The sequence below is a fragment of the Clostridium sp. Marseille-P2415 genome (genome assembly GCF_900155545.1).
Lineage (GTDB): Bacteria > Bacillota > Clostridia > Lachnospirales > Lachnospiraceae > Lacrimispora.
The window spans coordinates 3065-47981 of sequence record NZ_LT732525.1; the positions used below are offsets into that span (position 1 = coordinate 3065).

At 46.9% G+C, this 44917-nt stretch carries 33 protein-coding genes; 8 read left to right on the forward strand and 25 right to left on the reverse strand.

The annotated features are described in order from the left end of the window. Positions 1-29 precede the first annotated feature (29 nt). From BQ9856_RS00090 to uvrA, 8 genes are all read right to left on the reverse strand, one after another. On the reverse strand, positions 30-860 hold the full coding sequence (locus tag BQ9856_RS00090; RefSeq protein WP_077609165.1) for a transposase: 831 nt from the start codon (positions 858-860) through the stop codon (positions 30-32). After that, the gene (locus BQ9856_RS00095) at positions 826-1686 is read right to left on the reverse strand and encodes a transposase (protein ID WP_077609174.1); all 861 of its coding nucleotides are present in this window, start codon (positions 1684-1686) and stop codon (positions 826-828) included. Before BQ9856_RS00095 ends, BQ9856_RS00090 begins: the two co-directional genes overlap by 35 nt. 303 nt (positions 1687-1989) lie before the next feature. Next, on the reverse strand, positions 1990-2208 hold the full coding sequence (locus BQ9856_RS00100; protein WP_077609175.1) for a hypothetical protein: 219 nt from the start codon (positions 2206-2208) through the stop codon (positions 1990-1992). 156 nt (positions 2209-2364) lie between these two features. Continuing rightward, a complete protein-coding gene (locus BQ9856_RS00105) occupies positions 2365-3411 on the reverse strand; it encodes a helix-turn-helix domain-containing protein (RefSeq protein ID WP_077609176.1) in 1047 nt (348 codons plus the stop codon). A 131-nt stretch (positions 3412-3542) separates the two neighbouring features. Further along, the gene (locus BQ9856_RS00110; protein WP_077609177.1) at positions 3543-4370 is read right to left on the reverse strand and encodes a MerR family transcriptional regulator; all 828 of its coding nucleotides are present in this window, start codon (positions 4368-4370) and stop codon (positions 3543-3545) included. Between the two features lie 290 nt (positions 4371-4660). Continuing rightward, on the reverse strand, positions 4661-4756 hold the full coding sequence (locus tag BQ9856_RS25015; RefSeq protein ID WP_235839083.1) for a putative holin-like toxin: 96 nt from the start codon (positions 4754-4756) through the stop codon (positions 4661-4663). 213 nt (positions 4757-4969) lie between these two features. Beyond that, on the reverse strand, positions 4970-6499 hold the full coding sequence (gene guaA / locus BQ9856_RS00115) for a glutamine-hydrolyzing GMP synthase (protein ID WP_442855476.1): 1530 nt from the start codon (positions 6497-6499) through the stop codon (positions 4970-4972). A gap of 510 nt (positions 6500-7009) precedes the next feature. Then, positions 7010-9835: an excinuclease ABC subunit UvrA gene (uvrA, locus tag BQ9856_RS00125; protein ID WP_077609180.1), complete on the reverse strand. Its 2826-nt coding sequence runs from the start codon at positions 9833-9835 to the stop codon at positions 7010-7012. Between the two features lie 344 nt (positions 9836-10179). Between uvrA and BQ9856_RS00130 the strand changes: the two genes are divergently transcribed. Then, a complete protein-coding gene (locus BQ9856_RS00130; protein ID WP_077609181.1) occupies positions 10180-12168 on the forward strand; it encodes a YARHG domain-containing protein in 1989 nt (662 codons plus the stop codon). Between the two features lie 190 nt (positions 12169-12358). Here the strand turns inward: BQ9856_RS00130 and BQ9856_RS00135 are convergent, their stop codons facing one another. From BQ9856_RS00135 to BQ9856_RS24415, 10 genes are all read right to left on the reverse strand, one after another. Further along, positions 12359-13783 (reverse strand): FMN-binding protein, encoded by a 1425-nt coding sequence (locus tag BQ9856_RS00135; protein WP_139348620.1) that lies wholly within the window; start codon positions 13781-13783, stop codon positions 12359-12361. A 259-nt stretch (positions 13784-14042) separates the two neighbouring features. Beyond that, positions 14043-17408 carry an ATP-binding protein gene (locus BQ9856_RS00140; RefSeq protein ID WP_077609183.1) on the reverse strand — a complete coding sequence of 1122 codons (3366 nt, stop codon included), beginning with the start codon at positions 17406-17408 and terminating at the stop codon, positions 14043-14045. Further along, positions 17389-18039 (reverse strand): DUF4194 domain-containing protein, encoded by a 651-nt coding sequence (locus BQ9856_RS00145; RefSeq protein WP_077609184.1) that lies wholly within the window; start codon positions 18037-18039, stop codon positions 17389-17391. Before BQ9856_RS00145 ends, BQ9856_RS00140 begins: the two co-directional genes overlap by 20 nt. Continuing rightward, the gene (locus BQ9856_RS00150) at positions 18036-19412 is read right to left on the reverse strand and encodes a Wadjet anti-phage system protein JetA family protein (protein WP_442855450.1); all 1377 of its coding nucleotides are present in this window, start codon (positions 19410-19412) and stop codon (positions 18036-18038) included. Before BQ9856_RS00150 ends, BQ9856_RS00145 begins: the two co-directional genes overlap by 4 nt. 323 nt (positions 19413-19735) lie before the next feature. After that, the gene (gene ftsH / locus BQ9856_RS00155) at positions 19736-21727 is read right to left on the reverse strand and encodes an ATP-dependent zinc metalloprotease FtsH (protein WP_077609186.1); all 1992 of its coding nucleotides are present in this window, start codon (positions 21725-21727) and stop codon (positions 19736-19738) included. 141 nt (positions 21728-21868) lie between these two features. Next, entirely contained in the window at positions 21869-22849 is a 981-nt protein-coding gene (locus BQ9856_RS00160) for an ABC transporter permease (RefSeq protein WP_077609187.1), read from the reverse strand. Positions 22850-22865: 16 nt separating this feature from the next. Next, positions 22866-23966 carry an ABC transporter permease gene (locus tag BQ9856_RS00165; protein ID WP_077609188.1) on the reverse strand — a complete coding sequence of 367 codons (1101 nt, stop codon included), beginning with the start codon at positions 23964-23966 and terminating at the stop codon, positions 22866-22868. After that, positions 23959-25491 (reverse strand): ABC transporter ATP-binding protein, encoded by a 1533-nt coding sequence (locus BQ9856_RS00170; RefSeq protein WP_077609969.1) that lies wholly within the window; start codon positions 25489-25491, stop codon positions 23959-23961. The genes BQ9856_RS00165 and BQ9856_RS00170 overlap by 8 nt, the downstream gene beginning before the upstream one ends. A gap of 105 nt (positions 25492-25596) precedes the next feature. After that, entirely contained in the window at positions 25597-26877 is a 1281-nt protein-coding gene (locus BQ9856_RS00175) for a BMP family ABC transporter substrate-binding protein (protein ID WP_077609189.1), read from the reverse strand. A 246-nt stretch (positions 26878-27123) separates the two neighbouring features. Further along, entirely contained in the window at positions 27124-27264 is a 141-nt protein-coding gene (locus BQ9856_RS24415) for a hypothetical protein (protein ID WP_159441908.1), read from the reverse strand. Positions 27265-27637: 373 nt separating this feature from the next. Here BQ9856_RS24415 and BQ9856_RS00180 point away from each other — a divergent pair, with 373 nt between their 5' ends. The 7 genes from BQ9856_RS00180 (at position 27638) to BQ9856_RS00210 (ending at position 37065) form a co-directional block, all read left to right on the forward strand. Then, positions 27638-29239 carry a CTP synthase gene (locus BQ9856_RS00180; protein WP_077609190.1) on the forward strand — a complete coding sequence of 534 codons (1602 nt, stop codon included), beginning with the start codon at positions 27638-27640 and terminating at the stop codon, positions 29237-29239. Between the two features lie 217 nt (positions 29240-29456). Further along, a complete protein-coding gene (locus BQ9856_RS00185; RefSeq protein WP_077609191.1) occupies positions 29457-30638 on the forward strand; it encodes an ABC transporter substrate-binding protein in 1182 nt (393 codons plus the stop codon). A gap of 127 nt (positions 30639-30765) precedes the next feature. Then, positions 30766-31647: a branched-chain amino acid ABC transporter permease gene (locus tag BQ9856_RS00190; RefSeq protein WP_077609192.1), complete on the forward strand. Its 882-nt coding sequence runs from the start codon at positions 30766-30768 to the stop codon at positions 31645-31647. A gap of 10 nt (positions 31648-31657) precedes the next feature. Then, positions 31658-32758, forward strand: coding sequence for a branched-chain amino acid ABC transporter permease (locus BQ9856_RS00195; RefSeq protein ID WP_077609193.1), 1101 nt, complete (start codon positions 31658-31660; stop codon positions 32756-32758). Continuing rightward, positions 32758-33624, forward strand: coding sequence for an ABC transporter ATP-binding protein (locus tag BQ9856_RS00200; RefSeq protein WP_077609194.1), 867 nt, complete (start codon positions 32758-32760; stop codon positions 33622-33624). Before BQ9856_RS00195 ends, BQ9856_RS00200 begins: the two co-directional genes overlap by 1 nt. Then, a complete protein-coding gene (locus tag BQ9856_RS00205; protein ID WP_077609195.1) occupies positions 33611-34321 on the forward strand; it encodes an ABC transporter ATP-binding protein in 711 nt (236 codons plus the stop codon). Before BQ9856_RS00200 ends, BQ9856_RS00205 begins: the two co-directional genes overlap by 14 nt. A gap of 680 nt (positions 34322-35001) precedes the next feature. Next, on the forward strand, positions 35002-37065 hold the full coding sequence (locus tag BQ9856_RS00210; RefSeq protein ID WP_077609196.1) for a M6 family metalloprotease domain-containing protein: 2064 nt from the start codon (positions 35002-35004) through the stop codon (positions 37063-37065). Positions 37066-37196: 131 nt separating this feature from the next. On the opposite strand, the gene BQ9856_RS00215 is transcribed toward BQ9856_RS00210, so the two are convergent. The 7 genes from BQ9856_RS00215 to BQ9856_RS00245 all read right to left on the reverse strand — a co-directional run. Beyond that, the gene (locus BQ9856_RS00215; RefSeq protein ID WP_077609197.1) at positions 37197-38240 is read right to left on the reverse strand and encodes a C40 family peptidase; all 1044 of its coding nucleotides are present in this window, start codon (positions 38238-38240) and stop codon (positions 37197-37199) included. A 57-nt stretch (positions 38241-38297) separates the two neighbouring features. Then, positions 38298-39251: a bifunctional riboflavin kinase/FAD synthetase gene (locus tag BQ9856_RS00220; RefSeq protein ID WP_200801226.1), complete on the reverse strand. Its 954-nt coding sequence runs from the start codon at positions 39249-39251 to the stop codon at positions 38298-38300. Between the two features lie 2 nt (positions 39252-39253). Continuing rightward, the gene (truB, locus tag BQ9856_RS00225; protein WP_077609199.1) at positions 39254-40156 is read right to left on the reverse strand and encodes a tRNA pseudouridine(55) synthase TruB; all 903 of its coding nucleotides are present in this window, start codon (positions 40154-40156) and stop codon (positions 39254-39256) included. A gap of 12 nt (positions 40157-40168) precedes the next feature. After that, entirely contained in the window at positions 40169-41119 is a 951-nt protein-coding gene (locus BQ9856_RS00230) for a DHH family phosphoesterase (protein ID WP_077609200.1), read from the reverse strand. Between the two features lie 12 nt (positions 41120-41131). Then, positions 41132-41494, reverse strand: coding sequence for a 30S ribosome-binding factor RbfA (gene rbfA, locus BQ9856_RS00235; RefSeq protein ID WP_077609201.1), 363 nt, complete (start codon positions 41492-41494; stop codon positions 41132-41134). A gap of 92 nt (positions 41495-41586) precedes the next feature. Further along, entirely contained in the window at positions 41587-44670 is a 3084-nt protein-coding gene (gene infB, locus BQ9856_RS00240; RefSeq protein WP_077609202.1) for a translation initiation factor IF-2, read from the reverse strand. Next, the coding region (locus tag BQ9856_RS00245) for a L7Ae/L30e/S12e/Gadd45 family ribosomal protein (RefSeq protein ID WP_077609203.1) at positions 44657-44917 on the reverse strand (261 nt) is incomplete at its 5' end. The genes BQ9856_RS00245 and infB, both read right to left, overlap by 14 nt.

The window sequence follows — 44917 nt, forward strand, 5'->3', positions numbered from 1 at the left end:
ACGGTTCTTCCGCAAATGTCCGTTATACATTAGCATCTCAATATCATTTTGGCACTCAAAAGTTTTCTACTGCATCTGCCATACATAGTACGTTTCACCATCTTAAGTTTACTGTTAATTCCCTCCACAAATCCATTACTCAAATCAGATGCTACCGCATTTTCGACAGCTTTTATATCTCGCTGTAAGCCTTTGGCAAAAGATTTTAATTCAGGAATGGCACTATTACTATATCGTTCAATAAAAAGATATAACCCGGGCATGCTTCTACGGATAAAAACATTACGGAAACTCCGAATACAGCTCAGGATTTCCCATACCATCGGGTAAGTTTTGAGAATATAATCTTTATGCTCCGGTGTTAGTTGATTATCATTCATCCAAAGATATTGGAAAATTCCTGCTCTAGTTATATAATCAGCGCTTTTACCTTTTGATCCAGCTTTATATTTCATTCCCTCGGTATAAGTTCTGACATATGGTTGTGGTGCAAAATTCTGTATTTTATATCTTTCTATTTTTACAAGATAATCAAAGGCTGTACTTTTAGCCCCACGATATCCTAGTGAATACAAGCGTTTTACTGTCTTGCTTTTACTATATCCATTATGTAGACACTTAATTATTTCGTCCTTGTAAACGTCCAACTTACTTTGATTAATTCCAGATTCGCAAAGTTCCTTTGGATTACCGGCTCTATACTTTGCGACTGTTCTTCGGCTTATACCCATCCGTTTGGCTATTTCACGATAACTGCAGCCTTCTTTTAAAAAAGTTTGAATCTGGCAAATGACTTGATAACGTTTTTGTTCTCGAGGAGAAAAGTTATCCACAGTCGAAACGATTTTTTTTACAAGCATCACAATTTTTTACAGATTTCGCAACATGACTATCATGAATTACTGTTATATTAGCGGGTACTGCACGGTTTAAGGCACCTTTTACGGCATCAAGAAGATTTTGATGCAGATGGAAACGATCGGCTACCTGCATGACATCAGGAAGCTCTTCACTGATTACTTTTGCATATGCACTTGCCCGATCCCTGGTTACTGCTTTGATATGTTGATTTCCTTTTAGCCACTGGCGAAGAGTCTTGCCATCGCGTCCATCAAGTATGGCAATGGGGTTGTGTGACTTCTCATCTACAATAATAGTGCCGTAGGTATTTCTTTTTTTGAAAGCAAAATCATCAATACCTACGATTTCACCACACTCTGAAGGTGCCTGATTCTCAAAGCGTTTCAGCAAAAGGCGTATTACACTATCGCCACTGATGCGAATGCCCATCTCTTTACAGATACGGGAACAACCTTCGCAGCTCGTTTCCAATGCTAATGTACTGATAAAATCAGCGCATCGCTCCGTCATACGGCTATAGTAATTGAGGAAACCATTATAGGTTTCAGCAATTGTAGAAACCTTGCAAGAATCATTTTCACAGTTATATTCGTGTGCAGTTATTTCAAGCTCTACCTGTTTTCCTAAAATAGGCAGATCCTGTACCTTGCGAATATAGGTGCCATGGTATTGGTTAGAAATTTGTTTACATTCAGGACATTCGCAAGATTCGGTTGCGGATTTCATACGGATTTTTATTTTGGTTCTGTCCACAATAATTTCTGTAATTCTCAATAACTCTGTTGGATAAAATTTATCTAAATTTAATGCTGTAGTATCGTTCATAAACAGTATCTCCTATAGCATTATAGTATATCATATAAACTTTATAAGCGAAAGATACAAAACGGATATTTGCGGAAGAACCATTTTGCCCCGGAATACTCACCATACATTCCCAAAATACACAATATTTATTTGACCGATAGCGTAAATTTTCTTTCGGAAACAAATGGGCAGAAGTCACCCTTGTAATGTATTTAGATTTGCTTCTTCTATTTTAATATATTCCTCTTGTATACACTACTGTATTTTTTATCCATTCATTGCTTCTGTATTTTACAGTCAGGAAATAAAGAACTCAAGGGTTTATGAACTGCTCCGCAGCCCTTGACTTCTTCCTTTCCTGCCCTGTGCTTTATAATCAAGCAATGTTTCTACAAGAATGTTCCGGGCAAGGTTCAGGCTTCTTTCCTGCAAATCCTTCCCGTAAGAATCAATATCAAGAGTTCCTTCCACAAATTCCCTCATAGTCTTTTCGATTTCATAGGTTTTTTTTTCGATAAAATGTTGTATACTGTTAATCATAGAAAGCACCTTTCTTTGCGTAATTGATTTTTGGCAAAACTATTCTATCACAAAGAGGTGTTTTCTCTTTCTTCCACTTTTTAGATTCTATAATTTCCCATTTACCGAAATTAATTTTACACTACTCGATAAAACTACACCGTAAGAAACCTTATTTTAATGGCTTGCTATATTTTGTAATTCCTCCATCAACACCTGATATCTCTCATCATCCCTCAAAAAATCAATGCTGTCGTCTGTTTCAAAACCTCTTTTAAGCATAAATATAATAGTCTCTGATCCATGTTCCGGGAACTTCATATGGCTGTATAATTCAGAATGTTTGTAAGCATCCATTTCTTTTATTCCGTGAATCATATCCTTTAGAATATTGAAAGCAGCCTCTTTGTCTTTTCGGGATACTGCCAGCTCCCAGCCCGGTGAAGCTTCCATATATTTTCCCATTTCCAGTAATCCGGCCAGCTTTTTCTGCTTTTCCACAATCCTTTCAGCCTTTGCCACATTGCCTTCTTCCTTAGCCAAATGATGTATCCCATGCAGCGCCCATGAAATATCTCCATATCCGGAGAACAGCAGCCTCTCATATAGTTCATATGCTTCTGCTGTTTTTCCCTGCTTGTCATATAAAATAGCCTGAAACCGATTCGGATTGAATCCCTGTTTGGGAATCTGATTCAAATAATCCTGAGCCTGCTCATATTCTTTTATTGATATGGAAAATGTAAACAACGCCCTCAGTGCAGACTGTACAATATCATGATCTGAACTATTTAATGAACGTTTGTATAATTCATGGATCGCATTATCGTATGGACCGGAATGCCCTTCGCCCGTCACAATAAGGTAACTGTCCAGAAGCTGTGCCACGGTTAACACAAGCCTGTCACAATTGGGATATTCCTGTACTTTCTTCATTGCCCAATGGAATACCGAATCATAATCCTCATTTTTTATCCTGGCATTTATCTCCGTCACAACCTGTTCTATTTCCTTTTCTGTCAGATCCTCCTGATAAGAAAGCAGGTTATCTGTGCTGATTCCTAACAGCCTTGCAATTGGTGCCAATAGGGAAATATCCGGAAAGGAATTTCCATTTTCCCACTTATTAACTGCCGGAGCCGTGACCCCTAAATAGTTTGCCATCTCTTCTTGTGTTAATTGTTTATCTTTTCGGTATTTTCGTATTACTTCACCTATTTTCATTCTTGATTCCTCCAGTCGGATGATTCTCGTACTGCATTGGCCTTTGCTGGTATAAGCATATCAAATCAACTCACACATTTCAATTGAATGGCTGTTAACTATTTTTCATATTTATTAACTGATGATCAATATCATGTATTCTTATTTTCAAAATAATATTGAAATGCTTTTCCGATAAACTCAGATGCTCCTTTGCCATGTATTCTATCCGTAATTTCTATAATTTTTTCATTATGAAAATATCCATCAATGACCATATTCCAGTAATTGTCCCCCTTGTTCGAATTGGTGGGCACTTCATCTGCCATCAATATAAGTTCGTGTACAATATCCTGAATTTCCTTGGATTTAACATCCTTTGTGATATCTGCAACAAGCTGGGCATTTAATGCTTTATTTCTTTCCAGGTAATCACTGCCTTTCGATGTAAAGCTTTGAACTTTTTCCATAATTTCCGAAAAATGACTCAAATTTTCTTTCATCGCTTCTGTATACTTTTCAATGCTGCCGTATTGTTTGATAGCAAGTTTGGCAACTTTCGATTCATCATCCTTTAATTTTTCTATTAATTGATTAAATTTCTCCACGCTCCCCCAGTATTTTATTACTTCCTCTGTGTTCTCAGCTTTAAACTGTTCTAATGCCTGTATATACTCACTCATATCAAATTCTTTAAAACTCATACATGTCTCTCCTTTTTCCAATTTCTCCAGCAGACTGAGCAACCGGTCCAGCCTGTCACGTTTTACACGTATTAACTCTTTCTGTTTTTTGAATGCTTCAATTTTATCAAATTGGGGATTTTCCATTATTTCTTTGATTTCTTTTAACTGGAAATCCAATTCTTTGAAAAATAATATCTGCTGCAGCGTTTTTAATGATTCATCGTCATACAAACGGTAACCAGAATCCGTTACTTTTGAAGGTTTAAATACTCCTATTTCGTCATAATAAGGAATCCTCCTCTTTTTTGTTTAGTGAAGATTTTGTTATGCAGATTAATTTTACTACAAAAAGGAAGAAGATTCCTTATATTTTAAGCATTTTTTGAAAGTTGTTTATAGAAGGAGTCATAAATTCGAGCCTCTGTGGATAAATCTGCGGAAACTCAAGTAGGTCTTGAAATTTCCAAAGACATGATTTATAATAACAATATAAAAGAGCAACCGCCCACAAGGTGGAAGCCCAATTAGAGATTAAGCGTCCTTACGGACACCGCCTACCCTGTTGGCTGACAGGGTAGGCATTTTTACTTTCGCTTATTGTTCCTATCTATGTAGGTCAGTAATGCGATCAGGAATGACCCGCCTAAAAATAATATACTTAAGGCCTGGTATGTATCCATATGCATCACCTCCCCTCTTCTGCAAGTTGGGAGGCTTCCACCCTGTACACGGTGCTCATGGAAGATTATAACGTGTACCGGCCCATTTCACAATATGCTTTTCTTCTGCTTCAAAAAACCTCTGTAAAATTATATTAATGTCACAGCAATGTCACAAGGCAAAAATAAACCTCGAAAACCCAGTGTTTATGCGGGTTCCGAGGTTTTTTCCAATCACTCGAATTCAATCGTAGCCGGCGGCTTCCCCGTGCAGTCATAAAGCACCCGGTTCACGCCCTTCACTTCATTTACAATCCTTCTGGTCACCGTCCCCAGCACCTCCCAGGGCAGTTCCGCAGATTCCGCTGTCATAAAGTCAGAAGTAAGCACCGCTCTGAGAGCGATGGCATAGTCATAGGTCCTCTCATCTCCCATGCAGCCAACCGAGCGCATATTGGTCAGTGCCGCAAAGTACTGTCCCAGTCCCTTATCCACACCGGCCTTGGCGATCTCTTCTCTGTAAATAGCGTCCGCCTCCTGCACAATTCTCACCTTCTCAGGAGTAATTGCACCGATGATCCGGACTCCAAGTCCCGGACCCGGGAATGGCTGACGGTAAACGAGATATTCCGGAATTCCAAGCTCCAGCCCTGCTTTTCTTACCTCATCCTTAAACAGAAGCCTTAAAGGCTCAATAATTTCCTTAAAATCCACATGCTCAGGAAGGCCGCCCACATTGTGGTGGGACTTGATCACAGCGGACTTTCCAAGGCCAGACTCGATCACGTCCGGATAAATGGTTCCCTGCACAAAGAAATCCACTGCCCCTATCTTCTTAGCCTCATCTTCAAACACCCGGATAAATTCCTCACCAATGATTTTACGCTTTCTCTCCGGCTCTTCCACGCCTGCCAGCTTACCATAGAATCGTTCCTGGGCATCGACACGGATGAAATTCAGATCATACGGGCCTTCCGGTCCAAATACCGCCTCGACCTCATCGCCCTCGTTCTTACGGAGAAGACCGTGATCCACAAATACACAGGTAAGCTGTTTCCCTACCGCTTTTGCCAGCATAACGGCAGCTACGGAAGAATCAACGCCGCCGGATAAGGCACAGAGTACCTTACCGTTTCCAACCTTTTCCCGGATTGCCTGAATGGAAGTCTCCACAAAGGAATCCATCTTCCAGTCTCCTGAGCATTTGCATACATTGTAAACGAAATTGGAAAGCATTTTAGTCCCTTCCTGGGTATGCATGACCTCTGGATGGAACTGTACCGCATAAAGGCCGCGCTCCCCGCATTCCATACCGGCAACCGGGCAAACCGGTGTATGTGCCGTAATATGGAACCCTTCCGGCGCCTTCTCTATATAATCCGTATGACTCATCCAACAGATGGTCTTTGGACTTACTTTTTCTAAAATTTTGCTGTCCGACTCAATGTCAACCTCTGTCTTACCGTATTCGCTGACAGGAGCAGTGGCGACCTTGCCGCCCAGCATATACGCCATTAACTGGGAGCCGTAGCAGATTCCCAGGATCGGGATCCCCATATCAAAGATTTCCTTCTCACAGCGAGGTGATTCTTCCTTATATACGCTGTTTGGACCACCAGTAAAAATGATTCCTTTCGGATTCATTTCCTTAATCTTGTCCAATGACAGGGTGTAGGGATGGACCTCACAGTAAACATTGCATTCTCTGACCCTTCTGGCAATCAGCTGGTTGTACTGTCCGCCGAAATCCAGAACGATAATCATTTCTCTCTTCACGGGTATTCCTCCTAATATAGTCTTCAACAAATAGCGCTTTGGGTTACATTATATTCTACTTCCTATGGCTTGACAAGTATTTTCTTGAATTCCTATAAAAGATGTCGAATATAACAAGTTACTGGCCTTTCCGCTCATATTTTCTCATCAATCAGACAGAAACTACTCCCTTCCCTCATTTCACGGTTCTTTCACACTTTTATCAAATTTTGATCACAAAGATCAGGTATCATGATACTCGTAAACAAATGATACAGCTTTTCTCATTAAACTTTTTTTCATATAATGCTGGCAGAAATTCCCCTTTCTGCCAGCCCCCTCCCTTTATCTGGAAACGATTCCCTTGTAACATGTACATCTCAATTATCCATTTTAGCAGCCCATTCACAGAACTGAAAATATAGGAAAATCCCGCATCTCGAAGTATGCCATTTTTAAAACGGCAGTTTTTTCGAAATGCGGAATTTTCCGGCATTATATTCCATGCAACCGATCGGTTTACTCCAAGTACTTCTTTACATAATATCCGGTGTAAGAATCCGGGCATTCTGCCACCTCTTCCGGAGTACCCTGGGTGATTACCGTACCGCCCTTATCTCCACCCTCCGGACCGATATCAATGAGATAATCCGCAGTCTTGATCACATCCAGGTTGTGTTCGATAACGACCACCGTATTCCCGCCTTCCGACAGCTTCCGTAAAATTTCGATCAGCTTATGGACATCTGCAAAATGAAGTCCGGTCGTAGGCTCGTCCAGAATGTAGATGGTCTTACCGGTTCCGCGCTTGCTTAACTCCGTAGCCAGCTTGATCCTCTGGGCCTCCCCGCCGGAAAGCTCTGTCGAAGGCTGTCCCAGCCTGATATAGGAAAGCCCCACGTCATTGAGCGTAGAGATTTTCCTTGCAATGGAAGGAACATTTTCAAAGAATTTCAGCGCCTCTTCCACCGTCATATTCAGCACATCATAGATACTCTTTCCCTTGTATTTCACATCCAGTGTCTCACGGTTATACCGTTTTCCGCCGCAGACCTCACAGGGAACGTAAACATCCGGAAGGAAGTGCATCTCGATCTTAATGATACCGTCGCCGCTGCAGGCTTCGCACCGTCCTCCCTTTACATTGAAGCTGAAACGTCCCTTGGAATATCCCTTTGCCTTTGCATCTGAAGTGGAAGCGAATAAGTCACGGATCAAATCAAACACCCCCGTATAAGTAGCCGGGTTGGACCTGGGCGTCCGGCCTATGGGGGACTGGTCAATGGCGATGATCTTATCCAGCTGCTCTGCTCCTTCGATTCCCTTATGCTTACCCGGTATGGTCCTGGCACGGTTCAGTTTCTTTGCCAGGGACTTATAAAGGATTTCGTTGACCAGAGAGCTCTTACCGGAACCGGATACACCTGTTACACAGGTCATGACTCCCAGCGGGAAAGTTACATCGATGTTCTTTAAGTTATTCTCTGCCGCTCCCTTTACCGTCAAATAACCGGTGGGCTGCCTTCTCTCCTTTGGAACCGGAATTTTAATGCGCCCGCTTAAATAAGCTCCTGTAATGGAGTCCTTATTTTTCATGATCTGTTTTGCATTCCCCACAGCCACCACATTACCGCCGTGCTCCCCGGCACCCGGTCCGATATCCACGATGCAGTCCGCCGCCATCATGGTATCCTCGTCATGTTCCACAACCATTACGCTGTTTCCCAGGTCACGAAGGTGCAAAAGGGTCTTTAACAGCTTGTCATTATCCCTCTGGTGAAGACCGATACTTGGCTCATCCAGAATGTAGGCCACGCCTACCAGTCCGGAGCCGATCTGGGTAGCCAGGCGGATTCTCTGGGCCTCACCTCCGGACAGAGTTCCGGTAGCCCGGGTCAGGGTCAGATAATCAAGCCCCACATCGATCAGGAAAGAGATCCTGGCCCGGATTTCTTTTAAAATCTGGTCTCCGATGGCGTGCTGCATCGGTGTCAGATTAAGCTCGTCCATGAATTCACGGAACCGGACAATGGACATATTGGTCGCTTCGTAAATGTTCTTATCCCCTACCGTAACGGCCAGAGATTCTTTTTTCAGCCTCATGCCGCCGCAGGCAAGACAAGGAGTGATCCGCATAAACGATTCATACTCTGCCTTGGACGACTCGGAATAAGTCTCCCGGTATCTCCGGGCAACGTTCTGAATCAGCCCTTCAAAGGCCACGTCATAGATCCCTTCCCCGCGCTGTCCCTTATAATGGACCTTGACCTCTTTCCCATTGGTTCCATGGATAAGAATGTCGTGCACTTCCTTCGGATAATCCTCAAAGGGAGTATCCAGACGGAATTTGTATTCTTTGGCAAGTGCCTCCAAAACAGCCCGTGTATAGCTGCCCTTATCCGTACAGGACTGCCATCCCATCACCACAATGGCCCCCCGGTCAATGCTCAGACTCTTATCCGGAATCATCAGGTCCTCGTCAAATTCCATCTTATATCCAAGCCCAAAACAATCCGGGCAGGCACCGAACGGATTGTTGAAGGAAAAGCTTCTTGGCTCCACTTCATCAATACTGATTCCGCAGTCCGGGCAGGAAAAGCTCTGGCTGAAATTAACAGGCTGTCCATCCACCACATCCACGGTCATCAGGCCGTTTGCCAGCTCCATGACCGTCTCAATGGAATCGGTCAGACGCTTTTCAATCCCTTCCCGAATGGCAAGACGGTCCACCACAACTTCAATGTTATGCTTGATATTCTTATCCAGCTTGATTTCTTCCGAAAGCTCATAGAGATTTCCGTCAATGCGGATCCTTACATATCCGCTCTTCCGGGCATGCTCCAGAACCTTTGCATGTTCGCCTTTTCGTCCGCGGACAACCGGGGCCAGAAGCTGGATCTTCGTACGCTCCGGCAGTTCCATGATCTGGTCAACCATCTGGTCAACGGTCTGCTTTCGGATCTCCCGTCCGCACTTGGGACAGTGGGGGATACCGATCCTGGCATAAAGAAGCCTCATGTAATCGTAAATCTCAGTGACCGTACCCACGGTGGAACGGGGGTTGCGGTTCGTCGACTTCTGGTCAATGGAAATGGCCGGTGACAGCCCTTCTATGCTCTCTACATCCGGCTTCTCCATCTGCCCCAGAAACTGACGGGCGTAGGAGGAAAGAGACTCCATGTAGCGTCTCTGCCCCTCGGCATAGATGGTATCAAAAGCCAGGGAAGACTTTCCTGATCCGCTAAGGCCGGTTAAGACAACCAGCTCATTCCTTGGAATATCCACGGAAATGTTCTTTAAGTTGTGCTCATTGGCACCTCTTATCTTGATATACTGTTTTGCCATAATATACTCCTGTAATAAACTAAAATCCTGAATATCACAACATTGGAATGCGGACCACATCTGGTCCGCATTCCAATGACTCAGCAACCGATTTTCCCCATTATAGCATACTTTCTTCCTTATTGCAAACATTTGTTCGATATTTGTTTAAGATAACTTTGCAAAGACTTATAACCATGCCATTATCCGGCAAATTTCATAAGTCCCGATCATTCACATTCCTGCACCCATTTGAAACGATACTGGTAATATTCGGCTAAACTCTGGTAACGGATAAAAATATGTACCCAATAAAAAAATGCATGCTATAATCATTATATAACAAATTTGATGAAAGGGAAAATATGAAACCATATCCATTCTTACCAATTGCGCTCATCACTGCAGCCCTGTTCACAGCCGGGTGCGGAAGGAATACCGGTCTGCAGCAGGAGCCAACCGGTCCCAAAACAGAACAGACAACAGAAAAAGGAACAGACACATATGCAGAAGCAACCCCTCCTGCCCATCAGGCCAATGGAAAAAAAGAAGCCCCGGACAATGTGACGATACAGACCTGGTCCGAACAAAAATACATAAAATACTCTGACAAAGGCGAGCTGATCTATCAATGGAAAACTCACGTACCCGAAGTAATAATATCCGGTGACCCGGAAGCTCAATACCGCTTAAACCGCTGTTTAAGGGAATACGACAAGGATTCCGAAATGTATGATTTCATCAGCAGGGCCCAGGACAGATACTCCTCTTCCTCAAAAACAGGAGAAAAGTGGCAGGGAGGATTTGGCTTCACCTATGACTATACGGTGCTTAAGAATGACGGCCGGCTTTTGAGCCTTAAATGGGATTATGTCAACTATTTCGGAGACGCATACGGCGATTACGCTTCTTATCTGAATTCATTTGATACAAAGACCGGACAGAAATTAACCCTGGACTCTCTGGCTGAAAATCCGGAAGATCTCAAACTGGCGCTGCGGAATGAAATTACGGAACAGATGAAATCCACCGTTGACGACGGTACCATTTTGCAGAATGTCATGACCGCGGACATTCAGAACTTTGCATTCCAGGCAGACGGCATCAAAATCCATTATAATCTCTATGAACTGGGCGGCCCCTATCCCCTTGGCAGTCAGGAATTTCTGGTCCCATATAAGAAGGTGGAAAATCTGTTAAATGATTATGGAAAGCAATTAGCCTCCCACGCCTCAGAATATGCCGACGAGCCTGAAACAGAGGAACCTGCTCCGGATTATATCTTTCCTCAAAGCAGCACAGCAGCTTTGACCGGAGCCGATTTACTTGAGGCAGATTCCTCCACGCTCCGCCTGGCAAGAAACGAAATTTTTGCCCGTCACGGAAGGAAGTTTGACGCCTCTGATCTACAGGATTATTTTAATCAAAAAACATGGTATCACGGTGAGATCGATCCGACGGCATTTGACGAAGGCGTATTCAATGACATAGAAAAGAGGAATCTGGATCTGATCCGAATTTCCGAAGAACAATTAAAATCGAAAGAAATCACGGACAGCGGCGTTATCCTGGAACCAAACTGCGACTACCGGCTTGACTTAGACGGCGATGGTATCTGTGAAACGGTTCGATGGAATCCGGTCGGGGACACACAGGATCGGGCTGCTGCAAAAATGGAACTTCTCATCAACGGACAGAAGCAGTCCTGCATACCGGAGGACCTGCAGGGCAATGTTACGCTGAGCGCTCTGGATCTGCAAAAAGAAGATAAGGAAATTGAACTGCACCTTGACATGGCCCAGGATTCCGATACATTGTCCTCCTTCAGTTTTTACCGTTACCGGAACGGAAAGCTGGAACAGATCGCTGATCTGGCCGGAAAAGTATGCGGCGGAAACGGAAATTTATACCGGGAAAACGGTTTTCGGGCAGATGGGGACGGCATCCTGGCAGTCAATGCCGATACTCCTTTTAGCGGAACCTCTCAGCAGTTCGGATGCTATTATGTGAATTTGTTATTTTCCTATAAGAACGGAAAAATGGAGGAGATTCCTCAGGATATTTATGATAAAAAGGATTACGGCCCTGTCACCTCTGCCTTCCGGCATGATAACGAATGGCAATATTATGTGGTTTCCACAGAATTCACCCCTACGACTGAGATGAACGGGAACACCCCCGCCTTCCAGGCAAAACCGGGAGAAACGGTATGTCCGGTCGCCTGGGCTCTGAAGGGCGGGGAATCCTATGTGCTGGTCATGAATGAAGCCGGAGCATGCGGCTGGGTGAAAGAGCTTCCCTGGGATATGGACCCGGATACCGCTTATTATGTTGCGGTTCCCGCCTGGGGATAGCAGGAAAACAGTCTCTTCCCTTTTAAACGAAACGATTTATTTTTAGTGAAGCGGATATTCGCAATCCGCTTCATTGCTTGATCTGGATAAAAAATACCCTGATAGTAAGACACGGAATAAAAAGACCGTGCTTAACTATCAGGGTATTTTTTGTATCATATATTAATGATTTTAAAACAAATAATTATATTTATTCAGCAGCTTCTGCAGCAGCAACGATGCTGCCCAGATAGTTGTTGGTATCTACCAATGTAGCGCCGGATACAGCGTCCACTGCGGCCTCAGCTTCCCCTTTGGCAATTCCGCTGATTTCAGCGATGGTCTTACCATTGGCATAATCCTGGATGCTGTTATAATTGTCGGACAGGGCAGTGGTTGCACCACCGCGTTCAGCCATATTAGCACTGTAAACAGCATCGTTATAGCGTTTGGAAACCAATGCAGTACCTGCAATGAAGTTTTTACCAAATTCCTGGTCGCTGTTAGGTACGCCTACTACCGCTCCGGTCATAGGTTGATATTCGTCTAAATAAGATAAGAGGATGGTGTCGCCATCAACAAGCGCGCTGGCAACAAGGAAGCAATTTGTACCATGAGCGGCTGCTTCTATACGTCCAAATTTCAGGGAGGATACATCGCCGGAAAATTCAACCGGATCATTGGAGGCAGCAACACGGGCAGCTTCGATAACGGATTTGATATAACCGCTTGTGTCTGCCAGAGTTGCTGAGGATACAGCGTCGACAACCGCTTCGGCAGAGTTATTATAAATGAGATTTTCTAATTCAGCAACAGTCTTGCCTTTCACATAGTCCTGGATGGCATCTAAGTTGTCGGCTAATGCTATCGTGGAGCCTCCGTGATCAGCCATGTTAGCGCTGTATGTATCATTATTGAGCCGTTTGGATCCTAAAACCTTCTTAGAATCTGCATATTTTTCGCCAAAGTCTTTATCGCTGTTAGGGACTGCAACGGCAGTTTCGGCATCCATAAACTGATATTCATCGATGTAAGCAACCGCAATGGTGCTGCCATCCAATACAACGGTAGTCACGGCAAAGCTTTTATCACCATGAGCGGCATATTCCATCTGGCCGATCCGAAGACCTGCTCCAACTTCTCCGACAGGATCATTATTAAAAACTGGTACGGTGAATTCGGATACAGCTTTTTCATCATCACCTGCTTCTTCAGGCGATGTTCCATTAAGCGCATTATTAAATGCAGTAAAGATGGCTTCGCTTGTGACAGTCGCACCGGATATGGCGTCCACACCATCTACGCCGTTGGCTTTCACGATCAGATCGGGCAGCTGGTCAATGGCTTTCGAACCGACACCGTTAGTCTCATCCGGACCATCTGCAGAAACAGAAACAATAGTGTCTCCTTCTCTGGCGACGGTTACAGTTACCAAACCGCCATAGCCCTGTGCCTGACCCACAAGGGCTTCCGCAGGGACTGAATCACTTGTAGCTTCACCGGTACTTTCAGTCGTGCCGGTGTTAGTACTCCCGCAGGCAGAAAGACTCAGGACCATTGCCAGCGGCAGCATTGTTGCAAATAACTTTTTCATAAATTTCCTCCGTTCATTTTGCTCAATTTCATATAAGTACAACAATCCTCAAAAGTGAGTTGTTGTATCTTTAATTATAATGGGAAATATTGGTGATTACAACATAAAGATTGATTAAATTTTATCAATTAACTGAAGCCCCACTATTTTTATACAAAAGAATATTTCAAAAATCAAAAAGCTTTAAGCAAAATAGACGAAATGTTATAGAAATAACATAATTACCCCATGCTTCAACTGTTAATGGATTCTTTGGGCCGGCTTTTCCATTTCACCATGAATCATATTCATTAACGTCTGCCTATATTTCCTCCTCATCAAGCTCCCGCATCAATTCCGGAAAGCTTTCCCTCTCAAATTCCTGGATGGATATGGACTTCTTATTGGGATTGGCGAACACAAAGGTCTTGTCCACGTTTTCCACATAGTTCTGGATCTTATCATTGGTTGCACTGATAATGGCCTGGAAGCCCAGACCGCGGATCAGCTCGATACAGCTTGCCACCTTCTCCCCATCCATCTTGGAAAATGCCTCATCAAGCACCACCAGACGGATGGTGGGATTCCTCTGTATTTTCGGGGACAGGCTGATGCGGTAGGCCTGGGCAAAGCTGGCCAGCAGGGCTACATAAAGGGGGTTCTGCCCTTCACCGCCGGAATTTTTCTTGATCATCTTGCTTAAGCGGATCTTGATGACTTCGTCCTCGTTTTGGATCAGCTGCTGCATATCAAAGGATAAATAGGTCCGGTAATCCGCATATTTATCCATATTCCGCTTAGCTTCCTCCATCTGCTCCGGCGTGGCATTGTCCGGCGGAATGAAAATATTGATCAGATCATTGATCACTTCCCCGTACTGATTCTCGTGTTCCATGGTAAACAGATTCATCTGGTTGTCCAGGGAATCCCTAAGGTAGGACGGATTTACCTCCAGGGAATCATCCATGAACATGTCATAATATCTGCCGTCAGCCCCCCGGTTCTTCCCGATGACGAACTGGTATTTGTCTTTTCCGAAATCAAGGCGGCTGATGATCCGGTTCAGCTCATCCTTCCGCTGCAGGGCATCCCGTATGGCACATCTGATTTTGAAAATAAAATCTTCTTTAAAATGAAGGACCGCGGACTTGGCCTGCTCGGCAGCAAGCTTCTTATATTCTTCCAGATTTCCGCACTCCATGATTTCAAGAAGACTGTCATACTCCCGGTTGTCCTTTTCTGTCAGCGAGAAATTCCGGTTAGGGTATTTTCTGGCATAATCCCCTCTGGCAGCCACGAGGAGCCGGAATGCCTCGTCACGGGCTTCCTCTGCCTGCTTCCATTTTCCAAAGAATTTATCCTTAAGACGGTCATACCGCGGAGTTTCGCTGCCCTCTAAAAATCTCTTTACCTCGGTTTCCAGCTCCTCATCCGGTTTAAACTCCCGTTCTTTCAGAACCAGTTCTTCCTGCAGCTGCAAAACCTCCTTATGAAAGCCTTCTATCTTACCGCTGATATCGAAAATCAGCTTATCCACAGCCCTCTGCTCCGCCCTCTTTCCCTCGCAGAGCTTCCCAATGGCCTCCCGCTCCTTCTCCCATTCCTCTACATTCCGGGCCTTGAGCTTCTCCAGCTTCTGTTCCAGCTTTTTGATCTCTTTTTCCTTCTCTTTCAAGGCTGCCATATCCTGCTGCCACTCTAAGTAAACGCCGGTATCCTCGCTCAACGCCTCCATGGACAGAATCCTTTCACACTCCTTTAAAAGCTTCTCCTGGGGCTTTTTCTCCTCCTCCATAGAAGCCAGGTTCTTTTCCAGAAGCCGGATTCTTCTGCGTACGCTGTCCTTGCCGATATAGGCGAACTTGGTGTAATTATCGGGATTCATATGCTGCAAACGGAAGGTATGGTATAACATGCAGTCAGGAGTCACTCCGATGCGGCAGCGGCGCAGTTCTTCTATGCTCCTGCATTTTACCACCTTCCCTAAAAGCAGGTCTATATACGGCTGCAAATAAGACTCCCGTACCACCACCTCTTCCGCCAGAGCATCTGCCGCAACTTCATAAGAATTCTGCCCTGCCTTTTCGATATCCAGAACTGCCACATTAAAATATTCATTCCGGTCCAGTTCTCCGTATACAGCCATGGCTGCTTCCGCGTAAGCCGGAGCCACTACCAGAGACAGCTTGTTATTTCCCAGATAACCTTCCACCGCATTTCTCCAGGTTTCATCCCTGATATCCAAAAGATCCGCCAGTACATGGACTTCCACCGCCCTGCCGGTTTCCTCTAAAAGACGCTGCCGGATGAAAGACCTTGCACGCTCCAGATACTTTGGATAAGCCTTGTTTCCTGTCTTCAGCTGGGTAAGCTCCTCACTGGTCAGACGTTCCTTTTTCCGGATATCCCGAAGTGCACCCTCCGCCTCTTTTCTGGTTTCTTCTGTTTCCTTTTGCATCCCGGCTATGGATTTTTTCAAACGGTTCAGCTTTTCTTCATCCACAGTGTTCTTTTCGAACTCTTCCATGTCCCATATGGTCTGGTTGGAAGTAGTCTCTTCGTCTGCCCAGGCCTTTAACCGCTCTGCGGTCTGGGACCACTTGACAGCGCTTTTGTTCAAATGGTCTGACAGTTCTCTTGCAGAGCCCAGCTGGTTCTTTAAATCCTCATAGCCGGTGGAGGAAATCCTGCGGAGAAGTTCCTCTCCCTGTCTGGCCAGATCATGGATCTGTCCGTCCAGACCGGCCTTTTGCTCCTCCTGACGGACCAGATCGGCTTTGGCAAGCCCGGTCTTATCCGTCAGTGCCTGGATTCTGGTCTGATGATCCAGAATCTCCATTTTCCGGAGGAAATAGGTGTTTTTTCGGATATCCTCTTCCTTTTCACGAACCAACCCAAATTTTTCCCCAATGCCCTTCAGATCATTGATCTCCACACAGGTATCTTCGATCTTCTTCCGCATGCGGCCGTACTGCATGACGCTTTCCTGCATGTCCTCAATGTGGATGTCCTGCTCCATGCAGATGTATTCCTTTACGAAATCCTCCAGCTTGATGTTCATGCGGAACGGAATGGCCCGTTTGAACAGAAGGGGGAATTTCTCCGAATCCAGGCCGCCCAGATAAACATCGTACAGCTGCCTGCGGAACCGCTCGTTATGGGAAGTTGCAAAATAATCCTCTTTGGAATAGAAGGTCTGAAGATAAGCGGACACTTCGTGAGTGGTCATGGTCCTGGAACCGGTCCGGTAGCCGTTTTCCCACAGAGGACCCTTATGCCAGAAAAACTTTCTGGATATTTCATTGGTAGCGGTCTCCACATCAAAGACGATACCCACACACTGGCACTCGTCCGTATCCGTCCGTTTCAGTTCCAGAACAATGGTGGTGGAAAAATTCTGGTTCCGCAAATAGGCAAACTCATTATTCTCTCCGATGTTCACCATGCCGCGCAGGTATTCGATCAGATTCCGGTCCGAATCATCGGCCGCAGCCTTGTTAAAAAATCCCCGGCCGTCGGTATTTGCGTACAGAATGATCTGCATGGCATCAATGACCGTGGATTTCCCGCTGCCGGAATGTCCGGTGAAGAAATTGATTTCCCGGTTAAAGGATAGGGTCTTCCGGTTGATATAATGCCAGTTGTTAAGGAGTATCCGGGACAGGGCCTCAAATTTCTGGTTCATCATCGTCATCGTCTCCTTCTCCAAATGATTCTAACAGGGCGCGTACATCGTCGCCGAACAGCACCACATTGATGCTGGGATAGATGATCATACGGCTGTCTGCATCCAGATCCTCCAAAAGGTCCAGAGGCTCCAGAACCTGATATTTTTTTAACAATGTGACAGCCCTGCGGATTTCCGTGGGCGCAGGCTGTTTTTTAAATAAGCGGTAATTTCCCAGCTTTTCATGGATCTCACTTAATGTGGTGTAGATGTTAACGCTGGTGGACACCGCCGCCATCTGCTCATCGTAAATCAGTTTTAAGACCAGCAGATAAAGCGTCGCTAACTTGGGAAGCTTGTCTCCCACCGTATTCTCACCCTGGATATAGATAAGCCCTGTCTGACTGTTTTCCAGAACATTCACTCCGCTGACGGAGAAATAAGCCCGGATAAACTCCAGGTGCTTGTTGCAGATCCTGAATTCCGGATTAAAGGTAAACCGGCCGGAACGTTTGTCGTACTTGTGCTCCAGAACAAAGGTCTGACGCAGAAGAAGCCGGATGGTTTCAGTTACCTCCGCCCTTTCCTCCTGTCCCAAAGCGTCATAATATGGAATCTGGCTGATGATGCCAGCATTTTCTTCATAGGTCATGATTCTTTCCTCCTTATAAATACCAGCTTCGGGTAGCGGTATCTGCCGTTATCAATGAGTTCCGGCTCCGGATCCTCCACCTGATACAGGCTTTTCCGTCTGGTGGAGTAATCGTAGGCCAGAATCAGCTTTTCAAATTCCTCCGGGGAGCGGACCGTATCTTCCCTTACCACCATACGTCCTTCTTCCATATGAGCTTCTATATAGCTTTCAATTTCCTTCCGGCCGTAACGGTTTTTAAGCCGGTTTAAACTTAATATCTCCTCCATGGTCAGCTCCGCCGGTTCCTCCTCCGGCATTAAATTTTCCTTAAAAACGGACCTGGCCCTTCTTTTTTTATAGAGGGACATTTCAGAAAAAATGGACATCAGGGATAAATTCATACATTTTCCCGCTTCTTTTATGGCTTCCTCCTGATCCTCTGCCTCAGACAAATGATTCAAAAGCTTTATGACAAGCCCCTTCATGTTGTCCTCCTGGTTCAACAGATAGTTAAGCCTGGTAACCGTGGCGCGGATATACCGGGAATGCTCCTTATCCATGTTGGCAATGCGGTGCTCGATATCGTCAAATCCCCGCTCGATCTGGTCCAGCTTTTCCGCAATGTCCGCTGCTGTCACCTTCTGACCGCTGCGGCGGCTCATCTGGTCCAGCCATTCAATATCCTCCCGCATGGAGCCGATCCACCGCTTGATATCATTTTTGTAAAGATAAAAATTATCCGATGTCTTTAAAATATGGTATTTCTTTTTTACGATTTCCTCTACATATCCTTCCAGGTGTTCCTTTAACAGTTCCCCGTATGCCTTCTGCTCCAAAAGGCTTGCAAAGAACTTGTCCATGTTGTGAAGCATATCCTGCAGGGTCTTGTTAAGCCGCTTTGTATTAACATAGGCCGTGTTTAAAAGACTTACGCCGGCCCTGGGATCATTCTTTAAGGAAAACAGGATGGCATAGACATTCTGGATATAGATCTGGGTCTCATCCTCTTCGTCGCTTGTGAGCTTAAAAAATGCCTCAAGCATGACAGCAGCATAATCAGGGATTATGATATTTACCGTCATGGAGGCATAATCATCCACTTTCCGAAGCCAGCCTGCCCTTAAAAGCCAGTTTAAGACCCTGGCTGCCGGAGGCTCCATGGCATCTGCCTCGTCTTCCAGCTCATCCTGCCAGATGACCAGCCGCTTCTGGGTGAAATACTCCTCCAGGACCTGGAGGCAGACCTCCCGGCTTAAAAAGTAGTTGCTGTATTCATATTCCTCATTGATTTTTAACAGAGCTTCTATGTACGTAGACCGGTTAATGGAACGGAACAATCCCCAGAACCGGTCCGGTATTTCATTCATCAGTATCATTGGTTTCTGTATCATCTCCTGTTTTTCTGCTGCATCATCAGTTCCTTACATGGAGTACCTGCCTCATTTTATGAAAACAGACAGAAAAAAAGGCTATCACCAGTTCATGACAGCCGATTGATTTTCATTGCCATACGTTTTCCTAATTAATCCAAGGCTTCTGATATCCTATTATAACAAAAATAACCATTTCTTACAATATAATTATCCACGCAGGAGTCCAGAGTGATTTAAAACCGCAGGAAAACTTATCCGCCATCCCTGCCACTTCCGGGCCACGCCCCATAAAAAACAGCTGCCCCATGGCTCTCCCATGAAGCAGCTATTTTAAAGTACCTTTAGTTCTTTATATTTCCGACATCGAAAAAGGATTCTTCCTCAACCTTTTCCGCCTTTTCCTCTTCCTTCTCCTGGACCCAATCGGCCAGTCCGTCTTCCTTTGATTTATCCGAACTCTCAGAATCCTTGTCCTTTTCCTCCGGCTCCGGAATGCCCTTTGCCTCCCGGAATATCTTCATAAATTCCTTACCGGTAATGGTCTCTCTCTCTATCAGGAATTCTGAGATCTTATCCATGACATCCCGGTTCTCTATCAGAAGGTTCTTGGCCTCTTCATAAGCTTCCTTAAGCATCTTCATGACTTCATCATCTACCTGGGCGGCAGTGGCTTCCCCGCAATTCATCACGGTCCGGCCGCTCAAGTACTGGTCTTCCTTGGCAGCCAGTCCCATTAGACCGAATTTCTCTGACATGCCGTACTGGGTGATCATGGCCCGGGCTACCTTGGTGGCCTGTTCGATATCATTGGCCGCACCGGTCGTAACGGTATCAAAGACGATCTCCTCCGCCGCACGACCGGCCAGATAGCCTACCAGCATGGCATGAAGCTCTTTCTTGGAATTTAAGAACTTCTCTTCCTCCGGCACATGCATCACATACCCCAGGGCTCCCATGGTTCTCGGAACGATGGTGATCTTCTGCACCGGCTCCGCATCCTTTTGAAGGGCGCTGACCAAGGCATGGCCCACCTCGTGGTAAGAAACAATGCGGCGCTCCTCTTTGCTGAGGACACGGTCCTTCTTCTCCTTGCCGACCAGCACCACTTCCACTGCCTCGAATAAATCCTTCTGGGACACTGCATGGCGGCCGCTCTTTACCGCCAGAATGGCACCTTCGTTGATCATATTGGCAAGATCGGAACCAACGGCTCCTGAGGTTGCCAGAGCAATGGCATCTAAATCAACGGTATCATCAAGAAGCACATCACGGGCGTGAACCTTTAAAATGTCCACACGCCCCTTTAAATCCGGCTTATCCACAATGATCCGCCGGTCAAAACGGCCCGGACGGAGAAGCGCCGGGTCCAGAATCTCCGGACGGTTGGTCGCTGCCAGAACCAGAAGCCCCTTGGAGGAATCAAATCCATCCATTTCAGAAAGCAGCTGGTTTAATGTCTGTTCCCTCTCATCGTTGCCGCCGCCGTATCTGGAGTCACGGCTTTTCCCGATGGCATCCACCTCATCGATGAAAATGATGCAGGGCGCAGACTCCTGGGCCTGCTTAAACAAATCGCGGACACGGGAAGCGCCCACGCCTACGAACATCTCCACGAAATCAGAACCGGAAAGAGAATAGAAGGGAACATGGGCCTCACCTGCAACGGCTTTGGCAAGAAGGGTTTTTCCCGTTCCAGGAGGTCCAACAAGCAATGCTCCCTTTGGAAGCTTTGCACCAATCTTCGTATACTTGCCGGGGTTATGCAGGAAATCCACGATTTCCGTCAGGGACTCCTTTGCCTCATCTTCTCCGGCTACGTCCTTAAATGTAATACCTGTTTCCTTCTGCACATAGACCTTGGCGTTGCTCTTTCCCACGCCCATAAGCCCGCCGCCCCCGACGCGGCGCATCATGAAGTTTAAAAGGAACCCCATGGCTGCAAATAAAAGCAGGTAGCTGACTATGGTCTGAATGAAGAAATTTCCATCCCGGCGGATGCGCATGGTCTCGACCCCTGCGGCTCGCAGACGCTCCGCAAGGTTTAAATCATTGTCCATCCTTACGGTAAAATAGGTAACTCCAGGCTTATATCCCTCCCAGGTTTTCCTGGGATTGATCGTGATCTTCGTATCGTCTACGTTAACGGATTCCACCTGCTTGTCATCTACCATATTCATAAAGATGTCATAGCTCAGCTCTTTGTTGGTCCTCGTCGTAATCGCGCTGTGCAGGTATGAGATCCCTGCGACCGCAATAAGAAACGTGATCACCCATACAGCGATTACCTGGGCATTCTTCGGCATCTTATTATTATTTTGATTATTGTTATCCATCTGTGTAAATTCTCCAATCCGGATAGTTTCTACCCACTATACCTCTCTCATTATAGTGTCAGTCTCCCCATAAATCAAGAAAAGAATTATAAAATCCTTATAAACACACCAGTCCGGTTTTATTTAACAGAAATGAATTTTTTAGCGCTCTTCCCGGAAATAAGCCTGACCCAGACTTGCCGGAGGCTGATGCTCTCTTTTTTTTCTTAAACTGGTAATGATAAGTACGATGATCGTTACAACATAGGGCAGAGCCTTGAATATCTCCTGGGCGCCCCGGCTGAGCCCCGGGATGTAAAGGTATAGAATATACAATCCGCCAAACAGGATGGAACCCCAGATGGCATTTACCGGCTTCCAGAGGGCAAAGATAACCAGTGCAATGGCAAGCCAGCCCCTGTCTCCGAATCCATTGTTTGTCCAGGTCCCGCCGGAATACTCCATGACAAAGTACAGGCCCCCAAGTCCGCTTAAGCCCCCTCCGATGCAGGTGGCAAGGTATTTGTAGGCCGTTACGCGGATTCCTGCAGCATCCGCAGTAGCCGGGCTTTCCCCCACGGCTCTCAAATTCAATCCCTTCCTGGTTTTGTTTAAGAAAAAGGAAAGTGCTATGGCCAGAACGATTCCCAGATATGTCAGAAAACCGTAGGAAAACAGTGCCTGTCCTATAAATCCAAGCTTTGACAGCCCCGGAACCGGTGTTTTAAAAGCTGCGCCGGTCACTGCAACGGAAATCTGTCCCACACCGCCGGCAAGCTTTGATAAAGAACCGCCGAAAAAATTGCCGAAGCCCACGCCAAAGGTGGTGAGAGCAAGGCCGGTCACATTCTGATTGGCTCTCAAGGTAATGGTCAGAACGCTGTAGATCAGTCCGCCAAAGGCCGCGCAGAAAAAGGCGCATAAGAAGGAGATCACCACGCCTGCCAGACCGCTTGGATCTGATGCTGAATTTTCATATAAAAATGCACCGATCAGACCTGCAATGCCTCCCATATACATCATGCCCGGAATTCCCAGATTTAAATTACCGGATTTCTCCGTCAGGATCTCTCCCAGCGCTCCATACAGGATGCCGATTCCCTGTCCGATGGCTTTTTGAATAAATATAACCAAAAATCCCATGTTTTCTTACTCCTCTCTAATCTGTTCTGGACTGCTTCCCGCCCCGGATTTTCACCTTATAATCAATAAAGAATTCACAGCCCAGAATAAAGAACAGAATAATACCCGTTATTACATCGGAAGCATTTTCATTTAAATTGAACTGGGAGGCAATCTGGCCGGCACCCTTCTGCATGAACACAAGGAAAAAGGATACCAGGATCATGGAAAAGGTGTTGAACTTACTGAGCCAGGAAACGATGATCGCCGTAAAGCCGCGCCCTCCGGCCGTACTGGCGGAAATCGTATGACTGGCGCCGCTGACTATGATGAATCCGGCAATACCGCATAAAGCTCCGGATAAGGCCACGGTTCTTAATATCACTTTTTTTACGTTAATTCCAGCATACCGGGCCGTGTTCCCGCTCTCGCCCACCACGGAAATCTCGTATCCGTGCTTGCTGTATCTTAAGTAAAGGAACATGGCAGCTGCAAGGGCTAAAACGATTGCTAAGTTCCAGCCGTATTCCAAGCCGAACAGCCTGGGCAGCCAGCCGCCCTTTGTGGCAGAATTGATGGTTCCAACGGAATTGGAGCCCTTGGGATTTTCCCAGAAAATGATTCCAAAGGTAACCACCTGCATGGCTACATAATTCATCATCAGGGTAAACAGTGTCTCATTGGTGTTCCACCATGCCTTAAAAAAGGCAGGAATGGCCGCCCATACCATGGCCGCCAGAGCGCTTCCCAAAAACATAAGAGGAAACAGGACCAGAGGGGGAAGGGTATTACCAAGATAGATCATCATGGCTGCCGAAGTAACTCCGCCAATGAGCACCTGTCCTTCCGCTCCGATATTCCAGAACCTCATTTTAAATGCCGGTGTAATGCCTACCGCAATGCACAGAAGGACCAGGGTATCCCGGATGGTCATCCAGGCCCTCCGCTCAGTACCGACAGCTCCTTCAAAAATCCCTTTGTAAACCTCCATGGGGTTGAGCCCGGTGAGGGCAATGATCACAACCGCGCAGACGATCAAAGACAGTATAACCGCCGTAAGCCGGATCAGCCATGCCTTCCAGGACTCAATGGACTCCCTTTTTGCCATTTGAAAAACCGGTTCTTTTCCCTTACTCATCCCTGTTACCTCCTGCCTTCATCATCAGCCGTCCTATATCCTCTTTCGTAGCTGTTCTGCCGTCCACAATGCCGCTTATTTTTCCGCCGCACATGACAAGTATCCGGTCACACAGCTCCATAAGCACATCCAGATCCTCACCCACACACAGGACCGCAGTTCCCTGCTTTTTCTGTTCATTGAGCAGATGGTAAATGGTGTAAGAGGAATGGATATCCAGACCCCGGACCGGATAAGCCACCAAAAGCACTGCCGGAGCAGAAGAAATCTCCCGTCCCACCAGCACCTTCTGCACATTTCCGCCTGACAGCTTCCGCACAGGGATGGCAGTTCCGGGGGTTGCGATCTCCAGCTCGTGGATGAGGCGTTCTGCCAGGGCCTTTGGTGATTTCCGGTCCGCAAAAAAGGACCGTCCGCTTTGATAGCTTCTTAACATCATGTTATCCGTTAAGTCCATGGAACCTACCAGCCCCATGCCAAGCCTGTCCTCCGGCACAAAGGAAAGCCGGACTCCGGCCCTGGCTATTTCGGCCGCCGTCATATCAGTCAGCTCCTTCTCTCCTCCATCCGGCGGATAGTATGTAATGGAACCTTCTGCAGCCGGTATCAGTCCGGCGATGGCCTCTAAAAGCTCCCTCTGGCCGCTTCCTGCCACGCCTGCGATTCCCAGTATCTCCCCGCTGCTGGCGGTAAAGGACGCATCCTCCAGAGTCTTTACCCCTTCCTTGCTGAGACAGGTAAGTCCGCTGACATACAGACGTTTCACAGGTGAAACCGGATCAGGGCGCTCAATGTTTAAGCTTATCTTCTTTCCTACCATCATCTCCGTTAAGGACTCTTCTGTGGCTTCAGCAGTTGCAATGGTTCCGATATACTGTCCCTTGCGCAGCACGGACACCCGGTCGGACAGAGCCAGCACCTCATGAAGCTTATGGGTGATGATGATGATGGAATGTCCTGCCTTACGCATATTGCGGAGAACTGCAAACAGCCGGTCGGCTTCCTGCGGCGTCAAAACAGCGGTCGGCTCGTCCAATATCAGAATATCCACGCCCCGGTATAAAAGCTTCACGATCTCAACGGTCTGCTTCTGGGAAACAGACATGGTATAAATCTTCTGGTTCGGGTCCAGCTCAAAACCGTATTTCTCAGTAAGGCTGTTTATTTTTTCCGCAACGGCTTTCCGGTCAAGAAGCTCCCTGCCCGGCAGGCCCAGAATGATGTTTTCCGCTGCGGTAAGTACCTCCACCAGCTTAAAATGCTGATGGATCATGCCGATCCCCAAGTCAAAGGAATCCTTGGGGGACCGGATGGTGACCTCTTTCCCATCAATGGCGATCTGACCTTCATCGGGATAATAAATACCGGAAATCATATTCATGAGCGTGGTCTTTCCGCTTCCGTTCTCACCAAGAATGGACAGGATCTCTCCTCTTTTTACAGACAGGCAGACTTTATCGTTGGCAACTACCTTTCCAAACCGTTTCGTGATGTTTTTCAATTCAATGGCATAATTCTCTTTCACCCGGCTAACCTCCGTTTCCATTTTTTCCCAACTATCTCATACAGCAAAAAGCGGGGCCAGAAAATCTGGCGCCGCTTTTAATCCTGACTCATGTCCGGCAGTAAACTAGTTATCAATGGTCGTGATGCCATCGATCAAAATATCAAATGCAGGTGCAGAACCGTGCTCAGACTCATGGAAATAACCATCGGCAATATATTCCACATCGCTTCCGTCCTTTTTATAGGTTTCCAGTTTTTTGCCGTCTACGGTAAAAGCAGAAGTATCAAACACATGGAGGGTACCTGCCTTTAATGCATCCTCCACTTCCTTCACTTTTTCCTCAGTTCCGGGAGCAACCACATCTTTATTGAGCTCTGTAATGGAATTTGCGCCCTCTTTGTAGCCCTGGCACCAGTCTGTTTCAAAGGACTTTCCGTCAATGACGCTCTGTACCGCATAGGTTACATATGGACCCCAGTCAATGGAAGCAGAGGTAAGTGCTGTCTTCGGAGCGGTTGCTGTCATGGAAATGTTATAGCCTACACATGGAACGCCGGCAGCCTCACAGGCCGTAGGAGCACCGGTGGTATCCGCATGCTGGCTTATTAAAACACAGCCGTCGGAAATCAGGGCATCGGCAGCTTCCTTCTCAAGGTCAAAGCTTGCCCAGCTGTTGGTGTACTTTACTTCCATGGAAACCTCCGGACATACGGAACGCACGCCTAAAAAGAAGGAGGTATAACCGCTGATAACCTCCGCATACGGATAAGCGCCTACATAACCGATCTTAACGGCATCCTTTTTCACCTTGCCCTCTTCGATCATCTGGTTCAGCTTAAGGCCTGCTGCCACACCGGATACATAGCGGGATTCAAATACATTGGTAAAGTAGTTATGCATGTTGCTTAATCCGCTGGAAGCAGCCTGATATCCGGTGGCATGGCAGAACTGCACGTCCGGGTATTCTTTTGCAGCTTCCATAATATAGGATTCATGACCGAAGCTGTTGGCAAATATAATGCTGCAGCCCTGATCAGCCAGATCCATGGCCGCATCCTTACATGTCTCATCCTCAGGAACATTCCATTTTATGATGATCTGATCATCGGATAATCCCAGGGCTTCCTTCATTTCCATTGCGCCCTTGTAATGGGCAGCCGTATAGCCCTCATTTTCATCTCCTATGTAAATAAAACCTACCTTTATATCCTCTTTGGCGATTCCGCCCCCGGAAGCGGCCTCCTTAGTCTCTGCACCGGTGGTTTCCGCTTTTTCAGACCCTGCAGCCTTAGCTTCTGTTTTTTCCGTACCGGCGGCGGATGAGGATGCTGAGTTTCCGCAGGCCGACAAAGACAGGGCCATAAGGCCTGCCAAAGCCAGACCGGCCAATTTCTTTAATTTCATAATCTTCTCCTCCTTAAACATATGTTCGGGCCAGCTAAAAAGCGCCAGGTTCAGCCACTGGCTCACCTGACGCAATTGTCATGGCCTTATAATAATAAAAATACATAACTCAGTATAACATTCTTTTTACTCTTGTCAATATCAATTCGTCTTTTTATATGGAATATATACAGCTTATAGAATCTTACTCTAAAACCACCCCCTGTCAGACGTATATAAACCCGTTCTTCATAAGTTTGATGGGTATCACATCTGCATTGCAGCCGGATTCCCGCTTACAACTCTTCTTAGGTGCATTTTCTGCCGAATTTGATCCAGAAAAAACAGAAGCTGGCCATATCTGCCTTTCCCCCGGCAGATACCCTTTTTCAAATTTCCTTTTTTCATGAATGCTCCTTATATAAAATAATTGCATAAAAAATACGCCTTGTATCACTTCCAGTACAATTATGAGCAAGGCTATATGGATATGGCATATTTTTCAAAGCATTTGTAAGCACTTACATTGTGCAGCATATATTATATTAGCATATACTTTCATGGGTTTCAATACAAAAAGCTAAGAATGACAGATGGTTTTATGGTTTTCGTATACTTTTTACAAATATTTTTTGTATCTTTGAGTCATTATAACTACATAAAAACTTTCACTTAATAATCTAAGTTTTTTTTTAAAGCCACTGGATTTTTTTTTTAAATAGGTGTATAATCTCTTTTTTAAAAATATCCCCATACCATCACAGAAGGAGGTTACACTGTTATGTCAGTGAAATACGTATTTGTCACCGGAGGTGTCGTGTCCGGACTTGGCAAAGGTATTACCGCAGCGTCTCTTGGACGACTTTTAAAAGCCCGGGGCTATAAAGTCACCATGCAGAAATTCGATCCCTACATCAACATCGACCCAGGAACCATGAATCCGGTTCAGCATGGTGAAGTTTTCGTCACTGAGGACGGCGTAGAAACCGATCTTGACCTTGGTCACTACGAACGCTTTATCGACGAAAACTTAACCCAGAATTCCAACGTTACCACCGGTAAAGTCTACTGGACCGTACTGACCCGTGAACGGCGCGGGGACTTCGGAGGAGGCACGGTACAGGTTATCCCTCACATTACCGACGAAATCAAAGGCCGTTTTCACCGCAACCACAATTCTTCTGAAACAGAGATTGCCATCATAGAAGTAGGCGGAACAGTCGGCGACATCGAAAGCCAGCCCTTTCTGGAAGCGATCCGCCAATTCCAACATGAAGTAGGCCACGAGAATGCCATTCTCATCCACGTGACTCTTGTTCCATATCTGAAAGTTTCCGGCGAACTGAAAACCAAACCGACCCAGTCCAGTGTAAAAGACTTACAGGGAATGGGAATCCAGCCCGACATCATCGTATGCCGTTCCGAACTGCCCCTTGATGACGGAATCCGAAGCAAGATCGCACAATTCTGTAACGTTCCCAAGACCCATGTACTCCAGAACCTGGACGTGGAGGTATTATATGAGCTTCCTCTCGTGATGGAGCAGGAGCATTTAGCCGAGGTGGCATGCGAAAGCTTAAATCTCCCCTGCCCGGAGCCGGATTTAACCGAGTGGGCTGCCATGATCGACAGCTGGAAACATCCGGAAAAGGAAGTAACCGTTGCTCTGGTCGGCAAATACATCCAGCTTCACGACGCATACATCTCCGTGGTGGAAGCATTGAAGCACGGCGGCGTTTCAAACCGTGTCAAGGTTCATATTAAATGGGTAGATTCCGAAACAGTCACAGATGAAAACGCAGCCGGCATCTTCCAGGATGTCAGCGGAATTCTGGTTCCCGGCGGCTTCGGCAGCCGTGGCATCGAGGGAAAGATTTCTTCCATCCGTTATGCCCGTGAAAACAATGTACCATTCCTTGGCCTGTGCCTTGGCATGCAGATGGCTATCGTGGAATTTTCCCGCCACGTGGCAGGCCTTGCCGATGCCCATTCCGTGGAACTTGATGCGGACACCCCCCATCCGGTCATCCACTTAATGCCGGATCAGGACGGGATCGAGGATATTGGCGGCACCCTCCGTCTTGGCTCCTATCCCTGCGTACTGGACAAGTCTTCCAGGGCCTATGAGGTATATGGCGCAGAACTGATTCATGAACGCCACAGGCACCGTTATGAAGTAAACAATGACTACCGTGAGCTTTTAACAAAAGCCGGAATGAAGCTTTCCGGTATCTCCCCGGACGGACGCATTGTGGAAATGGTTGAGATCCCTTCCCACCCGTGGTTTCTCGCGACCCAGGCCCATCCGGAATTCAAATCAAGACCCAACAGGCCTCATCCGCTGTTCCGTGAATTTATCAGGGCAGCCGTAGATAACCGTTAAATACCAAATCGTTTTCAGGTGAACAATGGAGTTTTGCCTCTTGTCAAAAGAGGGGAACTCCATTTTAATTGCGAAAAAAGAATTTTACTTTAAATTCTTATTTTCTTTCATTTTTTTCTTGCACTTTTTCGATCTTCTGATATAATATAATGCAACGTGTGTCCACACGAAAGACAGTTGTGTTCGCAGGGGATACACATAAAGGAGGATATTAATTATGAAATTAAAAAAAGTATTTGCACTCACTCTTGCAGCCTGCATGAGCGCCAGCCTGATCGCCGGATGCAGCAGCTCCGGCTCTTCATCTTCCGCCTCCGGCGGCGCCAAGGTCATAAAGATCGGCGTTTTTGAACCGACCACAGGAGAAAACGGCGGCGGCGGCCTTCAGGAAACATTAGGCATCCGTTACGCAAACCAGACTCACCCGACCGTTAAAATCGGCGGGGAAGAATATAAAGTTGAATTAGTAGAAGTAGATAATAAATCCGATAAAACAGAAGCCGTCAATGCAGCCCAGAAGCTTGTAAGCGAGAAGGTCTCCGTAGTCCTTGGAAGCTACGGCTCCGGCGTTTCCATCGCTGCAGGCCAGATATTCGCGGATGCCAAGATTCCTGCCATCGGCGCTTCCTGTACCAACCCCCAGGTAACCCAGGGCAATGATTTTTATTTCCGCGTCTGCTTCCTGGATCCGTTCCAGGGTACGGTCATGGCAAACTACGCCAATGACAACGGGGCCAAGAAGGCGGCCATCATCACCCAGCTGGGCGATGACTATTCCTCAGGCCTTGGTTCCTTCTTTAAAACAGCCTTTACCGGCTTAGGCGGTTCCATTGTAAGCGAGGAGCAGTTCCAGACCAACCAGACTGATTTCAAGGCAATCCTGACCAACATCAAGGCTCAGGATCCTGACATCATTTTTGCACCTTCTTCCATCACCACGGCTCCGCTTATTATCAAGCAGGCCCGTGAACTTGGGATTACCGCTACCATCGCAGCCGGCGATACCTGGGAGAATTCAACCATCATTGAAAACGCCGGCGACTCCGCCGAGGGCGTTGTGCTTTCTACCTTCTTTGATGAGGCAGAGCCGGCGAACGATGAGGCAGCTTCCTTTATCTCCGGCTTTAAGACCTATTTAAAAGAAAAAAAGCAGGATGAGATCATTCCAGCAGTTTCCGCACTTGGTTATGACGCTTACCTCTGCGCTTTAAAGGCCATTGAAACAGCCGGCTCCACGGACGGCACTGCAATCCGCGACACATTAAAGGGCGTATCCATTGACGGCGTGACCGGAAGCATCTCCTTCGATGAAAACGGAGATGCGAAGAAAGACATGGCATTTATAAAGACCATTGAAGACGGCAGGTTTAAATTCTTAACTACAACTACAGTAAAATAATCGCACATACCGCGACAAAGCAGTCATTACCGGATGAGTGGGGACGTATTTTCCTTCCCCACTCGTTCCATTTGTAAGCTGGAACTGCATATATTACATACACAACAGATAGGAGGCCTTTCGCCACATGAGTCTTACAACCTTTTTCCAGCAGTGCTTAACCGGCATTTCCTTAGGCGGCGCTTATGCGCTGATCGCCATTGGATATACGCTTGTTTACGGCATCCTGCGGCTCATCAACTTCGCCCACGGCGACATTTTTATGATGGCCGGTTACTTTATGATTTTTGCTATGGCAGGTTTTCCATGGTACATCGCCGTTCCCATGGTGTTATTCATCACCGTTGTCCTGGGCGTGTCCATTGAACGGGTGGCATACCGCCCCTTACGCTCCGCTCCCAGAATGTCCGTCATGATTTCTGCAATCGGTGTTTCTTACCTTTTACAGAACCTGGCTACCTATTTATTCACGGCTCTGCCAAAGGGTTACCCGGAAATTCCATTTTTAAAGAAAATCTACCAGATCGGCGGCCTTTCCGCATCCTTCGTTACTTTCTTAACGCCGGTCCTGACTCTTGCCATTGTATATGGACTCATTATCCTGATCAACAAAACAAAAATCGGTATGGCTATGCGTGCTGTAGCAAAGGACTATGATACCGCTGCCCTCATGGGAATTAAAATCAACCGCATCATCACCTTTACCTTTGCAATCGGTTCCCTTTTAGCTGCCATTGGTTCGGTGCTTTATTTTACGGACCGTATGACCGTATTCCCGTTTTCCGGTTCCCTGCCTGGCTTAAAATGCTTCGTGGCCGCGGTATTCGGCGGCATCGGCAGCATTCCGGGCGCTGTGATCGGCGGATTTATCCTGGGCCTTGGTGAAACCGCCCTGGTAGCCATGGGATATTCCACCTTCAGCGACGCTTTTACCTTTGTTCTGTTAATCGTCATTCTCCTGATCAAGCCTACCGGACTGTTTGGTGAGAAGACAACCGATAAAGTGTGAGGTGCCTCTTATGAAGAAAAAAATTTCCAAATACAAGATTTATACTCTCATTGCCCTGCTGTTCTTCATTGGCCTGCTCGGCATTTTACAGGCGAACAGCGCCAGATACAGCTATCAGATCTCCATCCTGGAGCGCAGCGCCATCTATGCGGTGGTCGCCGTTTCCATGAACTTACTTACCGGCTTTACCGGCTTGTTCTCCTTAGGCCAGGCCGGATTTATGGCGATCGGAGCCTATACCGTAGCCATTCTTACCATACCGGTCGGCAGCCGGGCCAGCGTTTACTACGTTGACGGCATTGCTCCTGCCATCGCAAACATACACTGCCCCTTCTGGCTTGCTCTTATTATTGCCGGCCTCCTTGCCGCAGGTGTAGCCGCCCTCATCGGCATTCCGGTGCTCCGTTTGAAAAGCGATTATTTAGCCATTGCGACTCTGGGTTTTTCTGAAATAATCCGGGCCATCATTGCGGCACCGCAGTTAAACAAGATCACCAACGGCTCCTACGGTTTAAAAAACATACCGGGCTTCCCGAACCTGTTTGTGGCTTTCGGGCTTTGTGCCCTTTGTATCCTGTTGATGGTCCTGCTCATCAATTCCTCCTACGGCCGCGCCTTTAAGGCTCTCCGGGAGGATGAAGTGGCCGCCCAGGCCATGGGGTTAAACCTGTTCCGCTATAAGGAGCTGGCCTTTGTCATCTCCTCTTTCTTCACAGGCGTAGGCGGAGGGCTGCTGGCTATTTTCATGCGTTCCATTGACTCCAAGACTTTTTCTATCAATTTAACCTATGACATCCTGCTGATCGTCGTGCTGGGAGGGATCGGAAGCATTACGGGAAGCGTTATCGGCGCCTTCCTGGTTACAGCAGGAAGGGAATGGCTGCGTTTCTTTGATAACCCGCTGGTCATCGGCGGATTTGAAGTTCCGCTGTTCCGCTCCGGGTTCCGCATGGTGATCTTCTCCATTTTGTTAATGGCAGTGGTACTCTTCTACCGTCGCGGAATCATGGGCACAAACGAATTTTCCTGGGATGGGCTGGGGCGCCTCATACGAAGTATCCCCTCCAGACTGAAGAAGAAAAATAAAGCAAAGAAGGGGGAAAATGTATAATGTCAGCAGCAGCGAAAACTCCGGTCAATGTGCTCCACATGCAGGACGTGACCATGCAGTTCGGAGGCGTTGTGGCGGTAAACGGACTGACCCTTGATGTGAATCAGGGCGAGATCGTGGCCTTAATCGGCCCCAACGGCGCCGGAAAAACAACTGCATTTAACTGTGTCACCGGCATCTATGAGCCCACGTTCGGGCAGGTGAATTTTATGGGAGAAACCATTCTTTCCAATACACCAAAAGGAAAAATGCAGAAAATGTATCTGGGGGAAGTAAAGCCCAGACCCATTCCGGCAATCAGCAATACGCCGGACGTGATTACGAAAAAGGGCATTGCCCGGACCTTCCAGAACATTCGTCTTTTCGGCCAGCTTACCGTATTTGACAACGTGCTCATTGCCAAGCACATGCGGGCAAAACAGAATGTATTTTCCGCCACCCTCCGCTTAAACCGCAAGGAGGAAGCGCGGATGCGGGCAGAAACTGCTGCCCTTTTAGAGGAACAGAACCTGCTTCATTTAAAAGATGAAATCGCCTCTTCCCTGCCTTATGGTCTGCAGAGGCGTCTGGAAATTGCCAGAGCCCTGGCAACGGAACCAAAGTTTCTGCTGCTTGACGAGCCGGCCGCAGGTATGAATCCCCAGGAAACACAGGAATTGACGGATTTTATCAAACAGATCCGGGATTCCTACCATCTTACCGTATTTATGATTGAACACCATATGGATCTGGTCATGCAGATCTCGGACCGCATCTACGTCCTGGATTTCGGAAAGCTGATCGCACATGGAACGCCGGAAGAGATCCAGAATAACGAGCGGGTAATTGAAGCATATCTGGGGGTGAGCGACGATGCTGAGGATTGATAACTTAAGAGTGAATTATGGCGGCATTGAGGCCGTAAAGGGCATTTCCTTCGAGGTGCCGGATAAAAGCATTGTGACCCTGATCGGCGCCAACGGAGCCGGAAAAAGTACGACTCTCCGCTCCATCGTGGGGCTGGTGAAGCCTTCGGCCGGAAGCAGCATCACCCTGGATGGCGAAGAATTAATCGGCATGGATACGCCGGACATCATATCTAAGGGGATCGCTCTGGTTCCGGAAGGGCGCCATGTGTTTCCGGATATGAGTGTGATCGAAAACATCAAAATCGGGGCTTATTTGAGAAATGATGACCTGGAGGAAGACATCAACTGGGTCTATGATTTATTTCCCCGGCTGAAGGAACGGAGCTGGCAGCTTTCCGGTACCCTTTCCGGAGGCGAGCAGCAGATGCTGGCGGTCGCAAGGGCTCTCATGAGCCATCCGAGGATCCTGATGATGGATGAACCGTCACTGGGGCTTGCTCCGTTAATTGTAAAGGATATCTTTTCCATTATCCGGGAGATTAACAAGAAGGGCGTGACAGTGCTTTTGATCGAACAGAATGCCAATATGGCGCTTCATACGGCTGACACCGGCTATGTGCTGGAAACGGGCAGAATTACTATGACCGGCTCCGGGGAAAAGCTGCTGGCGGATGAATCGGTGAAAGCAGCCTATTTGGGGAAGAAAAAAGACTAGGTTTGTGGACTTTTTCATAGAGCTTGAGGGAAAAGAGGGAGCGGAGGGAATCATCCGCTGTCTCTTTTTTGGGCTAAATTGCCAAAATTTAATTATTTCTCTTCTAGTTTTTCTGCGATTAACAGAAAAATAAGTACAACTGTATATTTTAATCGTTTTATCCTTTGGCTATGTAAATTCATAATTTTTCCTCAATCCAGATGTCCGCAAAATGTTATTGCTGCAGCTATCGTTTTTATAGAAATTATAACATTAATGATTCTGATAGGCAGGGAATTAAGCATACACATAAGCCGTTTCCTGTTTCAAATTCAATTCCGCTGTTTCCTTATCTATAATATAATTCACAAAAATCCCTTTTAAAGCAAGTTTTACTTATCTAACTAAATCCGTCAAACGCATAAAGCATCTATCTTCGACAAAAGCCAACAATTTTCGAACTATTAAGATGTTTCTTCATAATTATTATATAAATTATAACTAATTATTAAAATTTCTTACAATTAATTTGCTTGCATTAATTATACGCAATTTAATACGATATTACTTTAAGAAACAAATAAGTCTGAAATGAGGTGATTCCAATGCAGAAATTATAATAGTCAGTTCACACACCGATCGATAGGCGTGGAATAAAGCACATGGAAAAAGTATTTCACAAAATGGAAAGGAGCTTTATAATGCGTAAAACACTTAAACTTTTAACAACTGCAGTTGCTGTTGCAACTATGTTTACGGTCACGAACACACAAGTTTCAGCAGCACCCTATAGTCACAAAAAATACGAGTTAGTCCAGCCAGATGGAAGTAAAGTTCAAGTTGATGTTACAGGAGATGAATATTTTCAGCAGATTGAAAGTTTGGATGGATATACACTTTGCCGGGACGAAAACGGCTGGATCTGTTATGCAAAATTAAATGAAAATCAGACAGATTACGTTTCTACCGGACAAATTTACAAAACAAATGCTGCGTTAAATAACATTGACTCTATCGACGAGACAGATCACGTAAAAAATAACCTTGAAAAGCATTTAAAAATAAAGAACGAAGCAATAAAAGAGAAGGCTGATACAGTAAGGAAAAGACTTCATGCATTGGATTTCAAAAACACTCCAGAAGCAAAAAACAGGGACAGCAATGGATTGCTGGATTCAAAAATCAAAGCTTCCGGTGACGTAAAAGGATTGACTATTTTAATAGACTTCCCGGATACCAAAAGCAGTATTTCCAAATCGGAAATAGAGCGGTTTTTTAATGGAACCGATTACACCGGCTTTAACAATAATGGATCCATAAGAGATTATTATTATGACGTATCCGGCGGGAAAGTTACATATACAAATACTTTATTAGGGTTCTATACTGCCAAACACCCAAAATCCTATTACGATGATATTTATGAAGAAACAGGTTCCTACGCTAAAGCAGATGAACTCACAGAGGAAGCGGTTCAATGGTTAAAATCTACAGGTTTTGACCTTTCAACTTTAACAACTGACTCTAACGGATATTTAAAGGCCGTCAATATCCTTTATGCAGGTACCGCTGATGCGGGCTGGGCAAAAGGATTATGGCCTCATCAATCCTGGTATCCGAAATCAGAAAATATTAACGGCGCTAAAATCCAGAAATATGAAATGTCTGACATAGGAAATAATTTATCGATCTATACCATATGCCATGAAAGCGGACATATGATCTACGGATATCCGGATCTGTACGATTACGATGGAGATTCCCAGGGTACCGGAGCATATAGCTTAATGAGCACTGCTGCCAATGAAAAAAATCCGGTACCGCCGGATCCATATTGCAGAAATATCATATCCGGCTGGAATACACCCATGAGTATGAATGAATATGGCGCCGGAACTACATTTGCTGCAGTAGCTGACAGCAATGGAAACTCCTATTCCTATCAATGGTCAGGTAATAAGCGCAATGAATATTACCTCATCGAAAACATTCAAAAAAACGGAAGATATGCCGACGTGCCGGATGCAGGATTAGCGATCTGGCATGTAGATGAAAATGGAGATAATTCCAGGAATGAAATGACATCCGGCAGTCATTACTTAGTATCTCTTGAACAGGCCGATGGAAAATTTGATTTGGAAAAAAATAGAAATGGCGGAGACCGCGGAGATTTATTCCGGGGAGGATATAAGGATTCATTTACCGATATTACTACTCCGAATTCGAAATGGTGGAATAATTCGGCATCCGGTCTGGAAATATCACAAATCAGCAATTTAGCAGATGAAATGACATTTATCCAATCAGCCTCCACTCCAACCCCGGACCCCCAATTAACAAATATAGCCGGACAGGCTGCTGCATCGGCTTCTTATGTATCAGATTGGGAAAATATAAGTGCATTAAATGATGGAATAGATCCGTCAAGCTCAAATGACAGAAGCGGCGCTGTTTACGGAAATTGGCCGGAAACCGGAACACAGTGGGTTCAATATGTCTTTCCTAAAAATTTCACGATATCAGGTTGTGATGTATATTGGTTTAAAGATGGCCAGGGAATCGATGTACCGGCTTCCTATAATATATTATACTGGGATGGGAATGCCTGGCAAAACGTAAAAAATCCCAAAGGGTTAGGTACGGAAATTAATAAATATAACAGCACCACCTTTACTCCGGTAACAACAAATGGTATTTCCATTACAATGGATTCAAAAGGAGGAAGCTCAACAGGCATCCTTGAATGGAAAGTATATGGCAAATAAAATATGGAAATTTCCTGAATAGAACCAAATAAAAGGAACTGTAATTTCAAAGCCGGTGAATATAGGCTATGGAGTTACAGCTCCTTTTTTCTGCGTGTACGGGTGACAGACCAGTATTTTCCCTGGTTCCATCATGGTATCACGCTCCGTATGGTGACAGGCTTCCTGTAGTTCCAGGAGGATATTTTGATTCCGCTTCGCCGGTTGGCTGCATGAACGATCTTCCCTTTTCCAATATACATGGCCACGTGGTCGATTTCCCGGCCGCTTGCATAGAACAGCAGATCTCCAGGCTCCATGCCGGAGGCCGTTACGGCCTGTCCTTCTTCGGCCTGCTGCCTGGAGGTCCGGTCTAAATGGACTCCTGCGGCATGCTCCATTACATATTGGATAAACCCGGAGCAATCCGCTCCGGTATTCGGGTTGGTTCCGCCCCAACGATATGGATTTCCCACAAACCCGACCGCATAATTAACAACCTGGCTGCGGAGGTCACCAATTTTCTCCGCTTCCGGTATGGTATAAGCGATGGCAGCGTTTTCCGGTGCATAGGCATAGGCCGTCTGGCCCTTATAATCGAATTTTGCCCAGCCGGACTTATAAGAAATGAAACGGTACGTTTCGCCCTCATGGATCCTGTCAAGAATTTCAGAATCCGTATTCGGTTGGCTGCGGACCCGAAGGGTCTCGGTGTTTACCCGGAGCATCAGCTTCATGTCATAATAAGCGATCGCTCTGGCCTCCTGTCCAGTGGCAAGGTATTTTCCAGATACATACCCGGTTACCTGCCCTGACTTTATTTTATACCAGCCATTTTTTTCCGACAGCACGCTGCAGCCGGCATGGCTTCTCAATTTCCCTACGATTTCCGCGTCATTCTTTGGTTCTTTCCTGATGTTTAAGGAATCCTCCACTGTGGCAACTCCAAGATTTTTGAAGATTGAGTTAAAGGTTCCATACCTCACTTTTTCCTGCGTAAGACCGGCCGACGCCTCAGTCGATTCCCGTTTTATGGATTCCTGATACTGATCCATATAAACCTCTATGCCCGCCACAGGCGAACCGGTCTTAGGGGAATTCTCTGATCTCGCGGCCTGTACATCTGCTGTTCCTATCCATACGGCGCTGCCGCATGCAATAGCAAAGCCTAGTACCTTCCATGCTTTGTCAGTCATATGCACTTTCCTTCGCAAGTTATTCATTGTGAACCGGGCGGCCATCCGCCCTTCTCACTACAACTTAGTGATCTGCTGATCCGACAGGGCTCTTAAATACCGCATCCCGTACTCCCTGTCATTTTCTATCTGCGCCTTTAATTGCTCCAGCCCTTCAAATCTCCGTTCGGGACGTAAGAAGTGCAAAAGCTGTACTTCTATAGTCTTTCCATAAATATCCTCATTTATACCATAAATAAAGGTTTCTGCACCAACAGGGGAACCGCCCTCCACGGTGGGCTTTCTGCCGATATTGGTAATGCCCCCATAATAAGTACCGTCCACATACACTCTGGACACATACACGCCGAATACCGGAAGATGCTTCTCCGGCGGAGGTATGATATTCGCAGTTGGGAAGCCAAGGACCGCCCCTCCGATGTGGTTTCCGTGAACCACTGTCCCATGTATGGCATAGGGCTCACCCAAAAGCTCATTGGCTTTTTCCATATTTCCTGCATCCAACTGCTCTCTGATATAAGTACTGCTGATATCGCGGTGATCGTCCTGTTCCTTGGGAATGACGGTCAGTTCATATCCGTACCGTTCCTTCCATTGGGAAAGACGCTCCGCATTCCCTGCTCCGCGGTAGCCGAAAGAACAGTCCGTTCCAACCACGATGGCCCTGGCATTCATCTGTCCGGTCAGGACATGTCTTACAAATTCCTCCGGCTCCATGCGTGCGGTTTCCTCTGTAAAAGGATATTCCACCAAATAATCGATACCGATTTTCTCCAGATTGTTTTTTCTTTCCAGGTTGGTGGTAATCACCTTCTGCGGATCCCCTGCTACCAAAGCATTTGGGGACATGTCAAAGGTAAAGACTGCTGTCTTATACCCTTTCTCCTCTTTTACCTCTGCCATCCGCTTAAGCAGCTTCTGGTGGCCCCTGTGGCGGCCGTCAAACTTTCCCAGCGTCACCACTGCCGGCTCTTCGATCTGAAATTCTCTGGTTCCGGTTATATATTCCATTATTATTTTCCTCCCAGAAATACCTTTTGGGGCTTAAGAAGATTCTTCTCCCTGTCAGGCCCGTAAATCCCGATAAACTGCTGCCGGCTGTCATAGACCCTTACCGGTCCCTCCTCCAGGCAGTAATCGCCTCCGGCCTGGTTCCGGAAAAAGGGATTGCCATTGTGCACCAGCTTATCAAACTCCGGCTTCATGGTAACCGCCGGATATTCGGAAAACACCTTGTCCACAGCAAGAATGTGCTGTTCCAGTGACCCTTCATCCCGAAGCTCTTCAATCAGGGACAGAGTGAGACTATCCTTTAAGCAAAAGCCGGAAACCCGGGTCCGGAGAAGGGATTCCATACAGCCTCCGCAGCCCAGCTTCCTGCCGATATCATAGCAAAGGGTCCGGATGTAGGTTCCCTTGGAACAGGTCACTGTCATGGTGACTCTGGGAAGTTCCATCCGGTCCACCCGTATTTCCAATATCTCCACCGGTCTGGCCTTCCGCTCCACTTCTTTTCCTGCCCTGGCCAGCTCATAAAGCTTTTTCCCATCCACCTTTAAGGCGGAATACATGGGCGGTATCTGGTCGTAATGGCCGAAAAAGCCAAGTACCGCTTCCTTTACCTGGTCTTCGTTTACCTGGACCGGGTATTCTGCCAAAACTTCTCCTGTGGTATCCTGAGTATCGGTTTCCCTGCCCAGAAGCAAAACCGCCTCATAGGTTTTGGTCCTGTCCGTCAGCATATCACACAGTTTCGTCGCCTTCCCTAAGCAGACCGGAAGCACTCCCTCAGCCATGGGATCCAGCGTCCCCGTGTGTCCGATTTTTTTCTGCTTTAAAATACCTCTCATTTTCGCCACGACGTCATGAGAGGTAAATCCTTTTTCTTTATATACATTGATGATGCCGTCTGCCATAGCCCGTATCTCCTAATTCAGCTGTTTTGCAATCTGATCCGACAGATTGTTGATCACGTCATGAACGCTTCCTGTCATGGTACAGCCGGCCGCTTTTTTATGTCCGCCGCCGCTGAAATAGACAGCAATCCTGCTCACATCCAGATCCGTTGTGGAACGCAGGCTCACCTTATACTCCCTGCAGGAGGTTTCATATATGAATATGGCACATTCCACGCCCTCCGTGATCCGGAGCTGGTCAATGATCCCATCCATATCCGCGCTGGTAACGCCGTAGAATTCCATATCCTTTTTGCTTACTGCACTGAAGATACAGCGTCCGTCATGAAAGGTTATGCTCTCTAACAAAGCCCTTCCCAGGATCTGGTTCTGTACATAGGTCTTCCGGTAAAAACTGTCATCGATGATCTTTGAGAAATCGATTCCCTTCTCCATCATCTTTCCTGCAATCTCCATGGTTCTTGCTGAGGTGCAGTCGTATTTGAACACTCCGGTATCATGAATGATACCTGTATAAATGCACTCTGCTACTGCCTTGCTGATTTTACTTTCATCAAGAAGGCCGTAAAGTACCTCGCAGGTTGAACTGGCGGTATCCCGCACTATATTTTCTCCGGCGTATCTTAAATTGGTGATGTGGTGGTCCACGCAGAGACTTTTTCCAGCGGTATCCAAAAACTTTACCGCCTCTCCGAACCGCAGCGTATCGCTGCTGTCAAGACAGATGCAGAAATCATATGTCTTATTCTCTGAAAAATCGCTGACAATGCGGTCAAAATTCTTAAGATAGCCAAACTTCGAAGAAGGAGTCTCAAGATAAACCACCGCATTCACCTCCGGATGATGCTCTTCCAGATAGTTGTATGCCGCCAGGCAGGAACCAACGCAGTCCCCATCCGGACGGACGTGGCCGATGATGGCCACTGTTTTTACATCTTCAAGCATTGTATCAAGGAAACTCACAAGGGCACCTCCTTAATCTCTGATGTCTTTTGTTACCTCATCTATCAGTTTGGACATATTTACTCCATATTCGATGGACTGGTCCAGGATAAATTTGATTTCCGGTGTATTGCGCAGATTGACTCTTCTCGCCAATTCACGGCGGATATAGCCTTCTGCACTTTTTAATCCTTCTATAGTTGCTTTTCCTGCTTCCTCATCTCCCAGAACACTGATGTACGCCTTACAGTATTTTAAGTCCGGAGTTACCTGGGCGGAAACCACGGTGGTCATGGGATGGATTCTCGGGTCTTTGATTTCCAGACGGATGATCTCGCTTAGCTCCCTCTGGACCTCCATATTGATTCTCGTATTTTTTATACTGTTTTTACGCATGTTATTCCTTTCGTTTTTGTCCGCAGCTTAGGCCGTAAAAAGACCAGCCCGCAGCTACGGGCTCATCTTTTTAAACTCCCGGCGGCAGGTTCCTAGCGGGGAACCTCCACCATGGCATATGCTTCGATCATATCGTCTTCTTTGACATCATTAAACTTTTCAAAAACAAGACCACATTCGTAACCTGTTGCAACTTCCTTTACATCATCCTTAAATCTCTTTAAGGAGACCAGCGGCCCCTCGTAAATCTTTTCACCGTCACGCGTGATGCGGATGCTGCAGCCTCTCTGGAATTTTCCATCCATTACATAGGAACCTGCAATGGTACCTACGCCGGAAGCCTTGAAGGTCTGGCGCACAACCGCGTGGCCGATGATCTGCTCTTCGAATACCGGATCAAGCATGCCCTTCATGGCCGCTTCCACATCCTCGATGGCCTGATAGATCACCTTGTAAAGTCTCATATCCACTTTTTCCCGGTCCGCAATGGATTTTGCTGTCACATCCGGCCTTACGTTAAAGCCGATGATGATCGCATTGGAAGCGGAAGCCAGGGAAACATCGGATTCATTGATGGCACCTACGCCTCCATGAATCACCTTTACCATAACTTCTTCATTGGATAACTTCACAAGGCTCTGTTTTACCGCTTCCACGGATCCCTGTACATCCGCCTTCACAATAATCGGCAGCTCCTTAATATTACCGGCCTTGATCTGGCTGAATAAATCATCCAGTGATAACTTAGCTTTTGTATCTTCCAGTAATTTATTCTTCCCTTCGGAAATAAATGTTTCGGCAAAGCTTCTTGCTTCTTTCTCATTCTCGGTCCCCACCAGGACTTCACCGGCATTGGGAACGTCATTTAAGCCTAAAATCTCAACAGGAGTGGACGGACCTGCCTCTTTTACCCTGCGGCCCTTATCATCCATCATGGCACGGACTTTTCCGTAGCAGGAGCCGGCAGCCACCGTATCTCCCACATGCAGGGTTCCCTTCTGCACCAGGACGGTAGCGACCGGGCCTTTGCCCTTATCAAGCTCAGCCTCAATAATAAGTCCTCTTGCCCGGCGGTCCGGGTTGGCCTTTAATTCCTTCACTTCTGCGGTGAGAAGAATCATTTCCAGAAGTTCTTTGATGCCTTCCTTTGTATGCGCGGAAACCGGTACGAAAACGGTACTTCCTCCCCAATCCTCAGGAATCAGTTCGTATTCGGATAATTCCTGCTTTACGCGGTCAATGTTGGCACTTGGTTTATCAATTTTATTGATGGCAATGATGATCTCCACACCGGCTGCCTTGGCATGGTTAATGGCCTCAACGGTCTGAGGCATCACGCCGTCGTCGGCTGCCACCACAAGGATAGCGATATCAGTGGACTGAGCTCCTCTCATACGCATGGCGGTAAACGCTTCATGTCCCGGAGTATCTAAGAATGTGATTTTCTGTCCGCTGACTTCAACCGTATAAGCACCGATGTGCTGCGTGATCCCGCCCGCTTCTCTGGAGGTTACATTGGTCTGACGGATGGCATCGAGAAGAGAAGTCTTTCCATGGTCAACATGGCCCATTACGCAGACAACCGGCGGTCTGGAAACCATATCAGCCTGATCTTCCTCGGCTTCCTTAAGAAGCTCTTCAATTACATCTACCTTTACTTCCTTTTCGCAGAGAACATCGTATTCCATGGCGATCTCTTCTGCCTGTTCGAAGTCAATTTCCGTATTGAGCGTAACAATCTTTCCCTGTAAAAACAGCTTCTTTACAATGGCGGACGGCTGAAGTTTCATGTTCTCAGCCAGTTCTTTGATGGTCAGAACATCCGGAATCGTAATGGTCTTAACTTCTTCCACCTTTGGTTCCACATGCACCGGAGGCTGGATCGGGGTTTTTAATGCCTTTCCGCCCTTAGCTGCTGGTCTGCCCTTCTTATCATCATCTTTATCTCTCTTATCAAACTTATCATTCTTGTAAGCGTTCTTGGTCGCCCTGTTGCTGGTAGGCTTTGCCTGGATCGGAGTATCGAAGTTCCCTGTCTTGGGAGCGCCATCTCTGCCGGTACGTGCTCCCTGTGGTCTTCCTCCACGGTTGTCACGGTTATCGCGGTTGCCCTGGTAGCCTCCCTGACCCTGCGGTCTTCCGTCACGGTTCCCCTGGTAGCCTCCCTGGCCCTGCGGTCTTCCGTCACGGTTTCCCTGATAGCCTCCCTGGCCCTGCGGTCTCCCATCACGGTTTCCCTGATAGCCTCCCTGGCCCTGCGGTCTTCCATCCCGGTTTCCCTGATAGCCTCCCTGGCCCTGCGGTCTTCCGTCACGGTTTCCCTGATAGCCTCCCTGGCCCTGCGGTCTTCCGTCACGGTTTCCCTGATAGCCTCCCTGGCCCTGCGGTCTTCCGTCACGGTTTCCCTGATAGCCTCCCTGGCCCTGCGGTCTTCCGTCACGGTTTCCCTGGTAGCCTCCCTGGCCCTGGGGCCTTCCGTCTCGGTTTCCCTGATAGCCTCCCTGGCCCTGGGGCCTTCCGTCCCGGTTTCCCTGGTAACCTCCCTGGCCCTGCGGTCTTCCGTCACGGTTTCCCTGGTAACCTCCCTGGCCCTGCGGCCTTCCGTCTCGGTTCCCCTGATAGCTTCCCTGAGGCCTGTTTCCGCGGTTATCGCGGTTTCCCTGATAACCTCCCTGGCCCTGCGGTCTTCCGCCATCACGGCTGTGCGGATTCTGTTCCCTTACAAGTTCAGCTGCTGCCGATACGGACTGCTCTGTCACCTGCTGGTTTCTGGCAGCATTGTCTCTGGGTGCGCCACTCTGGCCGGGAGTCTGGGATGTTCTTCCGTCTCTTCCGTCGCGGCTCTGCTGCGGCCTTCCGTCTCTTCCCTTTTGTCCCTGAGCCGGTCTTGCACCGCTCTGGGGATGCTGGCCCTGAGGCTTCATCTGTGCGTTCTGCGGCCGGAATACCGCTGCAATCTTTTTCTTCGGCGCGTCGGTCTCATCTCCATCCGGTGCGTCGGAACGTGCCGCAGAGGTTCCCCTGTTATGGCCGCCTACTTCTTTTTTTACGATCGATGCCTGTTCATCCGTAATATTGGAAGAACTTTTTAAATTTATATTATGTTTCTCCAAGATATCCAGTATTTCCTTGCTACTGTCTTTTCCCAGTTCTTTTGCCAGATCATATACTCTCATGCTTTCCTCCATTCTGTGCACGCTCTACAGCACATACCGGTAGATGTGAAGGCTCTTTTTCACAATCACTATCGGCCTTTGTATTCATTAGTTTCACGACTGCCTTTGCAAACCCATTATCCACGATAGCGAGAGACGCCCTCATCTCCCTGCCCATAGCGTGGCCCAGTTCATCCTTACTTGCGAAGAAGTAGAGTGGAACCTTATAGTAAGTACACATATTGGTAAACATCTTTCTGGTATTATC

Coding starts and splice junctions, on each gene's coding strand:
- BQ9856_RS00090 (WP_077609165.1), bottom strand. CDS start 860: ATGCTTGTAAAAAAAATCGTTTCGACTGTGGATAACTTTTCTCCTCGA.
- BQ9856_RS00095 (WP_077609174.1), bottom strand. CDS start 1,686: ATGAACGATACTACAGCATTAAATTTAGATAAATTTTATCCAACAGAG.
- BQ9856_RS00100 (WP_077609175.1), bottom strand. CDS start 2,208: ATGATTAACAGTATACAACATTTTATCGAAAAAAAAACCTATGAAATC.
- BQ9856_RS00105 (WP_077609176.1), bottom strand. CDS start 3,411: ATGAAAATAGGTGAAGTAATACGAAAATACCGAAAAGATAAACAATTA.
- BQ9856_RS25015 (WP_235839083.1), bottom strand. CDS start 4,756: ATGGATACATACCAGGCCTTAAGTATATTATTTTTAGGCGGGTCATTC.
- guaA (WP_442855476.1), bottom strand. CDS start 6,499: ATGATTATCGTTCTGGATTTCGGCGGACAGTACAACCAGCTGATTGCC.
- uvrA (WP_077609180.1), bottom strand. CDS start 9,835: ATGGCAAAACAGTATATCAAGATAAGAGGTGCCAATGAGCACAACTTA.
- BQ9856_RS00130 (WP_077609181.1), top strand. CDS start 10,180: ATGAAACCATATCCATTCTTACCAATTGCGCTCATCACTGCAGCCCTG.
- BQ9856_RS00140 (WP_077609183.1), bottom strand. CDS start 17,408: ATGATGAACCAGAAATTTGAGGCCCTGTCCCGGATACTCCTTAACAAC.
- BQ9856_RS00145 (WP_077609184.1), bottom strand. CDS start 18,039: ATGACCTATGAAGAAAATGCTGGCATCATCAGCCAGATTCCATATTAT.
- BQ9856_RS00150 (WP_442855450.1), bottom strand. CDS start 19,412: ATGATACAGAAACCAATGATACTGATGAATGAAATACCGGACCGGTTC.
- ftsH (WP_077609186.1), bottom strand. CDS start 21,727: ATGGATAACAATAATCAAAATAATAATAAGATGCCGAAGAATGCCCAG.
- BQ9856_RS00160 (WP_077609187.1), bottom strand. CDS start 22,849: ATGGGATTTTTGGTTATATTTATTCAAAAAGCCATCGGACAGGGAATC.
- BQ9856_RS00165 (WP_077609188.1), bottom strand. CDS start 23,966: ATGAGTAAGGGAAAAGAACCGGTTTTTCAAATGGCAAAAAGGGAGTCC.
- BQ9856_RS00175 (WP_077609189.1), bottom strand. CDS start 26,877: ATGAAATTAAAGAAATTGGCCGGTCTGGCTTTGGCAGGCCTTATGGCC.
- BQ9856_RS24415 (WP_159441908.1), bottom strand. CDS start 27,264: ATGAAAAAAGGAAATTTGAAAAAGGGTATCTGCCGGGGGAAAGGCAGA.
- BQ9856_RS00180 (WP_077609190.1), top strand. CDS start 27,638: ATGTCAGTGAAATACGTATTTGTCACCGGAGGTGTCGTGTCCGGACTT.
- BQ9856_RS00185 (WP_077609191.1), top strand. CDS start 29,457: ATGAAATTAAAAAAAGTATTTGCACTCACTCTTGCAGCCTGCATGAGC.
- BQ9856_RS00190 (WP_077609192.1), top strand. CDS start 30,766: ATGAGTCTTACAACCTTTTTCCAGCAGTGCTTAACCGGCATTTCCTTA.
- BQ9856_RS00195 (WP_077609193.1), top strand. CDS start 31,658: ATGAAGAAAAAAATTTCCAAATACAAGATTTATACTCTCATTGCCCTG.
- BQ9856_RS00200 (WP_077609194.1), top strand. CDS start 32,758: ATGTCAGCAGCAGCGAAAACTCCGGTCAATGTGCTCCACATGCAGGAC.
- BQ9856_RS00205 (WP_077609195.1), top strand. CDS start 33,611: ATGCTGAGGATTGATAACTTAAGAGTGAATTATGGCGGCATTGAGGCC.
- BQ9856_RS00210 (WP_077609196.1), top strand. CDS start 35,002: ATGCGTAAAACACTTAAACTTTTAACAACTGCAGTTGCTGTTGCAACT.
- BQ9856_RS00215 (WP_077609197.1), bottom strand. CDS start 38,240: ATGACTGACAAAGCATGGAAGGTACTAGGCTTTGCTATTGCATGCGGC.
- BQ9856_RS00220 (WP_200801226.1), bottom strand. CDS start 39,251: ATGGAATATATAACCGGAACCAGAGAATTTCAGATCGAAGAGCCGGCA.
- truB (WP_077609199.1), bottom strand. CDS start 40,156: ATGGCAGACGGCATCATCAATGTATATAAAGAAAAAGGATTTACCTCT.
- rbfA (WP_077609201.1), bottom strand. CDS start 41,494: ATGCGTAAAAACAGTATAAAAAATACGAGAATCAATATGGAGGTCCAG.
- infB (WP_077609202.1), bottom strand. CDS start 44,670: ATGAGAGTATATGATCTGGCAAAAGAACTGGGAAAAGACAGTAGCAAG.